The sequence below is a fragment of the Mycobacterium sp. WUMAC-067 genome, assembly GCF_020217485.1.
In the GTDB taxonomy this organism is placed as follows: Bacteria; Actinomycetota; Actinomycetes; order Mycobacteriales; family Mycobacteriaceae; genus Mycobacterium.
Map to the genome: position 1 here is coordinate 1 of NZ_JAEKMI010000038.1, position 46,527 is coordinate 46,527.

At 67.2% G+C, this 46,527-nt stretch carries 40 protein-coding genes, 2 tRNA genes and 1 pseudogene; 26 read left to right on the forward strand and 17 right to left on the reverse strand.

Annotated features, from left to right (window positions below):
• Positions 1-155 precede the first annotated feature (155 nt).
• A tRNA-Asn gene (locus JF781_RS21480) sits at positions 156-228 on the forward strand.
• Positions 229-253: 25 nt separating this feature from the next.
• Here the strand turns inward: JF781_RS21480 and JF781_RS21485 are convergent.
• From JF781_RS21485 to JF781_RS21520, 8 genes are all read right to left on the reverse strand, one after another.
• Complete coding sequence (locus tag JF781_RS21485; protein ID WP_225329748.1) at positions 254-1,639, reverse strand: NtaA/DmoA family FMN-dependent monooxygenase; 1,386 nt, start codon at positions 1,637-1,639, stop codon at positions 254-256.
• Positions 1,636-2,757, reverse strand: a complete 1,122-nt coding sequence (locus tag JF781_RS21490) for an LLM class flavin-dependent oxidoreductase (protein ID WP_225329749.1) — start codon at positions 2,755-2,757, stop codon at positions 1,636-1,638. Before JF781_RS21490 ends, JF781_RS21485 begins: the two co-directional genes overlap by 4 nt.
• Positions 2,754-3,875, reverse strand: a complete 1,122-nt coding sequence (locus JF781_RS21495; RefSeq protein WP_225329750.1) for an LLM class flavin-dependent oxidoreductase — start codon at positions 3,873-3,875, stop codon at positions 2,754-2,756. Before JF781_RS21495 ends, JF781_RS21490 begins: the two co-directional genes overlap by 4 nt.
• A gap of 175 nt (positions 3,876-4,050) precedes the next feature.
• Complete coding sequence (gene cysE / locus JF781_RS21500) at positions 4,051-4,734, reverse strand: serine O-acetyltransferase (RefSeq protein ID WP_225329751.1); 684 nt, start codon at positions 4,732-4,734, stop codon at positions 4,051-4,053.
• A 2-nt stretch (positions 4,735-4,736) separates the two neighbouring features.
• Entirely contained in the window at positions 4,737-5,669 is a 933-nt protein-coding gene (gene cysK / locus JF781_RS21505; protein WP_225329752.1) for a cysteine synthase A, read from the reverse strand.
• Between the two features lie 491 nt (positions 5,670-6,160).
• The gene (locus JF781_RS21510; protein WP_225329753.1) at positions 6,161-7,291 is read right to left on the reverse strand and encodes a YeiH family protein; all 1,131 of its coding nucleotides are present in this window, start codon (positions 7,289-7,291) and stop codon (positions 6,161-6,163) included.
• Entirely contained in the window at positions 7,285-7,437 is a 153-nt protein-coding gene (locus JF781_RS21515) for a hypothetical protein (protein ID WP_225329771.1), read from the reverse strand. The genes JF781_RS21510 and JF781_RS21515 overlap by 7 nt, the downstream gene beginning before the upstream one ends.
• A gap of 140 nt (positions 7,438-7,577) precedes the next feature.
• A complete protein-coding gene (locus JF781_RS21520; protein ID WP_225329754.1) occupies positions 7,578-8,381 on the reverse strand; it encodes a Stf0 sulfotransferase family protein in 804 nt (267 codons plus the stop codon).
• A gap of 523 nt (positions 8,382-8,904) precedes the next feature.
• Between JF781_RS21520 and JF781_RS21525 the strand changes: the two genes are divergently transcribed.
• The 11 genes from JF781_RS21525 to JF781_RS21575 are packed head-to-tail and all read left to right on the forward strand — an operon-like array spanning position 8,905 to position 19,666.
• Complete coding sequence (locus tag JF781_RS21525) at positions 8,905-9,672, forward strand: ABC transporter permease (protein ID WP_225329755.1); 768 nt, start codon at positions 8,905-8,907, stop codon at positions 9,670-9,672.
• On the forward strand, positions 9,669-10,517 hold the full coding sequence (locus JF781_RS21530; protein WP_225329756.1) for an ABC transporter permease: 849 nt from the start codon (positions 9,669-9,671) through the stop codon (positions 10,515-10,517). The genes JF781_RS21525 and JF781_RS21530 overlap by 4 nt, the downstream gene beginning before the upstream one ends.
• 4 nt (positions 10,518-10,521) lie before the next feature.
• A complete protein-coding gene (locus JF781_RS21535) occupies positions 10,522-11,793 on the forward strand; it encodes an MCE family protein (RefSeq protein ID WP_225329757.1) in 1,272 nt (423 codons plus the stop codon).
• Positions 11,790-12,818 carry an MCE family protein gene (locus JF781_RS21540; RefSeq protein ID WP_225329758.1) on the forward strand — a complete coding sequence of 343 codons (1,029 nt, stop codon included), beginning with the start codon at positions 11,790-11,792 and terminating at the stop codon, positions 12,816-12,818. Before JF781_RS21535 ends, JF781_RS21540 begins: the two co-directional genes overlap by 4 nt.
• Positions 12,815-13,999 carry an MCE family protein gene (locus tag JF781_RS21545; RefSeq protein ID WP_225329759.1) on the forward strand — a complete coding sequence of 395 codons (1,185 nt, stop codon included), beginning with the start codon at positions 12,815-12,817 and terminating at the stop codon, positions 13,997-13,999. Before JF781_RS21540 ends, JF781_RS21545 begins: the two co-directional genes overlap by 4 nt.
• A 2-nt stretch (positions 14,000-14,001) precedes the next feature.
• Complete coding sequence (locus tag JF781_RS21550) at positions 14,002-15,318, forward strand: MCE family protein (protein ID WP_255642172.1); 1,317 nt, start codon at positions 14,002-14,004, stop codon at positions 15,316-15,318.
• Complete coding sequence (locus JF781_RS21555) at positions 15,315-16,436, forward strand: MCE family protein (RefSeq protein WP_225329761.1); 1,122 nt, start codon at positions 15,315-15,317, stop codon at positions 16,434-16,436. Before JF781_RS21550 ends, JF781_RS21555 begins: the two co-directional genes overlap by 4 nt.
• Positions 16,437-17,906 carry an MCE family protein gene (locus JF781_RS21560; protein ID WP_225329762.1) on the forward strand — a complete coding sequence of 490 codons (1,470 nt, stop codon included), beginning with the start codon at positions 16,437-16,439 and terminating at the stop codon, positions 17,904-17,906.
• Between the two features lie 17 nt (positions 17,907-17,923).
• A complete protein-coding gene (locus JF781_RS21565; protein WP_225329763.1) occupies positions 17,924-18,565 on the forward strand; it encodes an Mce protein in 642 nt (213 codons plus the stop codon).
• Positions 18,562-19,146 carry a hypothetical protein gene (locus tag JF781_RS21570; RefSeq protein ID WP_225329764.1) on the forward strand — a complete coding sequence of 195 codons (585 nt, stop codon included), beginning with the start codon at positions 18,562-18,564 and terminating at the stop codon, positions 19,144-19,146. Before JF781_RS21565 ends, JF781_RS21570 begins: the two co-directional genes overlap by 4 nt.
• Positions 19,147-19,159: 13 nt before the next feature.
• Positions 19,160-19,666 carry a CAP domain-containing protein gene (locus JF781_RS21575; protein WP_225329765.1) on the forward strand — a complete coding sequence of 169 codons (507 nt, stop codon included), beginning with the start codon at positions 19,160-19,162 and terminating at the stop codon, positions 19,664-19,666.
• A gap of 13 nt (positions 19,667-19,679) precedes the next feature.
• On the opposite strand, the gene JF781_RS21580 is transcribed toward JF781_RS21575, so the two are convergent.
• Both JF781_RS21580 and JF781_RS21585 read right to left on the reverse strand, forming a co-directional pair.
• The gene (locus JF781_RS21580) at positions 19,680-19,892 is read right to left on the reverse strand and encodes a hypothetical protein (RefSeq protein WP_308011593.1); all 213 of its coding nucleotides are present in this window, start codon (positions 19,890-19,892) and stop codon (positions 19,680-19,682) included.
• 151 nt (positions 19,893-20,043) lie between these two features.
• Entirely contained in the window at positions 20,044-24,279 is a 4,236-nt protein-coding gene (locus tag JF781_RS21585) for a bifunctional nitrate reductase/sulfite reductase flavoprotein subunit alpha (RefSeq protein WP_225329768.1), read from the reverse strand.
• Positions 24,280-24,609: 330 nt separating this feature from the next.
• On the opposite strand from JF781_RS21585, the gene JF781_RS21590 reads away from it, so the two are divergent.
• A complete protein-coding gene (locus JF781_RS21590) occupies positions 24,610-25,077 on the forward strand; it encodes an LppP/LprE family lipoprotein (RefSeq protein ID WP_225329769.1) in 468 nt (155 codons plus the stop codon).
• Positions 25,078-25,126: 49 nt separating this feature from the next.
• Here JF781_RS21590 and JF781_RS21595 read toward each other — a convergent pair whose 3' ends face one another.
• From JF781_RS21595 to JF781_RS21605, 3 genes are all read right to left on the reverse strand, one after another.
• Positions 25,127-27,079, reverse strand: a complete 1,953-nt coding sequence (locus tag JF781_RS21595) for an acyl-CoA dehydrogenase (RefSeq protein WP_225329767.1) — start codon at positions 27,077-27,079, stop codon at positions 25,127-25,129.
• A 49-nt stretch (positions 27,080-27,128) separates the two neighbouring features.
• Positions 27,129-29,477, reverse strand: coding sequence for an ATP-binding cassette domain-containing protein (locus JF781_RS21600; RefSeq protein ID WP_225341302.1), 2,349 nt, complete (start codon positions 29,475-29,477; stop codon positions 27,129-27,131).
• 111 nt (positions 29,478-29,588) lie between these two features.
• A complete protein-coding gene (locus JF781_RS21605) occupies positions 29,589-30,077 on the reverse strand; it encodes a MarR family winged helix-turn-helix transcriptional regulator (protein WP_225330307.1) in 489 nt (162 codons plus the stop codon).
• A 109-nt stretch (positions 30,078-30,186) separates the two neighbouring features.
• Between JF781_RS21605 and JF781_RS21610 the strand changes: the two genes are divergently transcribed.
• The 4 genes and pseudogenes from JF781_RS21610 (at position 30,187) to JF781_RS21620 (ending at position 34,720) form a co-directional block, all read left to right on the forward strand.
• Positions 30,187-32,229, forward strand: a complete 2,043-nt coding sequence (locus JF781_RS21610) for an ABC transporter ATP-binding protein (protein ID WP_225330308.1) — start codon at positions 30,187-30,189, stop codon at positions 32,227-32,229.
• The gene (locus JF781_RS21615) at positions 32,226-33,074 is read left to right on the forward strand and encodes an energy-coupling factor transporter transmembrane protein EcfT (protein ID WP_225330309.1); all 849 of its coding nucleotides are present in this window, start codon (positions 32,226-32,228) and stop codon (positions 33,072-33,074) included. Before JF781_RS21610 ends, JF781_RS21615 begins: the two co-directional genes overlap by 4 nt.
• A 5-nt stretch (positions 33,075-33,079) precedes the next feature.
• A pseudogene (locus JF781_RS28750) lies at positions 33,080-33,169 on the forward strand (hypothetical protein); the annotation flags it as partial.
• A gap of 129 nt (positions 33,170-33,298) precedes the next feature.
• On the forward strand, positions 33,299-34,720 hold the full coding sequence (locus JF781_RS21620; RefSeq protein ID WP_374109729.1) for an amino acid permease: 1,422 nt from the start codon (positions 33,299-33,301) through the stop codon (positions 34,718-34,720).
• Positions 34,721-34,728: 8 nt separating this feature from the next.
• Here the strand turns inward: JF781_RS21620 and JF781_RS21625 are convergent, their stop codons facing one another.
• The 3 genes from JF781_RS21625 to JF781_RS21635 all read right to left on the reverse strand — a co-directional run bounded on the left by JF781_RS21625 (position 34,729) and on the right by JF781_RS21635 (position 37,830).
• On the reverse strand, positions 34,729-36,069 hold the full coding sequence (locus tag JF781_RS21625) for an extracellular solute-binding protein (protein ID WP_225330311.1): 1,341 nt from the start codon (positions 36,067-36,069) through the stop codon (positions 34,729-34,731).
• Positions 36,066-36,872: a carbohydrate ABC transporter permease gene (locus JF781_RS21630; protein WP_225330312.1), complete on the reverse strand. Its 807-nt coding sequence runs from the start codon at positions 36,870-36,872 to the stop codon at positions 36,066-36,068. The genes JF781_RS21625 and JF781_RS21630 overlap by 4 nt, the downstream gene beginning before the upstream one ends.
• Positions 36,873-36,945: 73 nt before the next feature.
• A complete protein-coding gene (locus JF781_RS21635) occupies positions 36,946-37,830 on the reverse strand; it encodes a carbohydrate ABC transporter permease (RefSeq protein WP_225330313.1) in 885 nt (294 codons plus the stop codon).
• Between the two features lie 58 nt (positions 37,831-37,888).
• On the opposite strand from JF781_RS21635, the gene JF781_RS21640 reads away from it, so the two are divergent.
• The 6 genes from JF781_RS21640 to JF781_RS21665 all read left to right on the forward strand — a co-directional run bounded on the left by JF781_RS21640 (position 37,889) and on the right by JF781_RS21665 (position 43,459).
• The gene (locus tag JF781_RS21640) at positions 37,889-39,406 is read left to right on the forward strand and encodes a TldD/PmbA family protein (RefSeq protein WP_225330314.1); all 1,518 of its coding nucleotides are present in this window, start codon (positions 37,889-37,891) and stop codon (positions 39,404-39,406) included.
• A complete protein-coding gene (locus JF781_RS21645; RefSeq protein WP_225330315.1) occupies positions 39,403-40,776 on the forward strand; it encodes a TldD/PmbA family protein in 1,374 nt (457 codons plus the stop codon). The genes JF781_RS21640 and JF781_RS21645 overlap by 4 nt, the downstream gene beginning before the upstream one ends.
• Before the next feature lie 41 nt (positions 40,777-40,817).
• Positions 40,818-41,684 (forward strand): carboxymuconolactone decarboxylase family protein, encoded by an 867-nt coding sequence (locus tag JF781_RS21650; RefSeq protein WP_225330316.1) that lies wholly within the window; start codon positions 40,818-40,820, stop codon positions 41,682-41,684.
• Between the two features lie 409 nt (positions 41,685-42,093).
• Positions 42,094-42,519, forward strand: coding sequence for a hypothetical protein (locus tag JF781_RS21655; RefSeq protein WP_225330317.1), 426 nt, complete (start codon positions 42,094-42,096; stop codon positions 42,517-42,519).
• 315 nt (positions 42,520-42,834) lie between these two features.
• On the forward strand, positions 42,835-43,254 hold the full coding sequence (locus tag JF781_RS21660; RefSeq protein WP_225330318.1) for a hypothetical protein: 420 nt from the start codon (positions 42,835-42,837) through the stop codon (positions 43,252-43,254).
• 128 nt (positions 43,255-43,382) lie between these two features.
• Positions 43,383-43,459: transfer RNA gene (locus JF781_RS21665), tRNA-Ile, on the forward strand.
• Positions 43,460-43,674: 215 nt separating this feature from the next.
• Here JF781_RS21665 and JF781_RS21670 read toward each other — a convergent pair.
• Entirely contained in the window at positions 43,675-43,851 is a 177-nt protein-coding gene (locus JF781_RS21670) for a 5'-phosphate oxidase (RefSeq protein WP_225341303.1), read from the reverse strand.
• Between the two features lie 222 nt (positions 43,852-44,073).
• Here JF781_RS21670 and JF781_RS21675 point away from each other — a divergent pair, with 222 nt between their 5' ends.
• From JF781_RS21675 to JF781_RS21685, 3 genes are all read left to right on the forward strand, one after another.
• Complete coding sequence (locus JF781_RS21675; protein ID WP_225330320.1) at positions 44,074-45,546, forward strand: hypothetical protein; 1,473 nt, start codon at positions 44,074-44,076, stop codon at positions 45,544-45,546.
• 15 nt (positions 45,547-45,561) lie between these two features.
• Positions 45,562-46,098, forward strand: a complete 537-nt coding sequence (locus JF781_RS21680) for a hypothetical protein (RefSeq protein ID WP_225330321.1) — start codon at positions 45,562-45,564, stop codon at positions 46,096-46,098.
• Between the two features lie 64 nt (positions 46,099-46,162).
• Positions 46,163-46,459, forward strand: coding sequence for a hypothetical protein (locus JF781_RS21685; protein ID WP_225330322.1), 297 nt, complete (start codon positions 46,163-46,165; stop codon positions 46,457-46,459).
• The last annotated feature ends 68 nt before the right edge of the window (positions 46,460-46,527 follow it).

A 46,527-nucleotide genomic window follows, 5' to 3' on the forward strand; every position in this document is an offset into this window, starting at 1 on the left:
CTGCGCCCGGCTGCGCCGCGCTTGCGATCGCCACGGGCCAAGTCGGTGGCGACCCGCTGCGCCCGGCTGCGCCGCGCTTGCGATCGCCACGGGCGGCCCGCGCCAGTTGGGCGTGGTCGTGCCAGTACGCTAGAGTCGTCCCGCGATCGGGTTAGTCCCCTGTAGCTCAATTGGCAGAGCATTCGGCTGTTAACCGAAGGGTTCCTGGTTCGAGTCCAGGCGGGGGAGCAGATTTCACCAAGCGACTCGGCCGTCACTGCCCGATCGCGATATCCGTCGGATTTCCCGCCCACGCCGCCGTCGGCGCCAAACCCAGATGCTCGCGCAACGTGTGGCCGCGGTATTCGGTGCGGAAGCTGCCTCGTTCCTGCAGCAGTGGCACCACCTTGTCAACGAACTCATCGAGGCCGTGCGGCGTCAGGTGCGGCACCAGGATGAAGCCGTCGCAGGCATCCGACTGCACGTAGCGGTCGATCTCCTCGGCCACCTGCTGCGGCGTCCCGACGAACTGCTGGCGGCTGGTCACCTCGATGATCAGCTCGCGGATCGACAGGTTCTCGGCTTCCGCTCGCGCCCGCCAGGTTTGGGCGACCGTCTTGGGATCGCCGTGCCGGACCCGACCTCGCGTGATGTTCGGGTTCTCGACGGGATCGACGTCGGGCAGCGGCCCGTCGGGATCGTAGGCCGACAGGTCCACGCCCCACACCTGCTCGAGGAACGCGATCGCCGTCGGCCCGCTGACCTGCTGCTCGCGGATGCGGCGCGCGTTGTCCTGCGCCTCACCGGGCGTGTCACCGAGCGCGAACGTCGCGCCGGGCAGGACCTTGAGCCGGTCGGGGTCGCGCCCGCGGGCGGCGGCGCGGCCCTTCACGTCGGCGTAGTAGCGCTGCCCCGCCTCGAGCGAACCGTGCAGCGTGAACAGGGCGTCGGCGTGCTTGGCGCCGAAGTCGCGGCCGTCGCTGGAGTCACCGGCCTGCAACAGCACGGGGTGGCCTTGCGGGCCGGCGGGCAGCGAGGCCGAGCCGCGGACGTCGAATTGCGGACCGAGGTGGTCGACGACGTGGATGCGGGCCGGGTCGGCGTAGGTTCCGGCGTCGACGTCGGCGATCACGGCGTCGGGCGCCCAGCTGTCCCAGAATTTGCGCGCGACGCTGATGAATTCCTCGGCCCGGTGGTAGCGGTCGGCGTGGGCGAGGAATCCGCCGCGGCGGAAGTTCTCCCCGGTGAACGCGTCGGAGGAGGTGACCATGTTCCACGCCGCGCGGCCGTCGGAAAGGTGGTCCAGCGACGCGAATTGCCTTGCCACCTCGTAGGGTTCGTTGAATGTGGTGTTGATCGTGCCGGCCAGACCGAGTCGCTCGGTCACCGCGGCGAGCGCGGCGAGCACGGTGAACGTGTCGGGCCGGCCGACGACGTCGAGGTCGTGGATCTTGCCGCGATGCTCGCGCAGCCGCAATCCCTCGGCCAGGAAGAAGAAGTCGAACAGCCCCCGCTCGGCGGTCTTGGCAAGGTGCACAAACGATTCGAACGCGATCTGGCTGCCCGCGCTCGGATCCGACCACACCGTGGTGTTGTTCACCCCGGGGAAGTGGGCGCCCAGGTGTATCTGCTTGCGCTGTCCCGCATCTCGAACGGTCATCCGGTCAGCCCCCATCGTTTGGCGATCAGTTCATGCGAGCGCAGCCGGTCGGCGTGCCGGTGGGTGACGGACGTGATGACCAGTTCGTCGGCGCCGGTGACCCGGCGCAGCAGCTCGAGCCGGTCGGCGACCTCATCGGGATTGCCGACGAATTGTGTTGCGGTGCGGTCGGCCACCAGCGCCTGCTGAGCCTCGGTCAGGGGTTCGCAGAAGTCGGGATCCGGGTAGGGGATCGCGCCCCGGCCGCTGCGAATCGAATACACCCAGTGGCCGTAGCTGGACGCGAGGTAGCGCGCGGTGGCGCTGTCCTCGGCGACCACGACGTCGGCCGACACCACGACGTACGGTCGCGCCAGTCGGGCGGACGGCCGGAAGGCGTTGCGGTACGCGGTGATTGCGTCGAGCGCGGTGCCGGGGGTGATGTGGTAGCTCGCGACGAACGGAAGTCCGCGGGCGCCGGCCACCTCGGCGCTCTGTCCCTTGGTGCTGCCGAAGATCCACGGTGTCAGCTGCGCGTGTTCGCCGGGAACGGCCCGCAGCGGATGGCCATCGACGGCGTAGGTGCCGTCCAGCATCGCTTCGATATCGGCGACCTGCTCGGCGAAATCCGCTGGCTGCGCGCACGGTTGGGCAAGCACAGACGCCTGCGCCCGCATCCGTTCGGATTTCATCAGCGGGGTTTGGTCGAACGGTGTGGGGATGAGCAGGCCGTCGACGTCCCGCCACGGCTGCGGCGCGCGGTCGGGTGGGGCGGCGAGCGCCGTGGCGGCCTCTTTGCGCCGTTGCCCGGACCGGCCCAGGCCCATGTCGATCCGTCCCGGATGCAACGCGTCCAGGATGCCGAAGCTTTCGACTACGGCGAGCGCCGTCGTGTTGCCGACCTGCACGGCGGCCGATCCGACGTGGATATGTTCGGTGGCCGCGGCGATCTGGCCGATCAGCGTCGCCGGTGACGAGCTGGCCACCGCGACGAAGTGGTGCTCGGCGAGCCAGTAGCGCTTGTAGCCCCATTGTTCGGCGTGCCGGGCCAGATCGATGGTGTTGCGCAGCGCCGTGGCGGCGTCGCTGCCGGCGCTGATGGGCGCCAGGTCCAGGATCGACAAGGGGGTGAGGCTCATGACGGCGCCGTCGCGTAGCGGTTGGGGGCGGGCGCCAGGCCGAGGCGCTCGCGCAGCGTCTCGCCCTCGCGGTAGCGGGTGCGGAACCGCCCGGCGCGCTGCAGCAGCGGCACCAGGCCGTCGACGATCGCGGGCAGATCGATCGCGTTGACCGCAGGTCGCAGCCGCACCCCGTCGGCCCCGGCGTGCTGCCAGGCGAGCAGCAGCTCCGCCAAATCGCTTGCGCTGCCACGGAAGACGTGCGCGTCGGAGGGTATGGCCGCGCCCGGCGTCAGCGGATCCTCACCCAGCGACACCACCAGATCGGCGTAGACCCGGATCGTGCGGCCCGCCGCACGTTGCGCCTGTCCGACCTCGGCCAGGATGGCACGCAGCGAGTCCTCGTCGCGTGGGGTGACAAAGACCAGGTCGGCGTTGGCGGCGGCGAACTCATAGACTCGCGGCGCGTGCGCCAGCGCCGCCACCACCGGCTGGCCCTGGGGCGGGCGAGGGGTGATGGACGGTCCCTTGACCGAGAAGTGCTCGCCGGTGAAGTCGATGTAGTGCAGCTTGTCGCGATCGATGTAGCGTCCGGTCGCCACGTCACGGATGACGGCGTCGTCCTCCCAGCTGTCCCAGAGGCGGCGCACCACCTCCACGGCGTCGGCGGCCTCGCGAAACAGCTCGTCGCCGTCGGGGGCGGGTCGCCGGCCGAACAGCGCCGCCTCGTGTGCCGTCGGGCTCACCCGCACCTGCCAGCCGGCGCGGCCGTGCGAGATATGGTCAAGCGTCGCAATCGCTTTCGAGACATGGAACGGCTCGGTGTGGGTGACGGTCGCGACGGGGATGATGCCGATGTGTTCGGTGACCGGCGCGATGCGCGCGGCCACCAGTGTGGCGTCGGCGCGGCCGGCCAGGCGCCGGGGCGAGATTTCGGGCCGGCGGCCCGGCTGCGCATCCAGGCTGTCGTCGATGGTCAGGAAGTCGAGCAGGCCACGTTCGGCGGTGGCCGCCAGCGAGGCCCAGTATCGCCCGCTGAGTTGTCCGCCGCCGGTTGCGTTGTGCGCGAAGGCGTATCGCCACGCGTGGGGGTGCCACCCGTAGCCGTCGAGTCCCACGGCCAGATGCAGTCCGGTCATGACCGGCCTGCGGAACCTGGCGTCGCGGCGCCGTCGTGCATCGTGTCCATAACCCACTGTGCAACGCCGTGGGCGACGATGCATTCCGAAGCGGGGTTATGTTCAGCGTGAGCAATACTTTGCCGAGCTCATCGCTAAAGAACGTGCCAATGCTGGTCTTTGGGGGCCGGTCCGCTCAGATGGAGAAGTCCTCGCCGTACCAAACTCCGGCTTCGGGGGGCCGGATGACGTGGTTGGTCTGCGCGCCGTCCGCCCGAGCCTCGAGTTTGGTCACCCGGGTCAGCAATGACTGCAGGCTGACACCGACGAGATCGGGCATCATCGAGTCGTCCGGACTGCCGGGACGGCTGCGGCTGATGACCTGTCCGGGCACTCCGATGACCACCGCGCTGGATGGAACCTCCTTGACCACCACGGCATTGGCGCCGATGCGGCTGTCGTCGCCGATTTTGATCGCGCCCAAGACCTTTGCGCCGGCGCCGATGATCACCCTGTCGCCGATGGTGGGATGGCGCTTGCCGGTGTCCCTGCCGCTGCCGCCGAGGGTGACACCGTGGTAGATCGTCACGTCCTCACCGACTTCCGCCGTCTCGCCGATCACCACGCCGGTGGCGTGATCGATGAACAGCCCGGGGCCCAGGACGGCGCCGGGGTGGATCTCGACGCCGGTCAGGATCCGGGTGATCTCGGCGAGGATGCGCGCGATCAGCCTCGCCCCGCGCAGCCACAGCCAGTGGTTGATGCGGTGAAACCAGATGGCGTGCACCCCGGGGTAGGCGAAGATCACCTGCAGCGTGGTCGGGGCGGCGGGGTCTCGCTCCCTGGCTGCCCGGATGTCGGTGCGGATGGCGTCGAGCATGATTAGTCGGCCAGGTCGGCGAACAGCGGCGTGCTCAGGTAGCGCTCGCCGAAGTCGGGCAGCACGACGACGACGAGCTTTCCGGCGTTCTCGGGGCGCCGAGCGACCTTCAGGGCGGCCGCCAACGCGGCCCCCGAGGAGATGCCGACCAGCAGTCCCTCTTCGGCGGCCAGCCGCCGGGCCAGGGCCATCGACTCTTCGTTGCCGACGGTGATGACCTCGTCCACCAGATCCATCGCCAGCACCGGCGGGACGAAGCCGGCGCCCAGGCCCTGGATGGGGTGCGGCCCTTTCTGTCCACCGGAGAGCACCGGGGACCCCTCCGGTTCGACGGCGATGAATTGTGCGGAGGGCTTACGTTCTTTGATGACCTGAGCCACCCCGGTGAGGGTGCCGCCGGTCCCGACCCCGGCGACGAAGATGTCCACCTTGCCGTCGGTGTCGCGCCACACTTCTTCTGCCGTTGTCTTGCGGTGGATTTCGGGGTTGGCCGGGTTCTCGAACTGCTGCGGCACGAAGTACCGTTGGTCGCTCTTGGCCAATTCCTCGGCCTTGGCGATGGCGCCGGGCATGCCCTCGGGTCCGGGTGTCAAGACGATCTCGGCGCCCAACGCGCGCAACAACATTCGCCGCTCGACGCTCATCGTCTCCGGCATGGTCAACACGCAGCGGTAGCCGCGTGCGGCGGCCACCAGCGCCAGCGCGATGCCGGTGTTCCCGCTTGTCGGCTCGAGAATGATCGTGTCCGGCTTGATCACGCCCGCCTTTTCGGCCGCGTCGATCATCGCGACCCCGATGCGGTCCTTGACGCTGTTTCCCGGGTTGAAGAATTCCAGCTTGGCGACGACGTCGGCGACCGCACCGTCGGTGACCCGGTTGAGCCGGACCAGCGGGGTGTTTCCGATCAGTTCCGTGACGTTCTCGGCGATGCTCATCTACCTTTTGTCTCCAACGATGTAGGACCAGGCCTCTCAGCCTGCCAGCTAATATCGAACTCTATGTTCATCTCGGTCGGGATCGCTAGCGCCGGGTAGGCGGGTCGAGCCTGATCAGGGCCGCCGCGGCTACCTCCCGCTAGGGCGTGAATCGGCTCGGACGATACGGTCATCGGTCGCAAATTTTCCTGAAAGGTCTCCGTGGTCCGCGTCTTGACGCCGCCGGACAAATACACCGAAACCGCCCTGACATGGGCGAGCGCGCGGATTTCTACAATGTCAGAGGCGTGCGGAAATCAACAACAGCGACACGAACAGTCCGCGACGCGCGACGGGACAAAGCGCAGCTGTACGGAGTGTTGCATAGTCTCCACTATAGGACAGTCGAGGCTCCCGCCCGCTTGGCTCAGCCGGGATCTGCGTCGTCTGGGCTGGTCATCGCCTCGATCTGGCTCGAGGCGATGGTTTCGGCATGATTTCCGCGCCGTGCCCTAGGCGCTCATACCCCACCCGAACAGGCGCGACGTCAGCAGCACGATGCCGAGGGAGACGGTGGCCACGACCGTCAGGCCGATGACCGCGACGACGAGCGGGCGCCAGCCGGTGCGTGCGATCTGACGGATGTCGGTGTTGAGCCCCACACCCGCAAACGTGAGCAGGAACGCCCATTTCGACACGTTGGCGAGGTTGGCGGTTTGGCCCTTGGTCAGCCAGCCGGCGGTGGCGATCGCCGACACCACCAGGAAACCGAGCACAAACTTCGGGAACTTGTTCCAGATGAACGCGGCCTTGGCCCGGGCGCCCGGCGCGATCTCGTCGGCCTGCCCGCGCGCGGCCCAATACAGCGCGAAGCCCAGCACGACGAAACCGATCAGCGCGTTGCGGGTCGACTTGACCAGCACGGCGATCTTGCCGGCGTGGTCGGAGTACAGGTAGCCGGTGGCGGTGGTTTCGGCGGTGTTGTCCACGGAAAGTCCTGCCCACAGCCCGAATTCGTGATCGGTGAGCCCGATCGCGTGGCCCAGGGGCGGCAACACGAACAGTGATACCGCGCCCAACGCCAGGATCGCCGCGATCGCGTAGCTGACATCGGAGTTGCGGGCCCGAATCGCGCCCTTGGCCGCCACGATCGCCGACACCCCGCAGATCGACGTGCCGATCGCCAACAACGAGCCGAGCTTGCCCGACAATCCGAACGCGCGGGCCACGACGATGATGATCGTTCCCGCGATGGTCATGTCCACCAGAATCTGCACCAGGCTGATCCCGCCGAGCTTGGCGATGTCGCCCAGCACGAAACGCGAGCCGAGCGCCACGATGCCGACCTTGAGCCAAAATTCGTAGGTCAGCACACCGGGGCGAAAGATCGGGTGCAGGCCAACGGTATTGGTGATGAGCAGCCCAATCACGATCGCCCACAACACGTATTCGATGTCGGGCACCGTCCAGTGCTGGTGTTTGGCCAGCGCGTTCCACCAGATCTGGGCGTGCTTGCCCAGCAACCCCACACCGATCAGCAGGAGGACGCCCGGGACATAGTCGAGCGGACGGGTACTGGTGAAGGTGGCCTCGGCAGGCGTTTCGCCGGGCTCCGCGCGCAGCGTGCTCACGCCGCTCACCACGGGACCTTCGGAAGCACGTCGGCCACCGCCAACGCGACGATCACGCCCGCCACGACGGTCGCCCACCAGTCCACCGATATCGCGCCGAGCCTCGCCGACCCGTTCGGGCCCCGCAGCGCGTCGTCATCTGGCACGCCTTCACCCACGATGGCCACTCCTCACGCGACTCCTCAGGCGACATTGGCGGCTTGTGCAGCCGCATCCTGCTGACGGGAATCGTGGCCCGTGGCGCCGCCGCGGCCAAGTGATTGGCTCGGCCAGAATCTAGCTCGCCCGGGGCGGTCGATCAGGTTGGCAGGCCGCGCTTCTCGGCGTCGGCACGGTAGCGGTCCACCCACTCGTCGGAGCGATGGTCGGCCTGGCGTTCCAGCACCGGCTCCGGCGCCAGCTGCGGGTCAAGGCCCAGCGCCTCGAGGATGGATCCCACCACCTGGGTCAGGTTGCGCCACAACACCGGATACGAAATCTCCATCGGGGTGACGTTTTCTTCGGCGAACCAATTCCGCCAGCCCTCTTCTTGCGCGCGCAGCATGGTGACGACGTGCGCGATCGCTCCGGCGTGGTAGGTGGCGCGCGCGTCACGCGCCGGGTCGGGCCTTCCGCGCCAGACCCGTGTCTGCACCGCTCGCCAAAACGACACCGCCTGCGAGATCACGTCGGGACGGTAGACGTGAATCAGCAGCGGCTCCTCGCCCACCACGTCGCGGATCGCCGCCAGCAGGCCGTCGCCGCTGCGGTCCGGCAGGTCCTTGGCGCGGTTCAGCAGCAGCGGCGTCTGGTTCCACATCAGCTTGCCGCCCCACACCCCGTTCGGCGTCCGTCCGACGGTGCGAATGTAGGCACGCCAGATCTCGGGCGGCGCGAGGTCGGGTGTCCCCGCGTCCAGCGGATCGAGCAGGCTCAGGATCGACTCGTCCTCGACCCCGGCGAACCACTCCCGCGGCTGCGGCGACTGGCTGGTGGCCGGTAGGTACTGAAAGAACTCCTGCGGCTCGCCGGCCACGCCGGTCGCGCGCAGCGATTCGACCAGCAGCGTGCTGCCACTGCGCTGCGACGCCAACACCAGATATGACGACGGCCTATTTGTCACCCGCAGAGTCTAACCGGAAACGCCGCATCCCATCTCCGGTAGCGCGATCACGGTCAGCCTGAGTGAAACCGTTGCGTTGAACCACACTTGCCCGAACCGTGGCGTTCGGCGGGGATAGTCGAACGGGACGGTGGCCGTGAGTGCGCAACGGTTTTCGGAGCAGACGCAACGCGTCGCGAGCGACGCGTGCCGGTTCGCCCCGACTTGCGCTGTGCCGCAGGCCGGTTCCGGCAACGATGGGAGATCGGGTGCGCGCCGTCGCCACCGACCGCGTGCGCCGCCGTGGGCCATTCGTCGATTGGGTTACCGGCCGCGGCCACATTTCTTCTTGTTGATCGCAAATCTAACGCCGGGCATTGTTTTGCCCGTACATTCGCTGATCTGCGCGCACGAGCAGGCATTGGCGGCGCAGTAAAAAGTGCTGTTTGCTTGAGCGCCAGCCAATTACGAACGCATAAACGTCTGTTACGAACATGGGGGTCGAGTTGAGTCACCAGGACCGCCGTTGGGGTGGGCGAACAGCGTGAACGCGACGACCGTGGCGAAGCCCATGACCGCGTTAGGGCAATTCTTTCTGCTCAGCGCCGAGGCGTTGGTTGCCGCCGTGCGCGGTCCGTGGGCGTGGCGTGAAGTGCTCGAGCAGATTTGGTTTGTCGCCCGGGTTTCCATTTTCCCGACCATCATGTTGTCGATTCCGTACACGGTGCTGATTGTTTTCGTGCTCAACATTCTGCTCGTGGAGATCGGCGCCGGAGACCTTTCGGGCGCCGGTGCCGGCCTGGCCTCGGTGACCCAGGTGGGCCCGGTGGTCACCGCGATGGTCGTCTCGGGCGCCGGGTCGACCGCCATGTGCGCGGATCTGGGTGCGCGCACCATCCGCGAGGAAATCGACGCGATGAAGGTGATCGGCGTCAATCCCGTTCAGGCGCTGGTGGTTCCGCGCATCATCGCGGCCACGTTCGTGGCGGTCCTGTTGTACTCGGTGGTCGCGGTCACCGGGCTGACCGGTAGCTACATCTTCGTGGTCTTCGTTCAGCACGTCACGCCGGGCGCGTTCATCGCCGGGATGACGCTGGTCACCGGGCTGCCGCAGGTCGTGATCTCACTGATCAAGGCGACTCTGTTCGGCCTGTCCGCGGGCCTGATCGCCTGCTACAAGGGACTATCGGTGGGCGGCGGACCCACCGGCGTCGGGAATGCGGTGAACGAGACCGTGGTGTTCTCCTTCATGGCGCTTTTCTTCATCAACATCCTGACGACCGCGCTCGGGGTGAAGGTGACGGCCAAATGACCGATGCCGCACGCGAACCGTCGTGGTTCGTCACCCTGGGACCCAGGATGGTGGGCTCGACCCGCAAGCTGGGCGAACAGACCGTGTTCTACGGCCAATCCCTGGCCTCCACTGCCGATGCGGTGCGCCGCTACCCCGGAGAGCTGTTGCGCCTGATCGCCGAGATGGGCATGGGCACAGGCGCATTGGCCGTGATCGGGGGCACGGTCGGCATCATCGGCTTCCTCACGCTGACCACCGGTGCCCTCGTTGCGGTGCAGGGCTACGACACGCTGTCCAACATCGGCGTCGAGGCGCTGACCGGCTTCCTGTCGGCGTTCTTGAACGTTCGGATGATCGCGCCCTGCACGGCCGGTCTGGCGTTGGCGGCCACCATCGGCGCCGGTGCCACCGCGCAATTGGGGGCGATGCGCATCAACGAGGAGATCGACGCCTTAGAGGTCATGGGCATCCGGGCGGTCACCTATCTGGCCTCCACCCGGATCATCGCCGGCATCCTGGTCGTCATCCCGCTCTACGCCGTCGCCGTCCTGATGTCGTTCATCGCGGCGAAACTGCTCACGATCTACGTCTACGGGCAGTCGCGAGGCGTCTACGAGCACTACTTCGCCACGTTCCTGCGCCCCAACGACCTGCTTTGGTCGTTCCTGTCGGCTCTGGCGATGGCGACGGGTGTGATGGTCGTGCACACCTACTACGGTTTCACCGCGACCGGCGGGCCGGCCGGCGTGGGGGAGGCCGTCGGCCGCTCGGTCCGGTCATCGATGATCGTCACCGCGTTTGTGTGCCTGATGATTTCACTGTCCGTTTACGGGCAATCCGGCAACTTCAACCTGTCCGGCTAGCCGCATGAGCAACCACACGCACCGCGGGCGATCGCAGCAGCGAAACCGGACCCGCACCAGCAGGATCGACCCAATATGGTGGGCGCCAACGCTGTTCATCCTCGTCGGCGGCCTAGTCGCGCTGACCGCGGCGTCGTTCTCCGGCAAGTTCGCGGCCTTCGTCCCGCTCACGCTGGTCTCTGACCGGGCTGGACTGGTGATGGAAGACGGCGCCAAGGTGAAGCTGCGCGGCGTCCAGGTCGGACAGGTCGCCTCGATCGGCACCGACGTGAAAACGGCCCGGCTGCAGCTGAAGATCCGCCCGGATGCCTTCAGATACCTGCCGGACAACCTCGAGGCCGAGATCAAATCGACCACGGCCTTCGGCTCCAAATACGTCGACCTGATCGTCCCTTCCCAGCCCAGCGTTACCGCCCTGAAGCCCGGCGCGGTGCTGCGCTCGCGCAATGTCACCGTCGAGGTCAACACCGTGTTCGAGAACCTGCAATCGGTGGTGCAGGCGCTCGACCCGGCCAAACTCAACGCGATCTTGTCGGCCTTCGCGCAATCGGTCCGCGGCAAGGGCGATCGGATCGGACACGCGGTCACCGACGCGAACAACGTGCTGCTCACCGTCAACTCGCGCATGGACACGATTCACCAGGACTGGAGGCTGTTCGGCAAGACCGCGGCCATCTACTCCGATGCGGCGCAGAACATCCTGTCGATCCTCGACTCGGCGGCGACCACCAGCGCGACCGTCACCGACGAGCAGCGCTCACTCGATTCCTTGCTGTTGTCGGCCGTCGGCTTCAGCCAGACCGGCATCAACGTCATCGGCCCCAACGAGTCGAACATCGTGCGGTCCATGAACCTGCTCGATCCCACCATCGCGCTGTTGCAGAAGTACTCGCCGACTTACACGTGCCTGTTCCAGGGCGCCCAGTGGTATGTGGACCACGGCGGCCGAGATGCATTGGGCGGCAACGGGTACTCGGTGATCCTGGACGCCGCGCTGCTTTTCGGCGACGACCCCTACCGATTTCCCAAACACCTGCCGAAGGTCAACGCCACCGGCGGCCCCGGCGGCAAGCCCAGCTGCGGATCGCTGCCCGACCCGAGCGCGAACTTCCCGGTGCGCGCGCTGGTCACCGACACCGGTTGGGGGGCGGCCCCGAACGAGATCCGCACCAACGTAGCCGCGGGCAATCCGTGGTGGGCCAACTGGTTCCCCACCACCAAGAACCCACCCGAGGCGCCGCGCTACTTCTGGCGCGGGGGGCAGCCGCCGCCATGAGAAGAAAGCTCTCCAGCATCGTCCTGCGCGTCGGGATCTTCACGACGGTCTGCTTGCTGTTCACCTTCGCGCTCGTCGCGGTGTTCGGCCAATTGCGCTTCGAGGATCGCACCGGCTATCAGGCCGTGTTCACGAATATCTCCGGCCTCAAGTCCGGCAATTTCGTGCGCATCGCCGGGGTGGAAGTCGGCAAGGTCGGCGAGCTGCGCCTGCATCACGACGGCACGGTCACCGTCGGCTTCGAGGTGGACAAGGGCGTGCGACTCACCGAGGGCACCAAGGCGGTCGTGCGGTACGAAAACCTCATCGGCGACCGCTATCTCGCGCTCGAAGAGAGCCCGGGGCCGCCGCGGCGACTCCCGCCGGGGGCGACGATTCCGCTGGCGCGGACCTCGCCGGCGCTTGACCTGGACGCGCTGATCGGCGGGTTCCGCCCGTTGTTCCGCGCACTGGATCCCGATCAGGTCAACGCCCTGTCCGGTCAACTCTTGCGAATCTTCCAGGGGCAGGGCGGAACCCTGGCTTCGGTGCTGTCGCAGACCTCGATACTGACCTCGACCCTGGCTGGGCGCAGCGAGCTGATCGGCGAGCTGATCACCAACCTGAACACCGTGCTGCACACCTTCGCCGCTCGCGACCACGAGTTCTCCGACGGCCTGGACAAGCTCGCCCAGCTGGTGGAGGGTCTGTCGCAGCGCAGAAACGACATCTCCACCGGCCTCGCCTACATCAACGCGGCCGCCGGCTCGATCACCGATCTGCTCGCTCAGTCCCGCCAGCCGATCAAAGACGTTGTGCACGAGACGGATCGCATGTCCGCACAGGTACTCTCCGACCGCGACTATGTCGACAATCTGCTCAAAGAGCTCCCCGACATCTACCAGGTGTTGGCCCGGCAGGGGCTCAACGGCGACTACTTCGGCTTCTACTTCTGCGAAGTGTTGCTCAAGTTGAATGGCAAGGGCGGCAACCCGATCTTCGTCAAGCTCTTGGGCCAGCCCAGTGGGCGGTGCACGCCGCGATGAAGGTGAAGATCCCCAAACTCACGTCGCCCGGCCCGCGCAACCCGTTCGTGTTGGGCGTGATGGGAACCGTCATCCTGGCCTGCGTGACCGTCGTCGCGTTCCAGTACAACAGGCTGCCCTTCATCAAGAACACGAACGACTACGCCGCGTACTTCGCCGAGGCCGGCGGCATCAAACCGGGCAACGCGGTGCGGGTTTCCGGCATGGGCGTGGGGCGGGTTTCCGACCTCCGGTTGGAAGGCACCAAGGTTCGGGTGGGCTTCACCGTGCGCGAGGGCGTCGAACTGGGCGACCGCACCGAGGCGGCGATCAAGACCGAAACCATTCTGGGCGCCAAGATGCTCGAGCTGACTCCGCGCGGAGACGGCCGGCTTTCGGGCACCATTCCGCTGGAACGCACCACCTCGCCCTACGACCTGCCGGACGCGCTGGGCGATCTGACGACCACCATCAGCGGGCTGGACACCGCCCAATTATCCACGGCCCTAATCACATTGGCGAACACGCTGAAGGCGACGCCTGCGGATCTCAAGCCGGCGCTGGAGGGAGTCGCCCGGTTCTCGGACACCCTCAACGGCCGCGACGCACAGCTGAGGAGCCTGCTGGGCAACGCCGACAGAGTCTCGGCGGTGTTGGGCAAGCGCAGCCAACAAATCGCCGGGCTCGTCGCGAACTCCAACGCGCTGCTGGCCGCGCTGCTCGACGAACGCGATTCGCTGGACGCGCTGATGAACAATCTCACCGCGGTGTCGGGCCAGATCTCCGGGCTGGTCAACGACAACCGAAGCCAACTCAAACCAGCACTCGACAAGCTCAACGGCGTCCTCGAAATCCTGGACAACCGCAAAGACGACATCCAGAAGACGCTGCCCAAATTCAAGCGGTACGCGATGTCCTTCGGCGAATGCCTGGGTTCCGGGCCATTTTTCAAGGCCTATGTCGCCAACCTGGTTCCCGGCCAGATCGGTGGACCGGTCCTCGATGCGGACATGTACGACCGGTTCCTGGATCCCAACCAGAAGCTGCCGTCGGAGGCGGTCGATCCGCCCACCGGAACCCCACCCGTACCGCCGGAGAACGCGCCGGTGCCGCTGTGGTCACAGCCGCCGTCGCCGCCACCGTCGACCCCACCCGTGCGGACCATCCCCCCGCCCTCGCCACACGATTTCGACGAGCCGTGAACATGAGCCGGGGCACCCTTCGCAAAGTCACCGCGATCAGCCTGATCCTGACGCTGGCCGCGGCGTCGGTTCTGGTCGCGAGCAGGCTGTGGGACGACGTCGAGAAGAACACCTACTCGGCGTATTTCGCGGAGGCCAACGGTCTGTTCGTCGGGGATGAGGTCCGAATCCTCGGCGTCGCCGTCGGGGTCATCGACAAGATCGAGCCCCAGCCCACCAGCTCCAGGGTGACGTTCTCGGTCGACAAGCAGTATTCGGTCCCGGCCGATGCGCGCGCCGCCATCTTGTCCCCATCGCTGGTGACGTCGCGGGCCATCCAACTCGTCCCGGCATACTCCGGTGGCCCGAAGTTGAGCGACGGCGCGTCGATCCCGCTCAGCCGCACCGCGGTTCCCGTCGAATGGGATGACTTCCGCCGGCAGCTGGAAAAGCTGACCGACGCGCTGCAACCCACGAGCCCCGGCGGGGTGAACTCCGTCGGCGAGCTCATCGACTCGGCGGCCGACAACGTGCGCGGCCAGGGCGACACCGCCCGCGACACCGTCATCAAACTGTCCCAGGCCATTTCGGCGCTCGGTGACCACGCCGACGACATCTTCAGCACGGTGCGCAACCTGCAGCTGTTGGTATCCGCGCTGCACTCCAGCAGCGATCTGCTCGCCTCGTTCAACCAGAACCTGGCCGGCGTGACCACCCTGCTGTCGAACACCCCGAACGAGGTCGGCGCCGCGTTGAAGTCGCTGGATGGCGCGCTGACGGACGTGCGTGATTTCCTCGCCGAGAACCGCGAAGCGATGGGCGTCACGGTCGACCGGTTGGGTTCGATCACGACCGCGCTCAACGACAGCCGCGGCGATATCAAACAGATCCTGCATATCGCCCCGACGGTGTTCCAGAACTTCCTGAACATCTACCAGCCGGCGCAAAGCGCGATGACCGGCATCCTGGCGCTGAACAACTTCGCCGACATCCCGCAATTCATCTGCAGCTCGATCGAAGCGGCGTCGCGGGCGCGGTTGGCCCGCGTCTCGAAACTGTGCCTGCAGTACCTCAACCCGATCATCAAAAACCGCATCTACAACTATATTCCGGCGGGGATCAATCCGTTCGTCGGGACGCAGGCCCGCCCCAGCGAGATCACCTACAGCGAGGACTGGCTGCGACCCGGCTACACGCCGCCCCCGCCACCCGACGCGTCCCCACCGACCGACGCGCCGCCCCCGCCGCCCGAGCAGCCACCGCCCCCGCCAGCGCCGAGCGCGACGACCAACTCGCTTCAGGTCCTGCAGGATCTGATGCTTCCGACGGGGCCGTCATGAGACGCGCGGCCGCGGCACTCGTCGGAATGCTCTGCGTCGCCGCGCTTTCGGCGTGCGGATGGCGCGGTTTGAATTCGTTCAGCCTGCCCGGAACGGCCGGGGGAGGGCCGGGCTCCTACACCATTCAGGCGCAGATGCCCGACGTGGTGACCATCCAGGAGAACACCCGGGTCCGGGTCGACGACGTCAACGTCGGCAACGTCACCAGGATCGAGCTGCAAGACTGGCACGCGCTGGTCACCATGCGCATCGACGGCGACGTCCACCTGCCGGCCAATTCGACGGCCAAGCTCGGGCAGACCAGCCTGCTCGGCTCGATGCACATCGAACTCGCGCCGCCCAAAGACGAACCGCCGGTCGGCCGGCTCACAGCCGGGTCGGTCATCCCGTTGTCACGCGCCAGCCTCTATCCCACCACCGAGCAGACGTTGGCCTCCGTGTCGATTCTGCTCAACGGCGGCGGAATTGGGCAGCTGCAGGAAATCAACCAAGCGGTCGTGAAGGCATTCGCCGGCCGCGAAAACGACATGCGCAGTCTGCTCGGCCAGCTGGACGAGTTCATCGCCCGCACCAACGGCCAGACCGACGACATCATCGCCGCCGCCGAGAACCTCAACGCTCTGGCGGGTCAGGTTGCCGGCAACGACCCGGTCGTCGACAAGGCCTTGACATCCGTGCCTAAGGCGCTGGAGGTGTTGGCCAAGGAACGGGCCAAGATCGCCGAGACCATCGACCAGGTCGGCAAATTCAGCGCGATCGCCGCCGATACCGTCCATCAGAGCAGGGAATCGCTGGTACACAACCTGCGCAACATCGCGCCGGTGCTGCGCTCGCTCGCCGACGCCGGGCCCTCGCTCACCCGGGGCCTGGACGGCTTGGCGACCTATCCCTGGCCGACGTCGACAGTGCGGAATTGGTTCCGGGGCGACTACGCCAACCTCACCCTGGTGGTCGATCTGACGCTGAGCCGCATCGACCAAGGGCTTTTCACCGGGTCGCGCTGGGAAGGCAACCTCACCCAACTCGAGCTGCAGTGGGGTCGCACCATCGGCATGCAGCCGAGCCCGGTCACCGGGGGCAACCCGCTGACCTACCCGTACCACTTCGGGGGGTACTGAATGCTTCGACTGACCAGACGCACGTGGATCCAGTTGTCGATCCTGACGCTGGTGACCGTCGTCTCTTGTGGCGCAATGGCATTCAACTTCATGAAGCTGCCCGCCACATTGTTCGGGATCGGCGAATACAAGGTCACCGTGGACCTTCCGCAATCGGGTGGGCTCTACCAGACCTCGGTCGTCACCTACCGCGGCACCGATGTGGGGCAGGTCAAGTCGGTCGACGTCACCGCCACCGGAGTGCGCGCCGTGCTCGCCATGAGGTCAGGGGTCACAGTGCCCGCCGACGTCCAGGCGTCGGTGCACAGCCGCTCGGCCATCGGCGAGCAGTACATCGAGCTGACCCCGCAGCCCGGCAACGGCGGAGAACACGCCCGACCGCTGCAGGCCGGTGACGTCATCCCCGCGGGCCATGTCGACGTCCCCGTCGACATCGGGCGCCTGCTCGACATGACCAACCGTGCACTGCAAGCGATTCCGCGCGACAACCTGCGCACCGTGATCGACGAGACGAACCGCGCGGTCGGCGGCCTTGGACCCGAATTGTCCCGCATCGTCGACGGATCGACCGCGCTGGCCATCGCGGGAGGCCGGACCGTCGACCCGCTCGCCGCCCTCATCGATCAGTCGCCGGCGGTACTCGACTCCCAAGTCGAGACGTCGGGCGCGATCACCGCGTGGGCCCGCCACACCGCGGCCATCATGGCGCAGTTCAAGGCGCAGGACGCCGCGGTGCGAGACCTGCTAACGAACGGCGCGTCGGGCATCGAGGAAGGCCGCGCCCTCCTGGATCGGGTGACACCCGCGCTGCCAGTGCTTTTCGCCAACCTGGTGAGCCTCGGCGACATCGCCGTCGTCTACCGCCACGACATCGAGCAACTCCTGGTGCTGCTCCCGCAGGGCATCGCGGCCATGGCCGCGATCATCGTGCCGAGCTCCAACACCAAGCAGGAGTACCGCGGCGCCCAGCTGGACTTCAACCTCAACCTCAACCTGCCGCCCCCGTGCACGACGGGGTATCTGCCGCCGCAGCAGCGGCGCTCACCGGCCAGCGTCGACGCCCCGGACCGGCCGGCGGCCGACCTGTTCTGCCGGGTGCCCCAGGACTCGGAGTTCAATGTCCGTGGGGTGCGCAACATTCCGTGTGAGAGCAAGCCATGGAAAAGGGCGCCCACGGTCGAGCTATGCGACAGCGACGAGGAGTACGTGCCGCTCAACGACGGCTACAACTGGAAGGGGGACCCGAACGCCACGACCAGCGGTCAGGGCGTGCCGCTGTATCCCCCGGGGCAGGATTCGCGGCTGCCGGCTCCGCGGGCCACCGCGCCACCGCCCGCGCCGATAGCCGTGGCCACCTACGACCCGGCCACCGGCGACTACATCGGACCCGACGGGCGCCGCTACACCGAGTCGGACCTGGCCCACCCGCGCGCCAAGAGCTGGCAATCACTGCTCGTCCCGCAACCCTGAGAGTTCGAAGGAGCACGATGACACACGACAACGACGCGGCGACCGAGGTCGCCGAACGCCCCGGCCCGACCGAGGCCGAGGAGCGCATCGCCGAACCGGGCCACGACCCCGGCGAAAGCCGCCCACGAGGCAGGTTCACCCGCTGGCGCGAACGCGTTCAGCAGCAGCGGTTTTCGGCCGTCGTAACCGCCTTGGTCGCCGGCGGTCTCATCGTCGCGACACTGGCCGGCCTGAGCGGTTGGCTCGGCTACCGCGCCTACCAGCAGCATGACGCCCAGGCCCGCCGCAACCTGTACGTTGCGACCGCCCGTCAGGGCGCGGTGAACCTCACCACGATCAACTACACCCAGGTCGACACCGACGTGCAGCGCATCCTCGATTCGGCCACCGGCGCATTCCGGGATGACTTCGAACAGCGGTCCAAACCGTTCATGGAGGTCGTGAAGGCGGCACAGTCGAAATCCGAAGGCACCGTGACCGATGCGGGCCTGGAATCCCAAAGCGATGACTCGGCCCAGGTGCTGGTGGCGGTTGCGGTGAAGTCGCGCACGGCCGGCGGCGAGGAGGCGCCGCGGGAATGGCGGATGCGCATCGAGGTCCGATCGGTCGGCCCGGACGCCTCTGACGCCAAGGTCTCCAACGTGGTGTTCGTGCCATGACCACGGTGAGCGAGGATGTGAAAGCCGCTGCGGCCGAGGCGGAACCGGGCATCGACGATGCCGAGACCACCCCGACGCCCACACGAGACAGGCGCCCGACCGCCTGGTCGCGGATCGTCGCCTACGGGATCCTGCCGGGGTTGGCGTTGGTGCTGGCACTGGGCGCGGGTTACCTCAGGTGGTGGGCGGGGTCGTCCGCCGACCTGGCCGCGGTGCGCGCCGAATCGGTGCAGGCCGCCCGCGACGACGCGGTCGCGTTGTTGTCCTATCGCGCCGACTCGGTGGACAAGGATCTCGCCGCGGCACGCGAGCGGCTGACCGGTGAGTTCAAGGATGCCTACGCGGAGCTCACCCGGCAGGTCGTCATTCCCGGCGCGAAGGAGAAGCGCATCTCGTCGGCGGCGAAAGCCAATGCCGCGGCGTCGGTTTCGGTGACCGCGAACCACGCCGTGGCGCTGGTGTTCGTCGACCAAACCGTCACCATCGGCGACGGTGCCCCCACCGACACCCAGCCCGTCGTTCGGATGACACTGGACAAGGTCAACGGCCGATGGCTGGTTTCGCGCTTCGACCCCGTGTGATCCGAGAAAGCACATGTCCGTGCCGATTCGCTGCCCAGGCAGCGCGCTGTCCGCCGCCGTCCTTCTCGCCGGGGCCTCAACGTTGTTGGCCCCGGCCGTGCACGCCGACAACAAGCGACTCAACAGCGCGGTAGTCTCCGCCGTCTACACGCTGCAGCATCAGGCGGGCTGCACGAACGACGTCGTCAGGAACAACGCGCTTACCCTGGCCGCCGAATGGCATGCCGAAGACATGATCAACAACCGAAACATCAACGACGACACCGGCTCCGACGGATCGACGCCGCAGGACCGCGCCAATGCCGCGGGCTTCCGCGGCAGGGCGGCCGAGACGGTGGCCACCAACCCGGCCATCGCGATCAGCAGCCTCGAACTGGTCAACCAGTGGTACTACAACCCCGACGACATGGCGATCATCCGCGACTGCGCCAACACCGCGATCGGGGTGTGGTCGGCCAACAGTGTGGACCGCACCGTGGTGGTGGCGGTGTACGGGCAGCCGGATCCGCCCACGCGGTAGGCGCCGCGAGCGTTCAGGTGACCCGCAGCGTCTCCGCGCCGTCCTGCCCTGCGGCGATCTCGCAGACGCACAAGCGCCTGCGCATCAGGTGTTGCGCATAGACCTTGTCGCGCTGATCACGCGAGAACGCGAAGTCCAGGTTGACGGGCAGCCCCGCCCAATCCACCCGCTCCTCCGCCACGCCGACGTGTCGCAGGCGGCACCGCAACGGGCAGCCGTTCTTGATGACCCGATCGGGTCCATCAGACTCCCGAGCCATATGGCGACCCCTTCAGGTGCGCGACCTTATGACTGCATCGTGCGACTCGGATGTTTCATCGGCGGATGCGCGATGTTTCCGCCGTATTACAAGTTCGACGTCAGCGGGGGAATCGGCGCTAGTAGACGTCGCGGTGGTAGCGCTTGTCGGCGCTCAGCGCCTGGACGTACGCCTGCGCCGCGTCCGGGTCGAGGTTGCCGAATTCGGCCGCGATGTCGCAGAGCGCGCGGTCGACGTCCTTGGCCATGGGGTCGGCGGTACCGCAGACGTACAGCTGAGCGCCGTCCTGCAACCAGCTCCACAGCTGCGCCCCGCGGTTGCGCATCAGGTGCTGCACGTAGATCTTGTGCTGCTGGTCCCGGGAGAACGCGAGGTCCAACTCGGTGAGAAAGCCGTCGTCGCGCATCTGCTCGAGTTCGTCGCGGTAGTAGTAGTCGGTGGCGGCGTGCTGCTCGCCGAAGAACAGCCAGTTGGGTCCGTTGTGGCCGAGCGCGCGCCGCTCCTGCAGAAAGCCGCGGAAGGGCGCGATGCCGGTGCCCGGACCGATCATGATCATGGGCGTGTCCGGGTCGCTCGGCGGGCGGAAATTGCTTGACGCCTGCAGATAGACAGCAACTCGATCGCCGGGGGAGCGGTCGGCGAGGTAGGTGGAACACACCCCGCGGCGTGGGACACCCTGGAAGTTGTAGCGCACCGGTGAGACGGTCAGGTGAACCTCGCCCGGGCACTCTTTGGGGCTCGACGAGATCGAATACAGCCGCGGCTGAAGGCGTTTGAGCACCCGCAGCCACTCGTGCGCGGACGCGATGACCGGCAGCTGCGCCAGCAGGTCGATGGACTGGCGCCCCCACGACCAATCCGCGAGCGCCCGCTTGTTTTCCGGCTTCAGCAGCTCCGCGAGTGTCGCATCGCCCGTGCGCTCCTGCACGAACCGCACCAGGTCCCGGCTGATGTGGGCGATCTCGATGCGCTCGGTGAGCGCGGAGCGCAACGACATCAGCCCGTGCTCGCCGACCTCGACCGGGGTCTGTCCGTCGAGCCCGGTGACGGACAGCCATTCGTCGACCAGCTGGTCGCTGTTGCGCGGCCACACCCCCAGCGCGTCACCGGCCTCGTAGGTCACGGTTTCTTCCGGCAGGCTGAAGACCAAGTGCCGCACGTCTTTTGCCGACTCCGGCTGGCTCAACATGGTGTTGCGGACCATGCCGGTGATCAGCGGATGCTTCTTGCTGTACGCGGTTGCTGCGGGCGGATTCGGGCGCGAGCGCGCCGCCATCGCGGAGGCGCGGGCCGGCGCCGCCGCCCTGCCGTCGCTGCCGACGGAGGTGGGTGTCCGGGTCAGCGCGTCGATGACGTCGCCCAGCCACTTGGCCGCGGAGTCGTCGTAGTCGGGTTCGCAGTCGACCCGGCCGGCGAGGCGGGTCGCGCCGAGCTCGGCGAGACGCGCGTCCAAATTGCGTCCGTGGCCACAGAAATCGTCGTAATTGGAGTCACCCAGCGCGAGCACGGCGTAGCGGGTATCGGTGAATCGCGGCGCGCTCTCGGACGTCAGCGCCCGCCACAGGCCGGCACCGTTGTCGGGCGCATCGCCGTCACCGGTCGTGCTCGTGATGAGCAACAGCTCCCGCGTCGTCGCCAGCTTGGCCGGCGGGAAGTCGTCCATGCTGTGCAAAGAGACCGGCAGCTTGGCGTCGCCCAGTTGTGCGGCGATGTCGGCGGCGAGCTCCTCCGCGGTCCCGGTCTGCGACGCCCACAGCACCACGATGGGGGCACGCTCGGGCGCGGGTTGAGGATCGGCCGGCGCGACGGGCGGTTGCTCGGCGGCCGCCATCGGAGGGGACGCCACGGGCAATGCCACCGGCTGGGGCCCGTCGATACGCGAGAACAAGCCCGCCAGTAGGCCATCCACCCACAGCCGCGTGCCGGAATCGAACGGCGCGCTCGGCGGCAGCGTGGGTACCCCCGCGGTGCGGCGGCCGGCGTCCGAGCGCAGGCCGGTCAGCATCCCGGCAAGGTAGGCGCGGCCGAGCTCGTTGAATTCCGGCTTGGGCAGCGTTGCCACACCGAGCAGTTCGCCGAGGGCGTCGACTTGGGTCATGCTGATCTCTCGTACCTGCGCGGCCGCGGGTTGCGGGGTGTCGGTGATCGCCGTTGTCGCGGCGCCCGAATCGGGTTGGGAGACGCTGACCTTCGTCAAGGTGACGGCGCACGCCTTGAACTCGGGTTGGTTGGAGATCGGGTCGACGGCATCGTTGGTGACGGCGTTGATCGACAGGTATTCGCCGAAGGCGTCGTTCCAGTGGAACGGCGCGAAGCAGTTGCCGGGGCGTACCCGGTCGCTGACGAGTGCGGGCAGCACGGCGCGGCCGCGGCGAGAAGCGATTTCGATCGGATCCCCGTCGGCAATATCAAGCCGGGCGGCGTCGCCGGGGTGGATCTCGACGAACGGCCCCGGGTTGAGCTTGTTGAGCTTGGCCACCTTGCCCGTCTTGGTCATGGTGTGCCATTGGTGCGGCAGGCGCCCGGTGTTCAGCAGGAACGGGTAGTCGTCGTCCGGCATTTCCTCGGGCGGCAGGTGCGGGCGGGCGAAGAACGCGGCACGGCCGGTGGGTGTCGGGAAGGCCAGCCGCGGCACACTGCCGTCGTCGCGGATCAACTGCGTTTGGCTGACACCGTCGTTCAGATAGCGGATCGGGTTGCGGTCGCCGTCGCTCTGCGGTGCGCACGGCCACTGCACCGGACTCTGACGCAGCCGCTCGTAGCTCACCCCGCGCAGGTCGTAACCGGTCTTCGGGTTGGAAAACCGCTTGATTTCCTCGAAGACTTCCTCGGCGGAGTCGTAACTGAACGCCTCCGAAAAGCCCATCTCGCAGGCGATCCGGGCGATGATCCGCCAGTCCGGCATCGCGGGGGCCGGAGCGGGAACCGCCGGCTGGAACAGCGTCATGTTGCGCTCGGAATTGACCATCACCCCCTCGGACTCCGTCCACAGGGCCGCCGGCAGCAGCACGTCGGCGTATTCGTTGGTCTCGGTCTCGAGGAACGCGTCCTGGGCCATCACCAATTCGGCGCGCTCCAGCCCGGCCAGCACCGTCTTGCGATTGGCCACGGAGGCAACGGGATTGGTGCAGATGATCCAGCAGGCCTTGATCTGTCCGCCGGCCATCCGGGAGAACATGTCGACGGTGCCGGTGCCGACCTCGGTGCGCAGCGTTCCGCGGGGGATGCCCCACAGGTCTTCGACGAACTCGCGGTCGTCGGCCGAGGCCACCGACCGCTGCCCCGGCAGACCCGGTCCCATGTAACCCATCTCGCGGCCGCCCATCGCGTTGGGCTGGCCGGTGAGGGAGAAGGGCCCGCTGCCGGGCCTGCAGATGGCCCCGGTGGCCAGATGCAGGTTGCAGATGGCGTTGGTGTTCCAGGTGCCGTGGGTGCTCTGGTTGAGACCCATCGTCCAGCAGCTCACGAAATTGTCGGCCTCGCCGATCATCTGGGCCGCTGCGCGGATGTCGCCCTCGGGGATGCCGGTTATTTCGCTGACCTTGTCGGGGGTGTACTGCTCCAGGAAGCTGGGCATCACCTCCCAGCCCTCGGTGAACTCGGCGATGAATTCTGGGTCGGTGTGGCCGTTCTCGACGATCAGGTGCAGCAGGCCGTTGAGCAGCGCCAGATCCGTCCCCGGGGCGACCTGCAGGAAAAGGTCCGCCTTGTCGGCGGTGGCGGTGCGGCGCGGGTCGACGACGATCAGTTTTGCGCCGGCCTTGACGCGGTCCATCATGCGCAGGAACAGGATCGGGTGGCAGTCGGCCATGTTGGCGCCGATGACGAAGAAGACGTCGGCGTGTTCGAAGTCCTGATACGAACCGGGTGGCCCGTCGGCGCCCAGCGAGAGCTTGTAGCCGGAACCCGCGCTGGCCATACACAGTCGCGAGTTCGACTCGATCTGGTTGGTGCCGATGAAGCCCTTGGTCAGCTTGTTCGCCAGGTACTGCGCCTCGATGGACATCTGACCGGACACGTACATCGCGAACGCGTCGGGGCCGTGTTCGTCGATGATCGCCCGTAACCGCCTCGCGCACTGGGTGATCGCATCGTGCATCTCGACGGGCTCCAGCGGTTCGCCGCGATCGGCGCGCGCGTACGCCGAGTCCATGCGGCCCGGCGCGCCGAGCATGTCCGCGGTGGTGGCACCCTTGGTGCACAGCCGCCCGAAGTTCGCCGGATGTTCTTTGTTGCCAACCGACTTCGTGACGTGACCGCGACCCGTTTCCGGATTCGTTGTGATCTGCAACACCATGCCGCAGCCGACGCCGCAGTACGCGCACATGGTGTTCACGGCGTTCTGCTGCGCCATGGACTCCGTGGTCACGCTTGCGTCCCTTTCGTCGAATGCGTACGGGTTAGCTCCGTATCGCGTGAGTTCATTGTGGAGCAGGCGTGTTTCGGCACCGCTCCCCGAAATTTCCCCCCGTTTACTTTTTTCTCTCAACGGCCGACACGCCGGTGTGAAATCGCCGGGGGAATTCGCGGCGGGGGATCGCGTTATCGCAGGTCACCATTGACCGTTCGCCCCGCCCGAGGTTACGTCGCGCGCCCCGCGCGACGCTTGTCAGAACGGGCTTTCCGACCAAACCAACGGAACATTCACAGTCTTCGCTAAGCTCACCGCGTGCGTCCGCTCATTGTGATCCTGCTGGTTTTGCTGGCCTCCGGTTGCGGCGCGAAGCCGGCGGCGCCACCGCAGGCCAAACCCGACACCTGCAAGGCTTCCGACGGGCCGACCGCCGACACCGTGCGGCAGGCGATCACCGCGGTCCCCATCGCGATCCCCGGCACGATCTGGGTTGAAATCGGGCGCGGCCATACCCGCAACTGCCGGTTGTCGTGGGTGCAGATCATCCCGACGATCGCCAGCGAGTCGACTCCCCAGCAGCTGCTCTTCTTCGACCACAACCGGTCGCTCGGGACCGCCACGCCGAACCCAAAGCCGTACATCACCGTGCTGCCGCCCTCGGATGACACCGTGACCGTTCAGTACCAGTGGCAGAAGGGAAATGATCAGCTGTGCTGTCCCAGCGGGATCGGGACGGTGAAGTTCCGGATCGGCCCGGACGGCAAGCTGCAAACCGTCGGCACGGTCCCGAACCAATAGCCCGTCACGCCAACGAATTCGACGACGCTTACCGGTTTCGTCCCGCCCGTCAGCTCGTGACGGCGTCCCCCAGGTTCTCCGGGTGCAGCATCTCGGCGTAACGCAGCTGCTCGGGAACCCCGAAGCCGTCGACCAGTGTCGCGGCGTGCGGGCGCAGCACCCGGCAGCGGTCGTTGATCCCCCGGGTGACCGCCTTGGCGCGCTCCGTGGACAGATACCGGTGCTCGATGTACCACGCCTTGTCGTCCTCGATCACCGACAACGCGTACAGGTCGCACAGGTACCCCAGCAGTTCGCAGGCCTCTTCGTTCTCGCAGGCGTCGATCCCGGCGACGAACGCTTCGAGCACCACTCGGTCGATGTGGGCGCTCGCCGCGTGCAGCACGTGATCCTGCACCGAGTTGAACGCGTCGAATTCCGACATCTCTTTGGATTTCGCCTGTAGCCGGCGCGCCACCGACGCCAGCAGATATTCTTCGCGGTCCTCGAACATCTTGATCTGCGTACCGCGGTTGAACAGGCTGCCCTCTTCCTCACTGTCTTGGCGGGTGTCGACGATGGTTTGGATGATCGCTTCTGCCGCAGTGCGTTTGATGACGCGTTCACCGACGGTGTTGGCGGCGAAGCGCACCCATTCGACCGGGCTCATGCTCTTGATGTCGTCGGCGTACGCCGTCAGCAGCTCCTTGGCCACCAGCTGGGTCAGCACGTGGTTGTCGCCCTCGAACGTGGTGAAGACGTCGGTGTCACCCCGTAGCCCGATCAATCTGTTCTCGGCCATGTAGCCCGCGCCGCCGCACGCCTCGCGGGATTCCTGGATCGCGCGGCTGGCATGCCAGGTGTTGGCGGCCTTCAACCCGGCCGCGCGGGCTTCCAGCTCGCGCTGCTCGTCGGCGTCGGGCGCGTCCGCGCTCTGGACGTCATGGCATTTGCTGACCAGCTCGTTCTGCGCGAACTGCAGGGCGTAGGACTTCGCGATCAACGGAAACAGCCGCCGCTGGTGCACCAGGTAGTCCATGATCAGGACCTCGGAACTGTCGTCGGGTGCGTTGAATTGCCTGCGCTGCAACGCATATCGGGTCGCGATATCCAGCGCCACCCGCCCGGCGGCGCCGGCGCTGCCGCCCACGGTGATCCGGCCGCGGACCAGGGTGCCCAGCATCGTGAAGAACCGGCGGTTCGGGTTCTCGATCGGCGAACTGTAGGTCCCGTCGGGCGCGACATCGCCGTACTTGTTCAACAGGTTGACCCGCGGAACGCGGACGTGATCGAACACGATGCGGCCGTTGTCCACTCCGGGCAGTCCGCCCTTGTATTCGCAGTCCGACGTGGTCACCCCGGGCAGGTCGTTGCCGTCCTCGTCGCGGATCGGGACCAGCACGCAGTGCACGCCGTGATTGACGGGCTTGCCGTCCTCGGTGGTGATCAGCTGCGCGAAAACCGCTGCCATGGTTGCTGTTTCGGCCGCACCACCGATGTAGTCCTTACGCGCAGACGGGGTGGGGGAGTCGATGACGAACTCCTGCGTCTCGGCGTCGTAGGTCGCGGTGGTCTCCAGCGACTGCACGTCGCTGCCGTGCCCGGTCTCGGTCATCGCGAAACAGCCGCGCAACTCGAGGCTGATGATCTTGGGCACGTAGGTCTCGTGGTGGCGCTCGGTGCCCAGGTTCTCCACGGCACCGCCGAACAGCCCCCACTGCACCCCGGCCTTCACCATCAGCGACAAGTCCGACATCGCCAGCATCTCGATCATCGTGATCGCCGCGCCGACGTCGCCGGTGCCGCCGTGTTCTTTCCGGAAGCTGTCGGCGGCCGCGCCGAACGCCGCCATGATCCTCATCTGCTCCGCCACCTTGGTGCGGGCGATCACCGTGTTGGGGGTGTAGTGCGGGCGGAACAGGTCCTCGGTCAGCGTCGTCCGCATCCGGTTTCGGACATCACGCCACCGCCCGTCCAGCGCGTTGCGGAGATGTTCTGCGGTGCTTGTCGTTTCTGGCGCCATAAGCCGACAGTAATGCGCGGTTCGCGCCGCGGGGAACAAGAACGACGGTTCAGGTGGTCCGGGCCGACGTGTGGTGCTCGCCGGGCAGCGGCGAGCGCAGCCGGTAGAGCGTGAACCCGGCCGCGACGGCACCGAACAGGCAGAGCATCACCATGTCGAACACCCACCAGCCGCTGTAGTGGGTCCAGGTCAGGACGTTGGCGGCCAGCGTGTCGGTCCTGCGTAGATTCACCGTGGACGCCGAGGCCGCGAAACCCCACTGGGCCGGGACGAACCAGCTGACCTGCTGCAGCCCCCACAGGCTCACCAGCTGCACCAGGCTCCCGTTGAAGAGCGCGGATGCCAGGATCACCGGGACCACCAGCGGCAGGACTTCCCGCAGCGCCTTGCCCAGCGCCGACAGGGTGAGGCCGATCACCGCGGACACGATCGCGGTGGCCGCCGCGGTGACGTAGAGCTCGAGGGTGGGGTTGTGCAGTAACGCGGCGTCGCCCGCCGGTCCGCCCCGGACGGCGACGACGATCGCGAACATGACGGCCGTCCAGAGGGCCGCGGCCAGTCCGTACACCGTGACCTTGGCGGCCAGGTAGGCCGGCGCGGTCAGCCCCGCCTGCTGTTCACGGCGGAAGATGCGGTGCTCGAGAACCAGGGCGCGGATGGTCAGGGCCGTGCCCAGGATCACCGCGCCGACGTTGAGGGCGGCGAGGATTTCGATGGCTTCGTGCGCGTTGGCGCTGCCCGGCCCGGGCCTCGTCAGGCCCGCGTCGCCCGGTATCAGCAGCGTCAGCCCCGCCAGCGCGAACGGCAGGATCACCAGGAACGCGAAATAGCTGCGATGGGCGAGGAGCAGGCGCACCTCGCGTCGGGCCAGCACCCGGATCTGGCGGTGCCGGGGCAGCCCGGCCGGTGGCGTCCACGGCGCGGCGACCTCCGGCGGGGTCGTCAATGGTTGGGGCCGCGCGCGGAAGGCGCGGTGCGTCCCGTCGGGATCGGCGCTCACCCGGGCGAGGACCTGCGACCAGTCGCCGGTTCCCAGGGCGGATTCGGCCTGCTGGGGCGTGCCCAGGTACGCGACCTTGCCCGTTCCCGTGAGTACCAACACCTGATCGCACGTGTTGACGTCGGCGAGCGACGCGCGCGTCGAGATCGCGGCCACGACGACACAGCCGATATTGGCCTGGCGCCGCAGGACCGCCATGACGTGACGCTGCTGCGCCGGATCCAGCCCGGCGGTGGGTTCGTCGACCACGAGCAGGCTCGGCCGGGTGATCAGCTCGATCGCCAGGGCGGCGCACCGGCGCACCTCGGGTGGGAGCTTGCGGATCCGGGTGGCGCGGTGCGGCGTCAGGTCGAGCTCGTCGAGCACTTGGCCGACCACCCGCTCGCGCTGCTCGGTCGAGGCCTCCGGCGGTAGCCGAAGTTCGGCCGCGTACTTCAGGGCCTGTTCGACGGTGAGGTGCCGATGCAGCTGGTCGTCGCGCGCGACGATCCCGATGCGACTGCGCATGGATAGCGGTTCGGCGTGCACGTCGTGCCCATCGACCGTGGCGCGCCCGGCGCTGGGTGTCCTGGTGCCGGTCAGCACGGCCAGCAGCGCGGAATTGCGCGCGGCGGACGGCCCGATGACGGCGGTCATGGTGCCGGGATGCGCCGTGAACGAGATGCCCGACAGCAGTTGCTGCCCGTCGACTTCAACGCTCAGCTGGTGCGCCGTCACCCCGGTGGTGCGCGCCGCCGTTCGTAGCGGCAGGCGGAAGGTGGAGTTGGCTTCGTCGGTGCGGACGGAGGGGCGCTGGGCGCGCAGCTTCGAGGTGATCACCCGCTCGATCAGGCCGGGGCCTTTTTGTTGCTCGGCCGGTGCGACGGGTGGGTGCGTCGGTCCGATTGGTGGCTGAACGGGAGGCGGCGGCGCCGCCGGAGGAGGCGGTGCCGGTGGGGGCGGCGGTGCGGGTCGCGGGCCGGCGGGTGGCGGGGGCGCCACCACGGGCATGCGCTGGGTGGCGCTTTGGGTGGGGACCCGCGGATCGGGCCCGCCGGGCGGCGGGTGTCCCGGCGGCGCGGGTGCGACCTGGAAAACCAGGCGCGGACCGTGCTGGGGATCGCCGATGGTGATCCCCAGGCCGTCGCGGATCTCGACCGTCGGGACTCGGAATCCGTCGAGGAAGATGCCGCGGTGGCTCAGATCGATGGCCACCCACTGGGCTCCGGTGAACCGCAGCACCACATCGGGGTGGGGCGCGGGCGGCACCGGCGCGGGGCTGCCGAGGCGCTCCAGCGGGATGTCGCAGGCCGGGCCGTAGCCGACGAGCACGTCGCGTCCCGGGGCGAAGACGTACCTGGTCGGTCCGGCCCACACGGTCAGCGGGGAGGCCGGAACGGCCGAAGCCTCGGTCGGCATGGCCGCCACCTTTCGTCACCGGTCTTGGTTTGGTCTCGCCGTCAGGCGCCGGTCGCCCGTTCGGTTACGTGTTTACCCGTGCTCGCGGTCCGCTCACCAGCATTGCGGCGTTCACAGCGGGTTTCGGCGGCCCGCGAGTGAGGTGGCAAGGGAGGCGTCGTCGAGCAGCCGGCGCAACACGTCGACCGCTTGCATCAACACCTGGCGGTCACCGGAGTCGAGCAGCGCCAATTGGGGTTCGATCGCCGCGGCACGGTCGGCCCGCACCGCGTTGAGCGTGCGCCTTCCGGCAGCGGTGATGCGGATTCGGACGGCGCGCGCGTCGCCGGGGTCGACCGTGCGGGTCACCAGGCCCGCCTCCTCGAGGCGGCGCACCTGCGTGGTCATCGTCGGTTGCGAACAGTGGTCGACGGCGGCGAGGTCACCGATACGGGCCTCGCCGTGAACCTCGATGGTGGCCAGCAGCCTTGCCTGCGCTGCCGGCAGCGGCATCTGGATGCGCTGGGTGGCCAGACGGTTGAGCCGCGCGACCACGGCGAGCAGATCGGCCCCCAGTCCCTGCGCTCCCTCGAGCTTTGCGGTATCGACGACGTTGTCCATGTATCCATGGTTGCATAGCTTTGCTAAGCGAGGCCAAAATGCCGTCGCGTGCCGCGCGAACACCCTTCTGCAGCGGACACTCCCTCCGGGGACTGGCAGAATCGCCAAAGTGACCTTGCTGCGTTTCCGGCAACCTGGGGAAGGGGCGCTGCGTCCGAATGAGTTGGCACAGGCCGCGGTCATGGGGGCCCTCTGCGCGGCGATCGAGATCCTCGCCGCGGTAATCCCATTCGCTCAGGGGCTGGGCGTACTGGGAACCGTCCCCATGGGATTGCTGGCCTACCGCTACCGTCCCCGGGCCCTGATGGCCGCGACGGTAGCCGGCGGGGTGATCGCCTTTTTGATCGCCGGACTGGGCAGCCTGTTCATGCTCGTCGACTGCGCCTGGGTCGGCGGATTGTGCGGAATCGTCAAACGCAAGGGCCGGGGCACGCCGACGGTCGCCTTGTTGTCGCTGATCGCCGGAGTCCTCTGGGGCGCCGGGTGGGTCGCGGTGCTGGCGGTGCTGACGCGGCTGCGGCAGCTGTTCTTCGACGTCATCACCGCCAATGCCAACGGGGTCGCGGCATTCCTGAATTGGGTACACCTGCAGGGCGTGGGCGACGCGCTGAAGCGATACGTCGCCGGCGGGATACACCATTGGCCGCTACTGATTTTCCCGTACATGGTCTTGTTGGTCGTCATCGTTTCGTTCATCAGCTGGTCGGCGCTGTCTCGCCTCTTGGAGCGGATGCGCAAGATCCCCGACGTGCACAAGCTGGACGTTTCCGAGGACGCGCAGGCCGGCGGCGCTCCGGTCGGGCCGGTCCCCGTGCGGCTGGACAACGTGTCGTTCCGGTATCCCGGCGCCGATCGAGACGCGCTGCGCGAGGTCAGCCTCGATGTCCGGCCCGGCGAACACATCGCCGTGACCGGGGCCAACGGCTCGGGCAAGACCACGTTGATGCTGATGCTGGCCGGCCGCGAGCCGACGTCGGGAACCATCGACCGCCCGGGCGCGGTGGGGCTGGGCGAAATGGGCGGTACCGCAATTGTCTTGCAGCACCCCAAGAGTCAAGTCCTGGGCACGCGCGTCGCCGACGACGTGGTGTGGGGTTTGCCCGCGGGGGCGCAGATCGATGTCGGCGAGTTGCTGCGCGAGGTCGGGCTCGAGGGACTCGCCGAACGCGACACCGGAAGCCTGTCCGGGGGAGAGCTGCAGCGTCTTGCGCTCGCGGCGGCGCTGGCGCGGGATCCGGCACTGCTCATCGCCGACGAGGTCACCACGATGGTCGACCAGCAGGGGCGAGACGCGTTGCTGGGCGTGCTCTCTGGTCTCGCGAAACGCCACCAGAGCGCGTTGGTGCACATCACCCATTACGACAACGAGGCCGCGTCCGCCGACCGCATCATCACGCTCAGCGACTCGCCGGACAACACCGTCAACGTCGAAACCCCGAGCACGCCCGCGCAGACGGCTCAGGTCACACCGCGCTCGCACACGCCGGTGCTCGAGCTTGTCGACGTCAGCCACGAATACGCCAGCGGCACACCGTGGGCCAAGGTCGCCCTGCGTGATATCAGCTTCGTGGTGGAGCAGGGCGACGGGGTGTTGATCCACGGCGGCAACGGGTCGGGGAAGTCGACCTTGGCGTGGATCATGGCCGGGTTGACGACACCCACCGGCGGCACCTGCCTGATCGACGGCGAGCCCACCCACGAACACGTCGGGGAGGTCGCGCTCTCGTTCCAGTCCGCCCGGTTGCAGCTGATGCGCGACCACGTCGACGCCGAAGTCGCCTCCGCAGCAGGCTTTTCGCATCTCGACCAAGACCGGGTGGCCGAGGCGCTGATCTCGGTCGGCCTGGACCCGGCGATGGGCAAGCGGCGCATCGACCAGCTCAGCGGCGGCCAGATGCGCCGCGTGGTGCTGGCCGGGCTGCTGGCCCGGTCCCCGCGGGCGCTGGTCCTCGACGAACCACTGGCAGGATTGGACGTCGGCAGTCAGCGCGGCCTGCTGCGGCTGCTGGAGAATCTGCGCAGGGAACGAGGTCTGACGGTAGTGGTCATCTCCCACGACATCGTCGGGCTGGAGGAGCTTTGCCCGCGATCCCTGTATCTGCGCAACGGGTCGTTGGAGACGGCATCGACGGCGGCGGGGGGAATGCCGTGACCGCGCCCGCGGACGCGAAGGCGGGAAGGACGCGGCGTACTCCCCGTCCGGTTGTCCTGCTGGTCCCGGTGCCGGGAACGTCGAAGATCCATCAACTGTGGGCCGGCACCAAACTGTTGGTGGTGCTGGGCGTTTCGATATTGCTGACCTTCTACCCGGGATGGGCGACCGTCGGGCTGATGCTGGTGTTGCTGATCACGGCGGCCCGGCTCGCGCACATTCCCCGCGGCGCGCTGCCCTCGCCGCGGCGCTGGATTTGGATTGCCCTCGCGGTGGGCGGCATCACCGCCGCGCTCGGTGCCGGCAGCCCTGTGGTCTCGATCGCCGGCGTCCACATCGGGCTGGGCGGGACGTTGCACTTCGTGCGGGTCACCGGGCTGTCGATCGTGTTGATCGGGCTGGGGGCGATGCTGTCCTGGACCACCAACGTCGCCGAAATGGGGCCGGCGCTAGCCGCTTTGGGCCGCCCCCTGCGCTGGTTGCGGATCCCGAGCGACGAATGGGCCGTTGCCCTGGCGCTCGCCCTGCGTGCCTTCCCGATGTTGATCGAAGAATTCCAGGTGCTCTACGCCGCGCGGCGCCTGCGTCCCAACCAGACACCGCGCAGCCGCCGGGCCCGCCGTCGCCAGCAGGCCCGGGACATGATCGACTTGCTCACGGCGGCAATCGTTGTGACGTTACGGCGCGCCGACGAAATGGGCGATGCCATCACCGCCCGAGGCGGTACCGGTCAGCTGTCGGCCGCCCCCGCGCGGCCGAAATTTGCGGACTGGGTGACCCTGGCCATCACGGCCGCCGCCGGGGTGACCGGGGTGGTCATCGACTCGATGCTCCAGCTTCACTAGGCGGGAAGCCGGTGCGCACCTTCGACGATCCGGGCACCTGGACCGAGCCCGGGGCGCACCACCGGGCGGCCACCGGGCTCGGAGGAAAGCCGTACGCCTCCCGCTGCCCACACCAGGCACGCCCGCAGCCCTCCCGGGGGGCGCGGCTGCTTGGCCGGCGCTGATTGCCGAACCGGAAACAGGAGGCGCAATTGGCAGCCACGTCGGTCGGCCTGAAGGAGCAGATGCTGCGGCGGCGCCCGGTGGTGGGCGCGCATGTCGCGCCCGGCGCCGCGGAGGGCCTCAAGCGCGGCATCGGCACCTTTCAGCTGACCATGTTCGGGGTGGGCTCGACGATCGGCACCGGCATCTTTTTCGTCATGTCCGTGGCCGTGCCGGAGGCCGGGCCGGGAGTCATCGTCTCCTTCCTTCTCGCGGGCCTCGCCGCCGGGCTCGCGGCCGTGTGTTACGCCGAATTGGCGTCGGCGGTGCCGGTTTCGGGTTCGTCGTACTCGTACGCGTACACCACGCTCGGGGAGGTGGTGGCGGTCGGTGTGGCCGCGTGCCTGCTGCTGGAATACGGGGTGGCCACCGCCGCGGTCGCGGTCAACTGGAGCGGCTACCTCAACAGGTTGTTGAGCAATGTGGTGGGATTTCAACTGCCACATGCCCTGTCGGCGGCGCCGTGGGATACGCAACCCGGCTATTTGAACGTGCCGGCGATAATGCTGATCGGGATGTGCGCGTTGCTGCTCATCCGCGGCGCCAGCGAATCGGCGAAGGTCAACGCGATCATGGTGATGATCAAGCTCGGCGTGCTCGTCGTATTCATGGTCGTCGCCTTTACCGCGTTCGACGCGCACCATCTGCAGGACTTCGCGCCGTTCGGCGTCGCGGGCATCGGGTCGGCCGCGGGCACCATCTTCTTCTCCTACATCGGTCTCGACGCCGTGTCCACCGCGGGCGACGAGGTGAACAACCCGCAAAAAACCATGCCGCGCGCGTTGATCGCCGCGCTGCTGACCGTCACCGGCGTCTACGTCTTCGTTGCGGTGGCCGCGCTGGGCGCGCAGCCCTGGCAAGCCTTCGCCGATCAGCAGGAGGCCGGGCTGGCAACGATTCTCGAGAACGTCACGCACGGCAGCTGGGCCAGCTCGATCCTCGCTGCGGGCGCGGTCATTTCGATCTTCAGCGTCACGCTGGTCACCATGTACGGCCTGACGCGCATCCTGTTCGCGATGGGGCGTGACGGGCTGCTGCCGGCAAGGTTCGCGACGGTGAACCCGCGCACCATGACCCCGGTGAACAACACGGTGATCGTCGCGCTGGCGGCCTCGATGTTGGCCGCCTTCGTTCCGCTGCAAAAACTCGCGGACATGGTGTCGATCGGCACGCTGACCGCGTTCGTCGTGGTTTCTGTTGGGGTGATCGTCTTACGGGTGCGCGAGCCCGACTTGCCGCGGGGTTTCAAGGTCCCGGGTTACCCTGTCACGCCGGCCCTTTCGGTGGCGGCCTGCGGGTACATCCTCGCCAGCTTGCACTGGTACACCTGGATCGCGTTCGGCGGCTGGGTCTTGCTGGCGTTGGTTTTCTATTTCGTCTGGGGCCGCCACCACAGCGCGCTCAACGACGACACGGTCGGCGAGGCGTCGAGCGGCTCGCAATGATCAGGCGCTCACTGGCGCGCCGCGGCGGCGTTGGCCGCCGCCTGAGCCCGCTGTAACGTCGACGCGACGTCGCCGCGGCCCAAGAACATTTCGTCGAAATACGGCTGCAGGGCGTCATTGCCGGCGGCAAACCCGGCGCCCCCGGGGGCCGCGATGCGCGGCCCGTTCAGCACCGTGAAGAAGGGCGTGACATCGACGCCTCGGGCGGCCCAGTAGTGAAAGTAGACCGGCTGGGCCGACGACACCGCGGGGATCGCCGCACCGTAGCGGCCCAGATATTCGTTGCCCTGTCTGCTGCCCATCCAGGCCAGCACCTGGCGCACCGCGTCGGGATGCCGTGATGCCGCATTGCCCGCCGCCGCAATGCCGTTGGTGACGCTGACGCGGCCCACCGGGCCCGACGGCATCAGCGCCACACCCCAATGGAAGCGGGCGTCGCGGGCCACCGGGGCCAAGTTGTAGGTACCCGACTGGAACAGCGCCATCCGGCCGGCCAGGAATTGGTTGCGGGAAAAGTCGCCGTTGTCATTGGTGTCGGCGGCGGGAGGCGCGACGTGGTCGCGGTTGATCAGGTCAACCAGATACTGAAAGGCGGTCACGGCCCCCGGATTGTCGAATGCAAACTCGTCGCCGCGCTGAAACACGCCGCCGGCCGACCCGATGTAGTTCAGGTAGATCCCCTGGGGGTCATTGGCGGCGTTGTATGCCCACTGCCGCACCCGCCCGGCGTCGAACCCCTTGGTATCCCCGCGGTTTCCGTCGGCGTCTACGGTGAGCCGGGCGAGCATGGGCCGCAGCGTGTCGTCTCCGTCGGGGCTCCACCGCAAGATGCTCAGCCGGGCGGGGTCGATGCCGGCGGCGCCCAGCAGATCGGCGTTGTAGTACAACGCGATCCCGGCGTCGGTCAGCTGCGGCACGCCCCAAAGCGTGCCGTTGCGGGTGAACTGCCCGACGACCGGTTGCTCCCAGTCCGACGCGGCGGTGGGTCCCAGCGCCGCACCGATATCCAGCAGCCGGCCGCTGTCGGCGTAAGCCGCGAGGTAGGCGTTGGACAGCCAGAAGATGTCGTCGGCGCTGCCGCCGGCCACGTCGGTGCGCAGGGTGTTGAAGTAGGTCGAGTACGCCACCAAGTTGACGTGCACTTCGATGTCGGGATGGGCGCGGCTGAACTCCTGGAACGATTGCCGATAGGCCGTGGCGATCTGATCGTCCCAAATGCGCACCGTCACAATGGTCTTGCCGCCATGAGGCTGAGCGGAGTAATCCAGCAGCACCGCCATGGCCGCCAACAGCACCGCGACCAGCCCAACCGCCGCGGCGACCAGCGTGGAAAACCGGGGCCGGGTCACTTGAGCCCCGAGACGACGATCGACGCGACGATGTGGCGCTGAAAGGCCACGAACAGTGCGACGAGCGGGGCGATGGCGATGGTGGTGGCCGCCATCACCAAGGTCCATTGTGAGTTGAACCGCGACTGCAGGTCGGCGGTTGCGACGGTGAGCACCCGCCACTTGTGCCCGCTGGTGATCACCAACGGCCACATGAAGTTGTTCCACTGCGAGACCACGGTGATCAGCGTCAGCGCGGCCAGGACCGGCCGGCTGGACGGGATCACCACGTGCACGATCACGTCCAGGGTATTGGCGCCGTCCAGGCGGGCGGCGTTGACCAAGTCATTCGGAACCATGCGAAAGTGCTCGCGCAGCAGGAAGATCGCGTAGGGCGAGCCGAACATGAACGGCAGCACCAGTGCCCAGAACGTGTTGCGCAGACCGAGCTGGGCCATCATGAGATACATCGGCACGATCGTGACGGTTGCCGGCACCATCAGCGTCGCGATGTACACCCAGAACAGCGCGTCGCGCCCGGGAAACTGCAAGCGCGCGAACGCGTATCCGGCCAGCACGGAAAAGGTCAACTGGCCCACCAGAATCACCGCCGTCATCAATGCGGTGACCGCCGCCGCGCGGCCGAACCCGGCCCCGGCCAGGTTGGTGAAATTTTCGAGCGTGGGTGGCTGCGGCAGCTGCAGCGGCGTGCCCGTGACGAATTGGTGCGCCGAGGTGAACGCGGTCATCAGCCCAAGCGCGAACGGCGCCAACGTGATCAACCCACCCAGCGTCAGCCCGGCATAGATGAGCGCGTTGGCCATGGTCGACGGTCCGACACGCCCCCGCAAGCGGGAGGTACCCCCGCCTCGAGCCCGCATCGTTGTCGAACGGCGGCTAGGTGAGGTCATAGCTGATCCGCCGCCGGAAGTAGAGGTGCTGAAGCAGCGTGACACCGATCAGGATCACGAACAGCACCACCGCCATGACCGATGCCCGGCCGATCGCGGCCGAACCGAAGGCCTCGGCGTAGATGCGGTGGGCCACCAGGTCGGTGCTGCCCGCCGGCCCACCGCCGGTCAGGGCGTACACCATGTCGAAAACCTGTGCGGTGCTGACGATCCCGGTCACCAGCACAAAGAAGGTCGTTGGCCGCAGCATGGGCATGGTGATGCGCCAGAACCGCTGCCACGCGTTGGCGCCGTCGGTGCGCGCGGCGGCGTGAACCTCGTCGGGGATGGCCAGCAGGCCCGCCAGGAACGACAGCGAGACGTATCCGACGTTGGTCCACACCACGACGGCCGACACGAGCGGCAGCGCAAAGCTGGGATCGGAGAGCCATTCGATGCTGTGTCCCAATACCGTGCTCACGGCCCCGTCGGTGGGAGCCAGGATCCACCGCCACAACACCGCGATCGCCAGCGGGGCGCAAATCCATGGCAGCACAAACACGGTGCGAAACAGGCCGGTGCCACGAAGCTGGCGGGCCAGCATCGACGCGGCCAGCAACCCCAACGCCGTCTGCGCCGGCACCACGATCGCCACGAAGATCGCCGTGACGATCAGCGAATTGCCGAACGCGCCGTCGGTCAGCACCGACCGCCAATTGGACAGGCCTACAAAGCGCAGCGGTCCCAGCAGATCCCACCGGCACAGGCTCAGCCAGATCACCACCAGGATGGGCAACAGCAGAAAGGCGAGGACGCCGAACAAGCTCGGCGCCAGCAGCGCATAGCCCAACGCGGTCGATCGAGGACGAATCCTGCGTTCGGCGCTGGCCATGGGGTAATTAAAGCGGGCGCTGCCGCGGTGTGGGGTGAGCGGCCGTTACGGTGGAGCCGTGACACCGAACCGGGGGATCGATGCCGACTTCCTCGACCTGCCGCGCCACGAACTGGCCGACGCCGCGCTTTCGGCCGCCACCGCAGCCGGGGCCACGTACGCCGACCTGCGGGTTCATCGCATCACCACCGAGATCGTCCAGCTGCGCGACGGCGCGCTGGAGACCTCGGTGATCAACCGCGAGGTCGGCTTGGCGGTCCGAGTGATCGTGGACGGCACCTGGGGATTCGCCTCGCACGCGGAGTTGGTGCCGTCGGTCGCCGCCGAAACCGCCAGGCGCGCGGTGCACGTCGCCACCACGCTGGCGGCGCTGAGCACCGAGCGCGTCGAACTGGCGCCCGAACCCGTCTACGCCGACGCGACCTGGGTGTCGAACTACCGCATCGACCCGTTCGACGTCTCCACCACCGACAAGATCTCCGTGCTGGAGGAGTACTCGGGGCGGCTGCTCAGCGCCGACGGCATCGATCACGTGTCGGCGGTGCTGACCGCCGTCAAGGAACAGACGTTCTACGCCGACACCTTCGGATCCTCGATCACCCAACAGCGCGTCCGGATCCAGCCCACCTTGGAGGCGGTGACCGTCGACCCCGCGGCGGGCAGTTTCGACTCCATGCGCACGCTGATCCCGCCGATGGGCCGGGGCTGGGAGGTCCTGGCCGGCGACGAGGTCTGGAACTGGACCGACGAGCTGGCGCAGCTGCCGGCGCTGCTGGCCGAGAAGGTCAAGGCGCCCACCGTCGTTCCGGGGCGCACCGACCTGGTGATCGACCCGAGCAACCTGTGGTTGACGATCCACGAATCCATCGGGCACGCAACCGAATACGATCGTGCAATCGGCTACGAGGCCGCCTACGCGGGAACGTCGTTCGCCACGCCGGACAAATTGGGCACCATGCGGTACGGGTCGCCGGTGATGAACGTGACCGCGGACCGGACGGACGAATTCGGTTTGGCCACCATCGGTTACGACGACGAGGGAGTGGCCGCGCAGAGCTGGGATCTGGTGCGTGACGGGATCTTCACCGGCTATCAGCTGGACCGGGTGTTCGCCCAGCGCCTGGGGCAGCCGCGCTCCAACGGCTGCTCGTACGCCGACTCGCCGCACCACGTGCCGATCCAACGCATGGCCAACGTATCGCTGCAGCCCGCCCCCGAGGACATCAGCACCGATGACTTGATCGGCCGGGTCGAGGACGGCATCTACATCGTGGGCGACAAATCATGGTCAATCGACATGCAGCGCTACAACTTTCAGTTCACGGGCCAGCGGTTCTTCCGGATTCGCGACGGCCACCTCGATGGCCAGTTGCGCGACGTCGCCTATCAAGCCACGACTACCGACTTCTGGAATTCGATGGAGGCCGTGGGTGGTCCGTCCACCTGGCGACTGGGTGGGGCGTTCAACTGCGGCAAGGCCCAACCCGGGCAGATCGCGGCGGTCAGCCACGGGTGTCCCTCGGCGCTCTTCCGCGGCGTGAACGTGCTCAACACCCGGACCGAGGGTGGGCGATGATCACCGCGCAGCACGTCGTCAACATCGTGCTCGACGAGGCGGCCAAGCTTGGCGGCGCCGACGAGACCATGGTGTTGGTCAGCGACAAGGTCGAGGCGACCCTGCGGTGGGCGGGCAATTCGATGACCACCAACGGGGTTTCGGTGAGCCGCAGCGTGTCGGTGATCTCCGTGGTGCGCCGGGGTGCCAGCGCGCGCATCGGCACGGTGGTGTCCGCCGAGGCGGATCCGCGGGTGCTTCCCGGACTGGTGGCGGCCTCGCAGGAGGCCGCCGGCTCGGCGCCGGAGGCCGGCGATGCCGCACCGCTGCTCGTCGACAGCGGGGTGCCCGCCGACTGGGACGCGCCGGTGCCGGGCACAGGGCCACTGGTCTTCGCCGATGTGGCCGACTCCTTGGGCCGCGGCTTTCGGGGCGCGGATCGGCTCTACGGCTTTGCACACCATAGTGTTTCGACGACGTTCCTGGCGTCGTCGACCGGGTTGCGCCGGCGTTTCAGCCAGCCCACCGGTGCGGTGGAGATCAACGCCAAACGCGGTGACGCCAGCGCGTGGGCGGGTGTCGGGACGCCCGACTTCGTCGATGTGCCAATCGATTCGCTGCTCGAGCAGCTGTCCACCAGGCTGGGCTGGGCGCAGCGCAGCGTCGAGCTGCCAGCGGGGCGCTACGAGACGATCATGCCGCCGTCGACGGTGGCCGACATGATGATCTACATGGCGTGGTCGATGGCCGGCCGCGGTGCGCAGGAGGGTCGGACCGCGTTCTCGGCGCCCGGTGGGGGAACCCGGGTGGGGGAGCGGCTCACCGACCTGCCGATCACGCTGTTCTCCGATCCGATGGCGCCCGGCCTTGCCTGCACGCCCTTCGTCGCGGCGAGCAGCTCCTCGGAGACGCTGTCGGTGTTCGACAACGGCATGGAGATCGGCCAGGTGGACTGGATCCGCGACGGGGTGATCAACGCGTTGGCCTACCCGCGGGCCACGGCCGACAAATACGACGCCCCGGTCGCGGTCGCCGCCGACAACCTGGTGATGACCGGGGGCACGGCCACTCAAGACGACATGATCGCGGCCACCGAGCGTGGCCTGCTGTTGACCACACTGTGGTACATCCGGGTCGTCGACCCCACCACACTGTTGTTCACCGGGCTCACCCGCGACGGCGTCTACCTGATCGAAGACGGACGCGTGACCGCGGCCGTCAACAATTTCCGGTTCAACGAAAGCCCGTTGGACCTGCTGCGACGGGCCACCGAGGCCGGCGCGAGCGAGAAGACCCTGCCGCGCGAATGGGGGGATTGGGCGACCCGCGCCGCGATGCCGTCGCTGCGGATTCCGGACTTCCACATGTCCTCGGTGAGCCAGGCCCAATAGATTCATTGCCGCCGGGCACGGCGCGCTCTAGCGTGTGACGAATGGCGGCCCCGGTTTCGGTTCGAGAAGACCAGCTCACGCGCCTGGTTGCGCTGTTTCCCGGGGCGCCCGGCGATGCGCGCATCGCGGCGTTGATCCGGCGGGTGTGCGCGCAGACGGTGTCGCTGCCGCCGCTGCCCGCGGCCGTCGAGGTGGGCGACCCGGAATCGGATGCCGAGGTCGCCGTCGTCGAATTCGCCGAACAATTCAGCGCCGACGTCTCGTCGATCACCGCCGAGCAACGATCCCGATTGTGGAAGCACCTCGGGGACCGCACTTTTGGGGTGGTCGTGCAGATGTACATCGCCGACTTCGTCCCCCGGGTGCGGGCCGGGCTGGAAGCGCTCGGCGTCGGCTCGCAGTATCTGGGCTGGGTGGCCGGACCGGTCAGATGGGATCACACCAGCGTCCCGTCGGATCTGGTGTTCAACGACTTTTTAATCGCCGTGGCGCGAATGCGCGCGCTGGACCCGGTGACCTCGGAACTGGTGCGGCTGCGGGGCGCGGCGCAACACAATTGCCGGCTGTGCAATTCGCTACGCGAGGGCGGCGCGCTCGACGCCGGCGGTTCGGAAACGCTCTACGAGGAGATCGAGCGCTTCGAATCGTCGAGTTTGCTCGACGACCGCGCAAAAGCTGCGCTGCGCTATGCGGATGCGTTAATTTGGACCCCTGCGCACCTCGCCGCCGACGATGCCGCCGAGGTGCGCTCCCGCTTCTCCGAGGCGGAATCCGTCGAGCTCACGTTCGACGTCATGCGTAATGCCAGCAATAAGGTGGCCGTGTCGCTGGGCGCCGACGCCCCGCGCGTCGAAAGCGGCACTGAGCGGTATCTGATCGACGCCGACGGGCAAACAGTATTTAGCTGACGGTGGCGGGTGCGAACCCGGTAGCCGCCCGCCATCCGGCGTTTGCCGCTGGGCCACGACGCCCGGCAGTAGGGGCCCGCAACGTTTGCGTAGCGGCGCCGCGAGCGGGTGAGCGATGTGCCCGTCCGGGGGCGAGGGCACGAAATGTTAACCATTCGTACATCGACGCGCAAGCGTGCGTTTTCGCTGTGTGAGGGGGTCATTCGCTAACTTAAGCCCCGTCGCCGACACTGAAATGACCACCGAGACGTGACGGTAGCGAAATGGCAGCGTGGCCCCCGCCGGGTAGGCCATGGGATGTACGTCATCAGCCGCCGTGCCGATGGATTTCCCGGTTCGTTGTGCAGCATTCGTAGCTTGGGTTTGCGTCGGAGCCAATTGTGTTCTGCGCGCAGAGGGAGGTTCGAACATGACAAGCAGCCGTACGCGCTCGCGCACGCGGGTGACATCGGTCTGGGCTGCCGGCCTCGCGCTGGGCGCCTCGATGCTCGGCGGCGCGGTGCTGTCAGCACCCCTGGCTTCGGCGACATGCGATTTGAGCCCCGCGGATGACCAGTACATCAACCTGCTGGCGCAGAACAACATGGTGCACACCGCCGAGTACAGCGATTGTCATGAGGCCGCCGAGGGCCGTTGGTTCGCCAATCAGGTGAAGAGCTCAGCCGATCCGTTCGCCAGGGCCAAGGATCTGGTGACGATGGTGACTAACACGACGCCGCTGAAGGCCGACAAGGCCGAGTGGGAGGTCGAGTCGGCGATCTATGTGTACGCGCCGGAAGTGATCCCGAAGATCAAGGATCAGGCCGCGAAACAAAACTGGCCGACCGAGTCCTAAACCCGCGCTTCGCGCTACGAATAACCAACGGCTGCAACGACTTTAGCTATCTGCGCTGGTGTGTTGACCTTGTCAGGTAATCGAATAGCGAGATATTGAGCAGCTGACGACGATGCCGGAAGCCGTCGTGCTGGTTGAGAGCTCGTCGATCCCATGATCGGGGCTATCGCTCGAATGGCTTTCTCGCGCCGCTCTTTTCAATCGTCTTTGTTCACCCATTGTTGGTAATGCCGCCGTTTGTCGTGCGCTCTGTCCGTGTACCCATGTGTGTGCGATAGGTGGATCAGCAAATTTCTACGCGAAGGAGTTCGAAAGATGACCGTCAGACGTACACGCTCGCGCGGGCAGATGCTGGCGTTGGGGGCTGCCGGCGCCGTGGTGGCGACGTCGATGCTGGGGGAAGCGCTGCTGTCAGCGCCGCAGGCAGCGGCCGCCTGCAACATGACCCCGAAGGACGACCAGTACATCAACCTGCTTGCTCAGAACAAGTTGATCCACTCCGCCGAGTTCAACGACTGCAACATGACCGCCGAGGGCCGTTGGTTCGCCGACCAGGTGCGCAGCGCTGACAATCCGTTGGCCGCCGGGAAGCGACTCGTGAACATGGTGACCAACACGACCCCCCTGAAGCCCGATCAGGCCGAGTGGGAGGTCGAGTCCGCGATCTTCGTCTACGCGCCGGAAATGATTCCCGCGATCAAGGGACAGGCCGCGCAAGGGCCGTCTCCAGCCTGAGGCTCTGGTCGATGGGCGCCGCCGGGACGCGGCGCCCATCGCTCTGTGACTTGTGATGCGGGCGTGCGCCGCCCGACGGATACTGGCTTCGGTCTTCGACTACGGTTTCCTACGGAACTACCCCGTCGGGGGCGGTAGCTCAGTTGGTTAGAGCCGCGGACTCATAATCCGTTGGTCGCGGGTTCGAGCCCCGCCCGCCCCACCAAGTCTTTGTATGACGTCGGTTGATGCTTGTCGTTTCGCCTTCGGGTGATGCACGGTGTTTCGGCTGATGCTCGACAGCTACTTCGGCTGATCCTTGACATTCCGAAGGCCAGTCGAGCGCGGTATCAGTTGCACTGGCGGTGTCGCAGCCCCCAAGAAGGATGATCTCCTTCCCGACAAGAAGTCCGACGTATACCGGCCGAGGGAGGACATCGCCTAGCCCCAGTGCGGCGGCACCTCGCTACCCGGACAAGCCGCGTAGCGGCAGTTGACGTCCCGCACCCGCCTGCCGGTGACTTTGCCGTCGTTGTCGTAGCTGTATTCGACCGTGGCCTCGGCTGGGCGTCGGCAGTGCGGGCAGGCTTCCATTTCGGTTTTGAAGCGCTCCATCATGTCCTCCTGGTCGCAATGCTATTGAAGCGCGCCCCCGACCGAGCGCCGCGAGCGTAACGGCACTGCGAAAAATTAGCCCGACTTTCGCAGTGGCGTTACGCTCGCGGCCCTCAAGGTCAAGGCACTGAAGTGAATTACGGCGCCATCTCGGGTGGAATAGAGGCGGAGGGGAACCAGCGACGGTAGCGTCAGAGCTGGTCGAAAGCACAAATGGGCGGGGCGATGCAGCTGAACTGGTTGAGCGTTGCCGATCTGGTCGCTCAGGCCGGCGGCGATCCCTGGGCGGTCAATCAGAGTTTGCAGGCCGGTAACCCCTTTCAGATTTCCCAGTTGGCGGAGGCCTTCCATGCCGCGGGCCGATGCTCCACCGCGGCCCAAGACGAGTTCGAGCAGGCCCGCAAGCGCTTCGACGAGGCCTGGAACCACCAGAACGGCGATCACCCGATCAACGGCTCCGAAGAAGTACAGCGGCTGACCAAATCGCTTCGCCTGCAGACCGAACAGCTGCCCAAAATCGCCGCTGATCTGAAAAACATCGCCGCCATGCTGGCCGCCGCGCAAAAAGAGGGCTCCGCGGAGATCGCCACGCTGGAACGGCAGCTGCAATTGCTCGACAAACTGATCGGCGCGGCCACCAAAGATCTGCAAGACCCCACCCTCGACGCGAAGAGCCGCCGGGCACTCGAGACCTTGATCAAGGACGCCAAAGCCGACGCCGCCGATGACACGCGTGACGCCCTCAAACAGATGAACTCAATCCGCGACACCTACACGAAATCGCTGCGTCAAGCGCAGGCGAACGGGCACCTCACCCCGCAGGATGCCGCCGCGGTCGCCGAGTTCAAGCCCGCGGGCTTCGGCGACGGACCAGGCTCTGCGCCCACCGACCCCAGGATCACCGGACCGGCCGGACCCCCCAAGCACGAGCAGAACACCTACGACCTACAAGACCAGTTTCAAGACGGCCAGGGCCCCACCTTCGGGGGAGATCCCCGAGATGGCTTCCCCCGCAGCCCGGCCTCGGAGCTCGCGCAAGGGCCGCCGGGCACCCGCCCGCTGCCGACCGGGACCGCGCTGGGTCCCGACGGCCATCGCTACGCGTTTTTCAGCCACCCGGATGGGACCGTGACCCCCGGGTTCAACGAATTCGCGACCAACGGATCGGTATGGGATTACACCGATCCCACCCATCCCGTGAAAGTCGGTGAGCTGCCGGGGATTTACCAAGCCAGCGGCGTTTACGATCCCGCCACCAATCAGATGGTGATCGTCGGCAACACCAGCAACCGGGTCGGCGACACCACCCGTGGCATGTGGGTGTCGGGACCCATCGATCCGGCCAAACCCAACAGCTGGATCAACAACTTGCAGCGCGTCGGCACCGTCAGCCTCCCCGGCGATCGTGAAAGCCAACTGATCTCGCTCAAAGGCGGTGGATTCATGCTCGTCGGCGCGACCAACGGCGGGCCCGTGCAGGGCATCACGGCCGCCACCCCGCAAGGCCTGATGGGGGCGACACCCCAAACGCTGGTGGCCCCGAACCAGCTTCCGACGGTCTACGGACCCACCGTCATGGGCACGACGCTCGATCCGGCGACCGGCCTCGAGACGATTCAGCTTCGAGTGAGCACCTGGCCGCCCGGACCGACCTATGATCCCAACACGTGGACGACAACCTTTGGCGTCCAACACTAGGAAGGGTGACACCGCATGCTGAGCAGGGTGGCCCTAGCGGCGATAACAGGGACCGTTGCGGTTCTGGGCATCGGTTGTTCCCGCAACGCCCCCGGCGTCGCGACGGCCACGCCGCCGAAATTCCCCGACCTGAACGCATTTCAAGCGGTCGATGCCGCGCCCTATACCGCCGCCGCCCGCGCCGGTGGCGCAGCCTATTTTGCGACGCCCGACGGACTGCAGTGCATCCTGCCCAATCCGCCCAAGCCAGGCGATCACGTCAGCGCCAGCTGTGACGGACCACTACCCGGGCTGCCGGACAACGCCCCGGTCGGCGGCGACGGCTGCTCGGCGGTGGGATCGCCGTCATCGCTTCCGACGGACCTCAATCCCTACAGTTTTCAGAAGGGCACCGGGTGCCCGGTCATCACGTCGCCGCTGCTCAACGTCGGCCAAAAGATCACCAAAGGGGACATCACGTGCGTCGTGGGCGCTGACCGGCTGACCGCGTGCATCGATCCAATCCTGAACCGCGGCTTCGTACTTCAACCCGCCGGCTCGTGGACCTTCTAGCCCGCCGCCGTCCCCCGCATCGACGCGGATGTATTGGCAGCAAATTCGACGTAAGATTGTCTGCGTGAGTCGCATTCGCGGGTTGACGTTGGCGGCGGTGATCAGCGCCGCCGCGGTTGTCTTCGCGCCCGCTGCGGGCGCCGATCCCGGGTCCCCCTCGTACAACCAAGGCAAACAAGCCATCGACGACCAGGTCCTCAACCGCCACGTGCAGCTGCCGCCCGGCACCGACCTGTATCAGTACTGTGACCGTCTCCGCGCGAACGTCCTCAAAACCGGGATGATGGCCCGGGTCGACTCGCCGACGGACTTCATCGCGGGGTGCCAAGACGAGGGCAACGCCCTCATCGCGTCGCACTGAAAGCCATTGCGGCCCAGAGTCTCCACGACCAGAAGCACCAGGCGTAACGCCACGGCGAAAAATCAGCA

What these genes read in the sequence shown, in the direction of transcription:
- cysK (WP_225329752.1), bottom strand. Translation starts at nt 5,669, where the DNA reads ATGAGCATCGCCGAGAACGTCACGGAACTGATCGGAAACACCCCGCTG.
- JF781_RS21545 (WP_225329759.1), top strand. Translation starts at nt 12,815, where the DNA reads ATGAAGGTGAAGATCCCCAAACTCACGTCGCCCGGCCCGCGCAACCCG.
- JF781_RS21595 (WP_225329767.1), bottom strand. Translation starts at nt 27,079, where the DNA reads ATGGCGCCAGAAACGACAAGCACCGCAGAACATCTCCGCAACGCGCTG.
- JF781_RS21600 (WP_225341302.1), bottom strand. Translation starts at nt 29,477, where the DNA reads ATGCCGACCGAGGCTTCGGCCGTTCCGGCCTCCCCGCTGACCGTGTGG.
- JF781_RS21630 (WP_225330312.1), bottom strand. Translation starts at nt 36,872, where the DNA reads ATGGCCAACGCGCTCATCTATGCCGGGCTGACGCTGGGTGGGTTGATC.
- JF781_RS21605 (WP_225330307.1), bottom strand. Translation starts at nt 30,077, where the DNA reads ATGGACAACGTCGTCGATACCGCAAAGCTCGAGGGAGCGCAGGGACTG.
- JF781_RS21570 (WP_225329764.1), top strand. Translation starts at nt 18,562, where the DNA reads ATGACCACGGTGAGCGAGGATGTGAAAGCCGCTGCGGCCGAGGCGGAA.
- JF781_RS21530 (WP_225329756.1), top strand. Translation starts at nt 9,669, where the DNA reads ATGACCGATGCCGCACGCGAACCGTCGTGGTTCGTCACCCTGGGACCC.
- JF781_RS21650 (WP_225330316.1), top strand. Translation starts at nt 40,818, where the DNA reads ATGGCGGCCCCGGTTTCGGTTCGAGAAGACCAGCTCACGCGCCTGGTT.
- JF781_RS21675 (WP_225330320.1), top strand. Translation starts at nt 44,074, where the DNA reads ATGCAGCTGAACTGGTTGAGCGTTGCCGATCTGGTCGCTCAGGCCGGC.
- cysE (WP_225329751.1), bottom strand. Translation starts at nt 4,734, where the DNA reads ATGCTCGACGCCATCCGCACCGACATCCGGGCAGCCAGGGAGCGAGAC.
- JF781_RS21495 (WP_225329750.1), bottom strand. Translation starts at nt 3,875, where the DNA reads ATGACCGGACTGCATCTGGCCGTGGGACTCGACGGCTACGGGTGGCAC.
- JF781_RS21485 (WP_225329748.1), bottom strand. Translation starts at nt 1,639, where the DNA reads ATGACCGTTCGAGATGCGGGACAGCGCAAGCAGATACACCTGGGCGCC.
- JF781_RS21490 (WP_225329749.1), bottom strand. Translation starts at nt 2,757, where the DNA reads ATGAGCCTCACCCCCTTGTCGATCCTGGACCTGGCGCCCATCAGCGCC.
- JF781_RS21635 (WP_225330313.1), bottom strand. Translation starts at nt 37,830, where the DNA reads ATGGCCAGCGCCGAACGCAGGATTCGTCCTCGATCGACCGCGTTGGGC.
- JF781_RS21560 (WP_225329762.1), top strand. Translation starts at nt 16,437, where the DNA reads ATGCTTCGACTGACCAGACGCACGTGGATCCAGTTGTCGATCCTGACG.
- JF781_RS21565 (WP_225329763.1), top strand. Translation starts at nt 17,924, where the DNA reads ATGACACACGACAACGACGCGGCGACCGAGGTCGCCGAACGCCCCGGC.
- JF781_RS21645 (WP_225330315.1), top strand. Translation starts at nt 39,403, where the DNA reads ATGATCACCGCGCAGCACGTCGTCAACATCGTGCTCGACGAGGCGGCC.
- JF781_RS21550 (WP_255642172.1), top strand. Translation starts at nt 14,002, where the DNA reads ATGAGCCGGGGCACCCTTCGCAAAGTCACCGCGATCAGCCTGATCCTG.
- JF781_RS21535 (WP_225329757.1), top strand. Translation starts at nt 10,522, where the DNA reads ATGAGCAACCACACGCACCGCGGGCGATCGCAGCAGCGAAACCGGACC.
- JF781_RS21575 (WP_225329765.1), top strand. Translation starts at nt 19,160, where the DNA reads ATGTCCGTGCCGATTCGCTGCCCAGGCAGCGCGCTGTCCGCCGCCGTC.
- JF781_RS21660 (WP_225330318.1), top strand. Translation starts at nt 42,835, where the DNA reads ATGACCGTCAGACGTACACGCTCGCGCGGGCAGATGCTGGCGTTGGGG.
- JF781_RS21620 (WP_374109729.1), top strand. Translation starts at nt 33,299, where the DNA reads ATGCTGCGGCGGCGCCCGGTGGTGGGCGCGCATGTCGCGCCCGGCGCC.
- JF781_RS21555 (WP_225329761.1), top strand. Translation starts at nt 15,315, where the DNA reads ATGAGACGCGCGGCCGCGGCACTCGTCGGAATGCTCTGCGTCGCCGCG.
- JF781_RS21655 (WP_225330317.1), top strand. Translation starts at nt 42,094, where the DNA reads ATGACAAGCAGCCGTACGCGCTCGCGCACGCGGGTGACATCGGTCTGG.
- JF781_RS21585 (WP_225329768.1), bottom strand. Translation starts at nt 24,279, where the DNA reads ATGGCGCAGCAGAACGCCGTGAACACCATGTGCGCGTACTGCGGCGTC.
- JF781_RS21680 (WP_225330321.1), top strand. Translation starts at nt 45,562, where the DNA reads ATGCTGAGCAGGGTGGCCCTAGCGGCGATAACAGGGACCGTTGCGGTT.
- JF781_RS21670 (WP_225341303.1), bottom strand. Translation starts at nt 43,851, where the DNA reads ATGATGGAGCGCTTCAAAACCGAAATGGAAGCCTGCCCGCACTGCCGA.
- JF781_RS21540 (WP_225329758.1), top strand. Translation starts at nt 11,790, where the DNA reads ATGAGAAGAAAGCTCTCCAGCATCGTCCTGCGCGTCGGGATCTTCACG.